This window comes from Streptomyces sp. NPDC029014 (assembly GCF_055564695.1).
In genome coordinates this window covers 1-55359 of sequence record NZ_JBVHVT010000038.1, presented here as the reverse complement: position 1 = coordinate 55359, position 55359 = coordinate 1, and the positions used below count along the sequence as shown (strand labels likewise).

The 55359-nt window shown below is 72.6% G+C and carries 57 protein-coding genes (1 of these 57 only partly in view); 25 read left to right on the top strand and 32 right to left on the bottom strand.

Translation table 11 applies throughout. The features are described from left to right. The 3 genes in view from ACZ4VL_RS21785 to ACZ4VL_RS21775 are tightly spaced (at most 26 nt apart) and all read right to left on the bottom strand, a layout consistent with a single transcriptional unit that may run on beyond the window. Positions 1-515 carry the 5' portion of a hypothetical protein gene (locus ACZ4VL_RS21785; protein WP_468202323.1) on the bottom strand. The gene continues 67 nt to the left of window position 1, outside the view, so only the first 515 of its 582 coding nucleotides appear in the window; the start codon lies at positions 513-515; its stop codon lies off the left edge, out of view. A 25-nt stretch (positions 516-540) separates the two neighbouring features. After that, positions 541-978 (bottom strand): helix-turn-helix domain-containing protein, encoded by a 438-nt coding sequence (locus tag ACZ4VL_RS21780; RefSeq protein WP_468202321.1) that lies wholly within the window; start codon positions 976-978, stop codon positions 541-543. Between the two features lie 26 nt (positions 979-1004). Continuing rightward, positions 1005-1715, bottom strand: a complete 711-nt coding sequence (locus ACZ4VL_RS21775; protein ID WP_468202319.1) for a DUF4386 domain-containing protein — start codon at positions 1713-1715, stop codon at positions 1005-1007. A 105-nt stretch (positions 1716-1820) separates the two neighbouring features. Here ACZ4VL_RS21775 and ACZ4VL_RS21770 point away from each other — a divergent pair, with 105 nt between their 5' ends. Continuing rightward, entirely contained in the window at positions 1821-2570 is a 750-nt protein-coding gene (locus ACZ4VL_RS21770; RefSeq protein WP_468202316.1) for a TetR/AcrR family transcriptional regulator, read from the top strand. On the opposite strand, the gene ACZ4VL_RS21765 is transcribed toward ACZ4VL_RS21770, so the two are convergent. From ACZ4VL_RS21765 to ACZ4VL_RS21750, 4 genes are all read right to left on the bottom strand, one after another. Then, positions 2560-3156 (bottom strand): hypothetical protein, encoded by a 597-nt coding sequence (locus tag ACZ4VL_RS21765; RefSeq protein ID WP_468202314.1) that lies wholly within the window; start codon positions 3154-3156, stop codon positions 2560-2562. The genes ACZ4VL_RS21770 and ACZ4VL_RS21765 overlap by 11 nt on opposite strands. 122 nt (positions 3157-3278) lie before the next feature. Then, on the bottom strand, positions 3279-4139 hold the full coding sequence (locus tag ACZ4VL_RS21760; RefSeq protein ID WP_468202311.1) for a putative protein N(5)-glutamine methyltransferase: 861 nt from the start codon (positions 4137-4139) through the stop codon (positions 3279-3281). 11 nt (positions 4140-4150) lie between these two features. After that, positions 4151-5401: a GNAT family N-acetyltransferase gene (locus tag ACZ4VL_RS21755; protein ID WP_468202308.1), complete on the bottom strand. Its 1251-nt coding sequence runs from the start codon at positions 5399-5401 to the stop codon at positions 4151-4153. A gap of 63 nt (positions 5402-5464) precedes the next feature. Beyond that, positions 5465-6106 (bottom strand): RsiG family protein, encoded by a 642-nt coding sequence (locus ACZ4VL_RS21750; protein WP_468202305.1) that lies wholly within the window; start codon positions 6104-6106, stop codon positions 5465-5467. A gap of 162 nt (positions 6107-6268) precedes the next feature. On the opposite strand from ACZ4VL_RS21750, the gene dtd reads away from it, so the two are divergent. Then, positions 6269-6694, top strand: a complete 426-nt coding sequence (dtd, locus tag ACZ4VL_RS21745; RefSeq protein WP_361094995.1) for a D-aminoacyl-tRNA deacylase — start codon at positions 6269-6271, stop codon at positions 6692-6694. A 51-nt stretch (positions 6695-6745) separates the two neighbouring features. On the opposite strand, the gene ygfZ is transcribed toward dtd, so the two are convergent. The 12 genes from ygfZ to ACZ4VL_RS21685 form a co-directional block, all read right to left on the bottom strand. Next, the gene (gene ygfZ / locus ACZ4VL_RS21740) at positions 6746-7711 is read right to left on the bottom strand and encodes a CAF17-like 4Fe-4S cluster assembly/insertion protein YgfZ (RefSeq protein WP_468202302.1); all 966 of its coding nucleotides are present in this window, start codon (positions 7709-7711) and stop codon (positions 6746-6748) included. Positions 7712-7732: 21 nt separating this feature from the next. Next, positions 7733-8197: a Fur family transcriptional regulator gene (locus tag ACZ4VL_RS21735; protein WP_468202299.1), complete on the bottom strand. Its 465-nt coding sequence runs from the start codon at positions 8195-8197 to the stop codon at positions 7733-7735. Positions 8198-8274: 77 nt separating this feature from the next. Further along, complete coding sequence (locus ACZ4VL_RS21730; protein WP_468202295.1) at positions 8275-8847, bottom strand: heme-binding beta-barrel domain-containing protein; 573 nt, start codon at positions 8845-8847, stop codon at positions 8275-8277. Between the two features lie 332 nt (positions 8848-9179). Next, the gene (locus ACZ4VL_RS21725; protein WP_468202293.1) at positions 9180-10040 is read right to left on the bottom strand and encodes a hypothetical protein; all 861 of its coding nucleotides are present in this window, start codon (positions 10038-10040) and stop codon (positions 9180-9182) included. Continuing rightward, entirely contained in the window at positions 10037-10849 is an 813-nt protein-coding gene (locus ACZ4VL_RS21720; RefSeq protein WP_468202290.1) for a hypothetical protein, read from the bottom strand. The genes ACZ4VL_RS21725 and ACZ4VL_RS21720 overlap by 4 nt, the downstream gene beginning before the upstream one ends. Next, positions 10846-11622, bottom strand: coding sequence for a hypothetical protein (locus tag ACZ4VL_RS21715; RefSeq protein WP_468202287.1), 777 nt, complete (start codon positions 11620-11622; stop codon positions 10846-10848). The genes ACZ4VL_RS21720 and ACZ4VL_RS21715 overlap by 4 nt, the downstream gene beginning before the upstream one ends. Positions 11623-11732: 110 nt before the next feature. Beyond that, positions 11733-12065 carry a DUF3099 domain-containing protein gene (locus tag ACZ4VL_RS21710; RefSeq protein ID WP_468202372.1) on the bottom strand — a complete coding sequence of 111 codons (333 nt, stop codon included), beginning with the start codon at positions 12063-12065 and terminating at the stop codon, positions 11733-11735. A gap of 92 nt (positions 12066-12157) precedes the next feature. After that, positions 12158-12448, bottom strand: a complete 291-nt coding sequence (locus ACZ4VL_RS21705) for a DUF1416 domain-containing protein (RefSeq protein ID WP_361095020.1) — start codon at positions 12446-12448, stop codon at positions 12158-12160. 54 nt (positions 12449-12502) lie between these two features. Continuing rightward, a complete protein-coding gene (locus tag ACZ4VL_RS21700; protein WP_468202284.1) occupies positions 12503-13348 on the bottom strand; it encodes a sulfurtransferase in 846 nt (281 codons plus the stop codon). A gap of 419 nt (positions 13349-13767) precedes the next feature. Further along, positions 13768-14496, bottom strand: coding sequence for an LmeA family phospholipid-binding protein (locus tag ACZ4VL_RS21695; protein WP_468202281.1), 729 nt, complete (start codon positions 14494-14496; stop codon positions 13768-13770). 120 nt (positions 14497-14616) lie between these two features. Then, entirely contained in the window at positions 14617-16356 is a 1740-nt protein-coding gene (locus ACZ4VL_RS21690) for a hypothetical protein (protein WP_468202278.1), read from the bottom strand. 10 nt (positions 16357-16366) lie between these two features. Continuing rightward, a complete protein-coding gene (locus ACZ4VL_RS21685; RefSeq protein WP_179173447.1) occupies positions 16367-16621 on the bottom strand; it encodes a MoaD/ThiS family protein in 255 nt (84 codons plus the stop codon). Positions 16622-17138: 517 nt separating this feature from the next. On the opposite strand from ACZ4VL_RS21685, the gene ACZ4VL_RS21680 reads away from it, so the two are divergent. The 5 genes from ACZ4VL_RS21680 (at position 17139) to ACZ4VL_RS21660 (ending at position 22592) form a co-directional block, all read left to right on the top strand. After that, positions 17139-17873, top strand: coding sequence for a response regulator transcription factor (locus ACZ4VL_RS21680; RefSeq protein WP_468202275.1), 735 nt, complete (start codon positions 17139-17141; stop codon positions 17871-17873). Between the two features lie 92 nt (positions 17874-17965). Next, positions 17966-18988, top strand: coding sequence for a LacI family DNA-binding transcriptional regulator (locus tag ACZ4VL_RS21675; protein ID WP_468202272.1), 1023 nt, complete (start codon positions 17966-17968; stop codon positions 18986-18988). A gap of 131 nt (positions 18989-19119) precedes the next feature. Beyond that, positions 19120-20277: a S1C family serine protease gene (locus ACZ4VL_RS21670; protein WP_468202269.1), complete on the top strand. Its 1158-nt coding sequence runs from the start codon at positions 19120-19122 to the stop codon at positions 20275-20277. An 84-nt stretch (positions 20278-20361) separates the two neighbouring features. Then, positions 20362-21111, top strand: a complete 750-nt coding sequence (locus ACZ4VL_RS21665; protein WP_468202268.1) for a response regulator transcription factor — start codon at positions 20362-20364, stop codon at positions 21109-21111. After that, positions 21108-22592, top strand: a complete 1485-nt coding sequence (locus tag ACZ4VL_RS21660; protein WP_468202265.1) for a sensor histidine kinase — start codon at positions 21108-21110, stop codon at positions 22590-22592. The genes ACZ4VL_RS21665 and ACZ4VL_RS21660 overlap by 4 nt, the downstream gene beginning before the upstream one ends. On the opposite strand, the gene ACZ4VL_RS21655 is transcribed toward ACZ4VL_RS21660, so the two are convergent. Both ACZ4VL_RS21655 and ACZ4VL_RS21650 read right to left on the bottom strand, forming a co-directional pair. Beyond that, entirely contained in the window at positions 22572-23471 is a 900-nt protein-coding gene (locus ACZ4VL_RS21655; protein ID WP_468202263.1) for a phosphatidylinositol-specific phospholipase C, read from the bottom strand. The two genes, ACZ4VL_RS21660 and ACZ4VL_RS21655, sit on opposite strands and share 21 nt — an antisense overlap. A gap of 61 nt (positions 23472-23532) precedes the next feature. Then, complete coding sequence (locus ACZ4VL_RS21650; RefSeq protein ID WP_468202260.1) at positions 23533-24120, bottom strand: TetR/AcrR family transcriptional regulator; 588 nt, start codon at positions 24118-24120, stop codon at positions 23533-23535. A gap of 176 nt (positions 24121-24296) precedes the next feature. Between ACZ4VL_RS21650 and ACZ4VL_RS21645 the strand changes: the two genes are divergently transcribed. Beyond that, positions 24297-25100, top strand: a complete 804-nt coding sequence (locus ACZ4VL_RS21645; protein ID WP_468202258.1) for an alpha/beta fold hydrolase — start codon at positions 24297-24299, stop codon at positions 25098-25100. Positions 25101-25261: 161 nt separating this feature from the next. On the opposite strand, the gene ACZ4VL_RS21640 is transcribed toward ACZ4VL_RS21645, so the two are convergent. After that, the gene (locus tag ACZ4VL_RS21640) at positions 25262-27076 is read right to left on the bottom strand and encodes a bifunctional metallophosphatase/5'-nucleotidase (RefSeq protein WP_468202255.1); all 1815 of its coding nucleotides are present in this window, start codon (positions 27074-27076) and stop codon (positions 25262-25264) included. Between the two features lie 147 nt (positions 27077-27223). On the opposite strand from ACZ4VL_RS21640, the gene mshD reads away from it, so the two are divergent. The 7 genes from mshD (at position 27224) to pstB (ending at position 36738) form a co-directional block, all read left to right on the top strand. Beyond that, positions 27224-28156 (top strand): mycothiol synthase, encoded by a 933-nt coding sequence (mshD, locus tag ACZ4VL_RS21635; RefSeq protein ID WP_468202252.1) that lies wholly within the window; start codon positions 27224-27226, stop codon positions 28154-28156. A gap of 222 nt (positions 28157-28378) precedes the next feature. Further along, entirely contained in the window at positions 28379-30655 is a 2277-nt protein-coding gene (locus ACZ4VL_RS21630; RefSeq protein ID WP_468202250.1) for an RNA degradosome polyphosphate kinase, read from the top strand. Next, positions 30636-31601, top strand: coding sequence for a CHAD domain-containing protein (locus tag ACZ4VL_RS21625; RefSeq protein WP_468202247.1), 966 nt, complete (start codon positions 30636-30638; stop codon positions 31599-31601). Before ACZ4VL_RS21630 ends, ACZ4VL_RS21625 begins: the two co-directional genes overlap by 20 nt. Before the next feature lie 998 nt (positions 31602-32599). After that, positions 32600-33736, top strand: coding sequence for a phosphate ABC transporter substrate-binding protein PstS (gene pstS, locus ACZ4VL_RS21620; RefSeq protein ID WP_468202245.1), 1137 nt, complete (start codon positions 32600-32602; stop codon positions 33734-33736). A gap of 124 nt (positions 33737-33860) precedes the next feature. Next, a complete protein-coding gene (pstC, locus tag ACZ4VL_RS21615; RefSeq protein WP_468202242.1) occupies positions 33861-34850 on the top strand; it encodes a phosphate ABC transporter permease subunit PstC in 990 nt (329 codons plus the stop codon). After that, entirely contained in the window at positions 34850-35932 is a 1083-nt protein-coding gene (gene pstA / locus ACZ4VL_RS21610) for a phosphate ABC transporter permease PstA (RefSeq protein ID WP_468202239.1), read from the top strand. Before pstC ends, pstA begins: the two co-directional genes overlap by 1 nt. A gap of 29 nt (positions 35933-35961) precedes the next feature. Next, the gene (pstB, locus tag ACZ4VL_RS21605; protein WP_361095077.1) at positions 35962-36738 is read left to right on the top strand and encodes a phosphate ABC transporter ATP-binding protein PstB; all 777 of its coding nucleotides are present in this window, start codon (positions 35962-35964) and stop codon (positions 36736-36738) included. Between the two features lie 153 nt (positions 36739-36891). Here pstB and ACZ4VL_RS21600 read toward each other — a convergent pair whose 3' ends face one another. Both ACZ4VL_RS21600 and ACZ4VL_RS21595 read right to left on the bottom strand, forming a co-directional pair. Beyond that, positions 36892-37890 carry an inorganic phosphate transporter gene (locus ACZ4VL_RS21600; RefSeq protein ID WP_404241413.1) on the bottom strand — a complete coding sequence of 333 codons (999 nt, stop codon included), beginning with the start codon at positions 37888-37890 and terminating at the stop codon, positions 36892-36894. Positions 37891-37895: 5 nt separating this feature from the next. Next, a complete protein-coding gene (locus tag ACZ4VL_RS21595; protein WP_179177074.1) occupies positions 37896-38516 on the bottom strand; it encodes a DUF47 domain-containing protein in 621 nt (206 codons plus the stop codon). Positions 38517-38711: 195 nt separating this feature from the next. On the opposite strand from ACZ4VL_RS21595, the gene ACZ4VL_RS21590 reads away from it, so the two are divergent. Further along, the gene (locus tag ACZ4VL_RS21590; protein ID WP_468202236.1) at positions 38712-39059 is read left to right on the top strand and encodes a metal-sensitive transcriptional regulator; all 348 of its coding nucleotides are present in this window, start codon (positions 38712-38714) and stop codon (positions 39057-39059) included. Between the two features lie 83 nt (positions 39060-39142). On the opposite strand, the gene ACZ4VL_RS21585 is transcribed toward ACZ4VL_RS21590, so the two are convergent. Together ACZ4VL_RS21585 and ACZ4VL_RS21580 are read right to left on the bottom strand one after the other, a co-directional pair. Beyond that, the gene (locus ACZ4VL_RS21585; RefSeq protein WP_179177070.1) at positions 39143-39295 is read right to left on the bottom strand and encodes a hypothetical protein; all 153 of its coding nucleotides are present in this window, start codon (positions 39293-39295) and stop codon (positions 39143-39145) included. A gap of 154 nt (positions 39296-39449) precedes the next feature. Continuing rightward, positions 39450-40286 (bottom strand): SCO4651 family lipoprotein, encoded by an 837-nt coding sequence (locus ACZ4VL_RS21580; RefSeq protein ID WP_468202233.1) that lies wholly within the window; start codon positions 40284-40286, stop codon positions 39450-39452. Between the two features lie 166 nt (positions 40287-40452). Here ACZ4VL_RS21580 and ACZ4VL_RS21575 point away from each other — a divergent pair, with 166 nt between their 5' ends. Both ACZ4VL_RS21575 and ACZ4VL_RS21570 read left to right on the top strand, forming a co-directional pair. Continuing rightward, positions 40453-40662, top strand: coding sequence for a hypothetical protein (locus ACZ4VL_RS21575; RefSeq protein WP_452939062.1), 210 nt, complete (start codon positions 40453-40455; stop codon positions 40660-40662). Positions 40663-40761: 99 nt separating this feature from the next. Continuing rightward, complete coding sequence (locus ACZ4VL_RS21570; RefSeq protein WP_468202230.1) at positions 40762-41034, top strand: hypothetical protein; 273 nt, start codon at positions 40762-40764, stop codon at positions 41032-41034. A 249-nt stretch (positions 41035-41283) separates the two neighbouring features. Here ACZ4VL_RS21570 and ACZ4VL_RS21565 read toward each other — a convergent pair whose 3' ends face one another. The 4 genes from ACZ4VL_RS21565 to ACZ4VL_RS21550 form a co-directional block, all read right to left on the bottom strand. Further along, positions 41284-41988, bottom strand: a complete 705-nt coding sequence (locus ACZ4VL_RS21565) for a phosphatase PAP2 family protein (RefSeq protein WP_468202227.1) — start codon at positions 41986-41988, stop codon at positions 41284-41286. A gap of 204 nt (positions 41989-42192) precedes the next feature. Beyond that, positions 42193-43209 carry a C40 family peptidase gene (locus ACZ4VL_RS21560; protein WP_404241418.1) on the bottom strand — a complete coding sequence of 339 codons (1017 nt, stop codon included), beginning with the start codon at positions 43207-43209 and terminating at the stop codon, positions 42193-42195. Positions 43210-43267: 58 nt separating this feature from the next. Continuing rightward, positions 43268-44911 (bottom strand): serine/threonine-protein kinase, encoded by a 1644-nt coding sequence (locus ACZ4VL_RS21555; protein ID WP_468202225.1) that lies wholly within the window; start codon positions 44909-44911, stop codon positions 43268-43270. 47 nt (positions 44912-44958) lie between these two features. Then, positions 44959-45744: a thioesterase family protein gene (locus ACZ4VL_RS21550; RefSeq protein WP_468202223.1), complete on the bottom strand. Its 786-nt coding sequence runs from the start codon at positions 45742-45744 to the stop codon at positions 44959-44961. 119 nt (positions 45745-45863) lie between these two features. Between ACZ4VL_RS21550 and ACZ4VL_RS21545 the strand changes: the two genes are divergently transcribed. Next, complete coding sequence (locus ACZ4VL_RS21545) at positions 45864-46700, top strand: pentapeptide repeat-containing protein (RefSeq protein WP_468202221.1); 837 nt, start codon at positions 45864-45866, stop codon at positions 46698-46700. Positions 46701-46789: 89 nt separating this feature from the next. Here the strand turns inward: ACZ4VL_RS21545 and ACZ4VL_RS21540 are convergent, their stop codons facing one another. Continuing rightward, positions 46790-47233 carry a YunG family protein gene (locus ACZ4VL_RS21540; protein ID WP_468202218.1) on the bottom strand — a complete coding sequence of 148 codons (444 nt, stop codon included), beginning with the start codon at positions 47231-47233 and terminating at the stop codon, positions 46790-46792. Positions 47234-47599: 366 nt separating this feature from the next. Between ACZ4VL_RS21540 and ACZ4VL_RS21535 the strand changes: the two genes are divergently transcribed. From ACZ4VL_RS21535 to ACZ4VL_RS21510, 6 genes are all read left to right on the top strand, one after another. Next, positions 47600-47908 (top strand): hypothetical protein, encoded by a 309-nt coding sequence (locus ACZ4VL_RS21535; protein WP_042818271.1) that lies wholly within the window; start codon positions 47600-47602, stop codon positions 47906-47908. 67 nt (positions 47909-47975) lie between these two features. Beyond that, a complete protein-coding gene (locus ACZ4VL_RS21530; RefSeq protein WP_468202216.1) occupies positions 47976-48806 on the top strand; it encodes a DUF8175 domain-containg protein in 831 nt (276 codons plus the stop codon). Next, positions 48796-50112, top strand: a complete 1317-nt coding sequence (locus tag ACZ4VL_RS21525) for a hypothetical protein (protein WP_468202214.1) — start codon at positions 48796-48798, stop codon at positions 50110-50112. Before ACZ4VL_RS21530 ends, ACZ4VL_RS21525 begins: the two co-directional genes overlap by 11 nt. Beyond that, the gene (locus ACZ4VL_RS21520; RefSeq protein ID WP_468202212.1) at positions 50109-51668 is read left to right on the top strand and encodes an SCO6880 family protein; all 1560 of its coding nucleotides are present in this window, start codon (positions 50109-50111) and stop codon (positions 51666-51668) included. Before ACZ4VL_RS21525 ends, ACZ4VL_RS21520 begins: the two co-directional genes overlap by 4 nt. Before the next feature lie 19 nt (positions 51669-51687). After that, positions 51688-53106 (top strand): ATP-binding protein, encoded by a 1419-nt coding sequence (locus ACZ4VL_RS21515; protein WP_468202210.1) that lies wholly within the window; start codon positions 51688-51690, stop codon positions 53104-53106. Between the two features lie 2 nt (positions 53107-53108). Beyond that, on the top strand, positions 53109-54644 hold the full coding sequence (locus ACZ4VL_RS21510) for a P-loop NTPase family protein (RefSeq protein WP_468202208.1): 1536 nt from the start codon (positions 53109-53111) through the stop codon (positions 54642-54644). On the opposite strand, the gene ACZ4VL_RS21505 is transcribed toward ACZ4VL_RS21510, so the two are convergent. Next, entirely contained in the window at positions 54641-55201 is a 561-nt protein-coding gene (locus tag ACZ4VL_RS21505) for a GNAT family N-acetyltransferase (protein ID WP_468202205.1), read from the bottom strand. The two genes, ACZ4VL_RS21510 and ACZ4VL_RS21505, sit on opposite strands and share 4 nt — an antisense overlap. Positions 55202-55359 lie beyond the last annotated feature (158 nt).

Below are 55359 nucleotides of genomic sequence, written 5' to 3'. Positions count from 1 at the left end.
TTGCGGGCGGCGGCCTTGTCCTCGCCCTGCGCGCCCTCGGCGCCCCCTGCGTCCACCACGTCCTCGCGGGCCGGCTCGACGGCCACGGCGATGTCGACGATCTCCTCGGAGACCTCGCCCCGCCACGCCCGCACCGCCTGCTCGCCGTGCTCGGCGACCCGGTCGTAGGTCTCCTTGGCGCGCACCGCGTACTCGGCGGCCACGCCGACCCCGCGCAGCGCCAGGTCCTGCGCCTGCTCGCCGATCTTCTTCGTGTCGATCTTCGCGTCGAGGGCGCCGAGCACCTCGGCGACCTTGGCCGTGACGACCTCCTGCGCCTCGCGCGCCTTCTGCTGCACGACCTTCGGGTCCGTGTTCTTCACGGCCTCGAACCGCGCCGGGGCCTCGGCGCGCAGCTGCTCGATGAGGCCGGGCACCTTCTTGGCCTGCTGCATCGCGAGGTCGGCGGTGCCGGCGGCGAAGTAGAGCGGGGTCGGGTCGGCGAGGGTCTTCTTCAGGTCATCGGCGATGGCCATGTGGCTGGTCCTCCCGGATCACAGTTCAGTTCGTGGAGTGCTTGTCGTCGTCCGCACCGGACGGCCCACCCGGTCGGGCGGTGTCCGCGGGCGCTTCCGCGGCCACCGTCTCGGCCTCGGCCGCGTTCTCCTTGCGGAACGACTCGTAGATCTGGAGCAGCACCTGCTTCTGCTGCTGGTTGATGGACGGATCGGCGAGTATGGCGGCCCGCGTCTCCACCTCGTCCCGGTCCCGCTCGTCGAGGATCCCGGCCTGCACGTACAGCGTCTCCGCGGAGATCTGCAGGGCCTTCGCGAGCTGTTGCAGGATGTCCGCGCTCGGCTTGCGCAGCCCTCGCTCGATCTGGCTCAGGTACGGATTCGACACCCCCGCCGCATCGGCCAGCTGCCGCAGCGAGAGCTGGGCCTGCCGCCGCTGCTCGCGGAGGAACTCGCCGAGGTTCCCGACGTTGAGCGATGCCATGCTCCGATCCTGCCGCACTGCGCTAACTATTGCAAGCAGTCGCTTGCAACAGCTCCCACCCCAACCGGTCGCGCCTCCGGCCGGAAGCCCTTGACGGTCAGCCAGGCCGCCAGGGCCAGCTCCCAGGCGAAGACCGGGAGGGCCGCCAGCGAACCCCAGACGGAGAGCTGCCCGTACACCCCGAACAACACGGCGGTCGCCGAGGCGAAGATCAGCGGGCCGCCGGCCAGCCCCAGGACGGCGATGGGGCGCGGCACCAGCCGCGAGCGGTACAGCAAGGAGGCCGCCAGGACCGTGTTGGCACCCAGGACGAAGTTCGGGCCGAGCAGGAACGTCCAGTCGTGGACCGCGACCAGCGCCCGTGCCGCGGCGAGCAGCGCGGACGGGTCCGCTCCCGGCGCCGGCTCCCGGCGCAGCGTGACCACCGCGAGCAGGCTGACGATGCCGACGCAGATGACGGCGGCCTCCAGGGTGCGCAGGCCCAGGTAGCCGGCGGCGGCGCCCGCACCGTACCGCTTGACCACCGGGTGGAGCGCGAGGGCGGTGCCGACGACCGAGAGCGCGAGCAGCACCTCGAAGAAGGCGCCCAGCAGCACGCGGGCGTCGGACCCCGGGCCGGTGACGTAACCGGGGTCGCCCAGGACCGGGCCGTACAGGACGAGCCCGCCGATCGAGGCGACGTGGGTGACGAAGAAGCAGACGCCCGCCGCGGCGGCGAGCTTTCTCGACGGTGACACCGGGAACCCCCTTGGATCCAGAGCCGAGGTGTACGGCGTACACCTACGGCCGCCACGGTAGGGTGTACGCCGTACACTCGTCAAACAGCGGGAGGCGGACGACAGATGACCCGGCCCACCGGCGGCACGACACGCCGGACCCCCCTCAGCACGGACCGCGTGCTGCGCGCCGCCGTCGCGTACGCCGACCGCAGCGGCATCGAGGCGCTGAGCATGCGCGGCCTCGCCCAGGAGCTGGGCGTCGTGCCGATGGCGCTCTACAAGCACGTCGCCAACAAGGACGAGCTCCTCGACGGCATGCTCGACGCCGTCGTCGCCGAGATCGACCCGCCGGCCGGTGCCGGGGGCGGTGCCTGGAAGGGCGAGGTGCGGCAGCGGGTCCTGTCGGCCCGGCAGGTGCTGCTGCGCCACCCGTGGGCCGCGCGCGTCATCGAGACGCGCACCGGTCCCACGCCCGGCGTCCTCGCCTACCTGGACTCGGTCATCGGGACGTTCCGCGCGGGCGGCCTCTCCGCCGACCTCACCCACCACGCGATGCACGCGCTGGGCGGCCGCGCCTGGGGGTTCACCCAGGAGCTGCTGCCGACCGGGCCGCAGGACCAGGAGCAGGCGGCCGAGGCAGCGGCGGCCCTGGCCGCCCGCTACCCGCACATCGCGGAGATCGCCGCCTCCCGACCCCACGACGGTTCGGCGGTCGTGGGCCACGGCTGCGACGACACCTACGAGTTCGAGTTCGCCCTCGACCTCCTCCTGGACGGCTTCGAGCGCCTCCACGCCCAGGGCTGGAGCTCCGCCGCCCGGCCCGGCGCCGCCGCAGCAGCCGCAGCTACCGGATCGGCCGGCCTCAGTCCCTGACCTGGCCAGCCCGCCCGCGGAGCCGGCGGTGGTACGCCAGGGTGAGCGCGCCGAGCAGCGGCCCCCAGGCGATCAGCGGCAGGTACAGGAACCCGACGACGGTGTGGCCCAGCGGCGTCATACCCGGGTGCGGGAACGTCCACCACAGCGCGAACGGCGTCCACACGAAGGTCAGCAGCACGGCGGCCGACGTCGCCACCACCGTGACCGCCCGCACCGGCACCCGCCGGCCGCCCCACCCCGGTATTCGGCGCGGGACCACCTCTCCCCAGGGCCGGACCAGCCCCAGCGCGAGCAGCGCCAGCAGCTCGCTCCCCACGCTGACACCGGCCGTGTACACCCGGCCCCACCCCGGGATGCCGGCCGCCACGTACCCCGCCTGCGTGTAGCCCGCGAGCAGGCCCGCCGCGAGCAGCAGCCGCCAGATGCCGGACGGCACGGTGAGCAGCGTGACGACACGGGCAGCACGGACCGCCCAGCGGGGCACCTCCGCGGCGGCAGCGGCAGCGGGAGCCGGAACCGAAGCAGAGACCGAGGCCGGGGTCGGGTCCTGGGAAGGGGCGGGGACCTGCTGTCGATGCGTCATGCACACCATCGTGTCGACGGGTTCGGGGCCCGGCATCGGCCCACGGAACCCTTGCCCGCGCCGCCCCCGGACGGAGTCCGCATCAGCCTCCTCCCCCGCCCGGGGGAGAAGGCGTACACCCGCTAGGCAGGACGCGTGCCGACCACCACGGTCGCCCAGAACTCCTCCGACACCGCCGTCCGCACCGTGAGTCCGCCCTCCTCCAGCGCCCGCGCCGTCCGCGGGGCCTGACGCTCGCTCGTCTCGATCAGCAGCCGCCCGCCCGGCGCCAACCAGGGCAGCGCACCCGCCGCGACCCGGCGGTGGACGTCCAGCCCGTCCGGGCCGCCGTCCAGGGAGACCGCCGGCTCGTGCTCCCGCGCCTCGGCCGGCAGCAGCGGTATCTCCCCCGTGGGCACGTAGGGGGCGTTGACCACCAGCACGTCCACCCGGCCGCGCAGCCCGTCCGGGAGCGCGCCGTACAGGTCGCCCTCGTACACCCGGCCGCCGTACGGGGCCACGTTCAGCCGCGCGTACGCCAGCGCGGCCGGGTCGATGTCCGCCGCGTGCAGCTCCACCCCGCCACCCAGCCGGGCCGCGACCGCCGCGCCGAGCGCACCCACCCCGCAGCACAGGTCGAGCACCACCCGGTCCGGCCGGCCCGGCGCCCCCGCCACCGCCTCGGACACCAGGAACTCGCTGCGCCGGCGCGGCACGAAGGCCCCCGCGCCCACCCGCATGCGCAGCCCGCAGAACTCCGCCCGCCCGACCACGTGTTCCAGCGGTTCGCCGCCGGCCCGGCGGGCCACGAGGGCGGCCAGGTGCACGGCGTCGTCGGCGGCAGCCGTGAGCAGCTCCGCCTCCTCCTCCGCGAAGACACAGCCCGCCGCGCGCAGGGCCTCCACCACGTTCACGTCCACATTCACGTCCACCTTCACGTCCTGGTGCAAATCCGCGCTCTCATCCACATCCGCGCCCTCGTCCATGTCCGCGCTCTCATCCACGTCCGCCCCGCTCAGAACACGTCCGGGCACCACGGGCGCCGCGCCGTCCGGAACACGGCGTCGGCCAGCGCCAGCGCGCCCGGCCGCTCCTCCGCCACCTGCCCCAGCGCACCGAGCCGCACCGCGGATGCGTCACCGAGGTACAGCGACCCCAGCGCGGCCACGCCCAGGCGCAGGTCCGCGGGCTCGTCGGTGGGCGTGCACTCCCCCGCACCCGCGTCGAGCCGGTAGCGCCCCGCGGCCGGACCGTCCGGGTCGGCGACCTCCAGGACGAGGACCCCGGGCACCGCGTACGTCCGCGCGCGCAGGGCCCGTACGACGTCCAGCAGCCGCACCCACATGAAGTCCGAGGAGGTCACGAGCCGGGCCGCACGCGGGTCGGGCAGCAGGTGCGGGACCAGGTCGTCGGGGGCGCGGTAGCCGGTGCGCACGGTCAGCACCCAGTCGACGGAGCACAGGAAGTGCCACAGGGCCCGCTCGGCGTCCGGGGTGGCGGCCAGCAGTTCCTTGACCTGGAGGGTGTTCTGCGGGGTCTTCGCGTCCGTCCAGCGGTCGTCGGCGGTGTACGACACCAGGCCGGCCACCTCGCCCTCCGCCGTCCGGTACACCGCGTGGAACCGGTCCCGGTACGGCCGGAAGGACATCTCCTCCTCGCCGGTCGCAAGGCTCCACCAGCGGGCGTCGCGGCTCACCACGCCGTGCCGGGAGAGCCGTATCCGGTCGTGCAGGGCCGGGCCCACCCGGCGCGCCTCGGCCACGTCCACGATGTCGATCCGGCCGCCGTCCCCGGGCTTCGACCAGCGCGGGTCCAGCCCGGTGCGCTTGACGTCGATCTCCCATTCCGCGACGGTCACCGCGGGCCCGTACCCGTACCGCCCGTAGATCGGGTACTCGGCGGCGATCAGCGTCGACAGCACGTCGCCGCGGTCGACGGCGGCGGCCAGCTCCCCGGCCATCATGCGGCTCAGCAGGCCCTGGCGGCGGTGCGTGGGCATGACCGCGACGTTGGTGATCGCGGCGGACGTGACCACCGCCCCGCCGGGCACGGTGAGCTCCTGCCGGAAGGAGCGCAGGGTTCCCACGCACGCGCCGGTGGCGGAGTCGAAGGAACCCCACACCCGGGCGGGGTCGCTGTGCTGTGCGCGCTGGGCGACGTCGGAGTCCGTCACCCGGGTCGCGGTCAGGAAGCCGGTGTTCACGGCCCGCATCCAGGCGGGGAATTCGGATGCGGCGATCAGCCGCACGTCAGGGTCAACACTCATGACCCGCCACGCTAATCCGCCCGTCCGCACCGCGTCGCGGCAATTTCCGCCGCCGCGCCCCGCTCATACCAGGAGGTCGTCCACCTGTGCCTCGCCCTCCCGGTAGCGCCGCGTGATCTCCGCGCTGCAGTCGTCCACCGTGCGCTGCAACTGCTGCCGGCGGCGCGAGACCTGCTGCTCGTACCGCACCAACCGGCCCATCGCGTCGTGCAGTTCGCGGTCCGTGCGGGCCTGGAGGTCCGACAGCTCCACGTCGGCCAGCATCTCCGCCGCCAGCAGCCGGTACTCCTCTCCGTGCGGGGTCCCGAGCGTGACGTGCCGGGCGGATGCGCTGCGGCTGGAGGGCGCGTCGGCGAGGATCTCCGAGAGCCGGTCCACCACCGGCGGCTCGGGCGCCACGGGCGCCTCCGGGTCGCTGCGCCGGGCCAGTTCGGCCCGCAGGATGTCGATCCGGCCCTGCAGGAGTCTGCGGATGTAGCTGAGGTCGGCCTCGTCGCGCTGGGCCTCGCGCCGCAGGGTGCGCAGTTCCGGCAGTCCGAGCGCGGTGGCGGGCGTGGTCGGCGCCTGCTCCTCCGCGGTGCGCTGCGCGGGTGGTCGGACCGCGCCGGCCACCGGAGCGGCCGCGACTGACGGGACTGAAGTGGCCGGAGCGGGCGCAGCGGCTGATGTGGCCGACGCAGATACGGAGGTACCAGAAGTATTCATGTGAACGTGTCCGTCCCCTCGACCGGTGCATGGGGTCTCGCCCGGCCCGTGGGGCCGGGGGGAAGCACCGCCTGCGTGCATGGTGCCACTGTCCGTGGTGCCGGCGCAGTCCCGGTCCACCCGATCGGCCCCGGACGGGTGCACGCCTGGTACACAGGTGGTATGCGAGCAGTGGTGCAGAGGGTGGACGGCGCGAGCGTCGTCGTGGCCGGTGAGACCGTGGGCGAGATCGTCGGCGAGGGACTGTGCGTGCTGGTGGGGGTGACCCACGACGACACGCCGGAGAAGGCGGCGCAGCTGGCGCGCAAGCTGTGGTCCGTACGGATCCTGGAAGGGGAGAAGTCCTGCAGCGACGTGGCCGCGCCGCTGCTGGTGATCTCGCAGTTCACGCTGTACGGGGACGCCCGCAAGGGCCGCCGCCCCACCTGGAACGCGGCGGCGCCGGGCGAGGTCGCCGAGCCGCTGGTGGACGAGGTCGTGGCCCAGCTGCGCTCGCTGGGGGCGACGGTGGAGACGGGCCGGTTCGGGGCGGACATGCGGGTCTCGCTCACCAACCACGGCCCGTTCACCATCGTCATCGACGTCTGACGGCACCGGCGGGGCCGGGGGTCAGGGAACGTCGGGGAAGGCCCGGGCCGGTCAGGGCGCTACGACGACCTCCTGCGAGGCTGCCGTCTTCCCGACCAGCAGCGGCGCGTCCACCGGCACGTTCCGCTTGACCAGCGCGAGGGCGATCGGGCCCAGCTCGTGGTGGCGGACCGCGGTGGTCACGAAGCCGAGCTGGCGGCCCTCCTCCCCGTCCGCGGCGAGCCGGACGGGCGCGCCGTGCGGCGGGAGGTGCACCTCGGAGCCGTCCAGGTGCAGGAAGACCAGGCGGCGCGGCGGCTTGCCCAGGTTGTGGACGCGGGCCACCGTCTCCTGGCCGCGGTAGCAGCCCTTCTGGAGGTGCACGGCGCTGCCGATCAGGCCGATCTCGTGCGGGATCGTGCGGTGGTCGGTCTCCAGGCCGAGCCGCGGCCGGTGCGCCTCGACGCGCAGGGCCTCGTACGCGAGGAGGCCGGCGGCCGGGCCGTGCGCGGCGGCGAAGGCCTCCAGCTCCGCGCGGGGCAGGAAGACGTCCCGGCCGTGCGGGGTCTCCCGGACCACGTACCCCTCCGGGACCTCGGCGATGGAGCCGGCCGGCAGGTGGACGACGGCGAACTCGGCGGTGCGGTCGGCGACTTCGACCCGGTAGAAGAACTTCATCGACTCCAGGTAGGCGATCAGCGCCTCCTGGGTGCCGGGCTCCACGTGCGCCCACACGGTCTCGCCGTCGTCGACGAGGTGGAGCTGGTGCTCGATGTGGCCGTTGGCGGAGAGGATCAGGGCCTCGGTGGCCTGCCCGGGCGGGAGTTCGGTCACGTGCTGGGTGACCAGCAGGTGCAGCCAGCTCAGCCGCTCCGGTCCGGTGACGGTCACGACCCCGCGGTGCGAGAGGTCGACGAAACCGCGGCCTTCGGCGAGGGCGCGCTGTTCGCCGTAGAGCTCTCCGTAGTGGGCGGCGACGCCCTCGTCACGGCCTTCGGCCTGAACGGCGCCGGGGAGGTTCAGCAAAGGGCTGGTCATGGGACCAAGCCTACGACCCTGCTATGCGGGTTCGGCACGGTGTTCGGCGGCGCACCCGCGGCACAGACCGAAGATCGCGAAGTGCTTCATGTCGGTCTCGAACCCGAAGGTGGAGCGGAGCTTCTCGGTGAACTCGGAGGCGACGCCGAGGTCCGCCTCGATCACGTCCCCGCAGTCGCGGCACACCAGGTGGATGTGGTGGTGCCGGTCGGCGAGGTGGTAGGTGGGGGCCCCGTGCCCGAGGTGGGCGTGGGAGACCAGCTTCAGCTCCTCCAGGAGCTCCAGCGTGCGGTAGACGGTGGAGATGTTCACCCCGGAGGCCGTCTTGCGCACGTGGGCGAGGATCTCGTCCGGCGTCGCGTGCTCCAGGGTGTCGACCGCTTCGAGCACGAGCTGGCGCTGCGGGGTCAGCCGGTATCCGCGCTGCCGCAGGTCGCTCTTCCAGTCGGTGCCCGAGGCACGGTCGGGGCTTTCGGCGCTCACCACCCGGCCAGTGTAAGCGCGGGAAGGGGACCGCGGGCGGGCCTGCGGTCCCCTTGTCCGATGTGCGCGGTCCGGACGGCTCAGCGGAAGAACGCGATGCCGTCGTCCGGCATGTCCGGGAGGTTGCGCGCCATCTCGGCGACCTCCTCGGGCGTGACGACCTTCTTGAGCTGGGCCGACATGTACGGGCGCAGCTCGACGTCCGGGGTGGCCTTCTCGCCGACCCACATCAGGTCGCTCTTGACGTAGCCGTAGAGCCGCTTGCCGCCGCTGTACGGGCTGGCGCCGGCGGTGCGGGCGACCGCGTCCGTGGCCAGGTCGATCTGGGGCTTCTTGTCGGCGAGCTCGCCGTACCAGACCTCGATGACGCCCTGGTCGCGGACCATGACGACCTCGACCTTGCGGTCCTGGTCGATGCGCCAGTAGCCGGACTCCGACTCCAGCGGCCGCACCTTCTTGCCCTCGGCGTCGAGGGCCCAGGTGTGGGAGGTGTACTCCAGGAAGTCCCGGCCGTCGTGGGTGAAGACGACTTCCTGGCCGAAGTTGCACTTCTCCTCGCCGGGGAAGTCGAAGACGCCCGCGCCCTCCCAGGTGCCGAGGAGGAAGGCGAGGGGGACGAGGCCGGGGTTCAGGTCGGACGGGATCTGGATCATGGGTGGCTGCTCAGGCGATCTCTGGGAGGGGGATTCCGGTGGTCCGGGGGGCGGCCGATCGAAGGATCAGCGCTGGCCCTGGTACAGCTTCTTCACGGCCAGGCCGGTGAAGGCCATGACGCCGACGCAGACCAGGACCAGCAGAGAGGTGAAGAATGCCTCAAGCACGGGGTGCTCCTCGGAGGTTTCGGGTGGCGGGTACGGGGCCGGTCCCCAAGCCTACTGGCCGGGGGACCGGCGCACTCCGTGAGGTAGGCCGCAGCCGTCACCTCCGCGCGGCGCGGCGTCCGGCGGCGGCCCGGGCGGGGCCGCGGGGCGGGGCCGCGGGCGCCTCACCCCAGCAGCTGGCTCTGCAGGATCACCGTCTGGTGGAACGGGACGGCCGCCACCGCCCCCTTGCGGCTCTGGAACACCGCGGCCTGCACGTCACCCGCCTGGACGCACCCGATCCGCACCTCCTCGTCGCCGACCGGCGCCGCCTCGGCGAACAGTTCCAGCGAGCCGCGCTCCGGCCGCGGCTGCACGAGCGCGACCTTGGTCCAGTCCTCGTCCTCGTCGATCCGGTTGACGCCCTTCACGTTCATGTTGATGCCGCACCGCTCGCGGCTCTCCGCGAACCCGGAGGAGGCGAAACGCAGCAGGTAGACGCGGGTCCGGGTGCCGTCGGGCATGGTCCAGCCGCGGCCGACGATCTGGCGCAGGCCCTCGTCGGTGAACTCCTGCTTCATCTTCGGTCGGACGGTGGGCTCGAACTCCTCCAGGAAGGTCTCCTCGGACACCTTCTGGTCCTGCTCCACCTTGAGCTCCCGGTCCGGGGCGGACCCGGCCGGCGTCGGCAGGAGCAGTTGGAACAGGGCGGCGTAGTGGATGCCGTCCTCGTCGTCGGAGGCGAAGGGCTGCGGTGCGCCGGGAGCCAGGGTGGGCTTGGCGAGGGTCGGGTAGTCCCAGCGGCCGTCTCCGGCGGTGGCGAGACCGGGCAGGTCGGTGCGCTCGGCCCGGCTGATCCCGTACGCGGTCCCGGTCCCGAAGGCGGCGAAGGCGACGACCGCGGCGAGCCACCGCAGTGCCGTGCCCGCCCTGCGCCGGCCCGGGGTCGCGGACGGCTCGGCGGCGGGTGGCTCGGCGGCGGGTGGCTCGGCGGCGGGCTGCGGGCCCTGCGGGGCCGTGTCGGTGGTGTGGTGCTGCTCGGTCACACGGACTCCCCGGGGGACTTCAGGTGGCTCAGCTGGTTCTTGAAGAAGGAGACGGCGTCCGTGGGCGAGAAGGGCTTGGGCCCGAACGCGCGGAAGTTGACCAGGACGTCCCCCTGGACGGCCACGCAGTCCATCGAGTCGATCTTCTCCTGCTTCTCCTCGCCGATGGCCAGCAGCGCGCACCTGGCCTCCGGGTGGCCCTCCACCGCAGGGGCGCCCCGACCGTCGCCCGCCAGCTCCAGCAGCTTCTTCGTGCCCTCGGAGAACTTGCCGACGGCTCGCGGGTCGGCCTGCATGATGCGGACCGAGTAGACGGCCGTGCCGCCGCTCCTGGTGTAGCTGCGGCCCGCGAGGCCCTTGAGCTCCAGGCCCTCCAGCACCTCGTCGCGCTGCTTGCGGGCGCCACTGGACAGCCCGCGGCGGGCGTCCTTGAAGCCCTGCACGGCCTTGTCGCCGGCGACGGAGAAGTCGTTGCCGTCCTGCCCCAGGTCGGGGCCGAGGGAGAAGCCGGACGGGACCGGCAGCAGCTTCCCGGACAGCTCGCCGGCCGGGACGGGTGCGGGCACCTCCGGGGCCGCGGGGTGCTCGCCCTCGGCGACCCAGTAGCGGGTCGGCACGGTCCGGTCGGCCTTCTCCAGCGCGGCGGACGCCGCGATCCCGCCGCCCGCGAGGACGGCGATGCCGACGGCTCCCGCGACCAGGGCCGCGGCGCTGCGCCCGCTCCGGCGCCCGGCGCCGGCCGCGGCGCCGCCGACGGGCGCGGCCGCTTCGGCAGCCTTCGGGAGGTCCGTGTTCAGCGGCTCGGTCACAGTCGCTCCAACTGTCGCTTGGCCAGGTCGACGACATCGCTCTCCGCGACCTTGCCGCGGTTGTCGACGTAGTCGATCTCCATGACGATGTCGCCCCGGCGGGCGATGGCGCGGGCTCCGCGCACGGGGTGGTACCCCGGCCTCTGGTCGGCCTCGGAGTCCACCCACACGTGCCCGAGGTCGGCGGGGGTGCCCGGGATGGCCACGCCGGGGTTGCCCGCGTACTCCCTGCGCGGCATGAGCCCGGCCTGCGCATGCTGGTAGGCGTCCGCGCCCGTCCGGTCGCGGAACTGGATCAGCCGCACGTCGACGAAGACGCGGTCGTCCTGGGACCAGGCCGTGGCGGCGATCCGCCGGACCCCCTCCTCCGCGAAGCTGCTCAGGGCCTTGTCCGGCTGCTCGAAGCCGACCGCGAAGACGTCCAGGCTCTCGTAGCCCGCGCCGAGGGCCTTCGCGCCGCCCGGCGTCTCGACCAGCAGCTTGCTGAGGTCGCCGTCCGTCTTGTGGCGGCGGTTGGCGTTGACGGTCTCGCGCGTGGTGCCGGTGTCGGGCGCGAGCGCCTTCGGGGCCTTCAGCTTCTGCTGGGCCAGCGGCGGCAGCGGCGTCGGCGGGCGGCCGTACTGGACGGCGTACCCGGTGACCGTGCCGGCGAGGATTCCGAGCGCGGCCCCGCCGGCGATCAGCAGGGCGGTACGGCGCCCTCGGCGGCGGGTGCCCGCCCCGTGCGCGGTGGTCTGTTCGCGCAGCTCGGAAGCGGTCTGTTCATGTTCCAAGGAAGTGTCCCCCACGGACTGTCCACGCGGGTGATCACCCGCGCAGCCTTGACATGTACCGGAGGGGAACGGTTGTACAGAAGTGCATTACGTTCCGCGCTGACGGAAAGTCATTCGTCCCGGCGCCGCTTTCCGTCGAGTTCGTCCCACCACTCGTCGGACTTCGGATCGCCCGACGGGTCGTCCCACCAGCGGTCGTCCGGGCCGCGCCGGTTAGCGATCATCGCGGCGACCGGCGGGATGACCATGGCGACCACGCACAGGGCCACGGCCGCCTCGACCGAGAACAGGCGCACGAAGGACCAGGCGGAGACGAAGAGGAAGAGGCATCCGCCCATGAGGAGGAAGTAGATGCGGCGCCGCCGGGCGTACATACCTCCAGCGTAGGACCGGGGACGGCCCGCACGACAGCGGACGGCACGAAGGGCCGCACCCCGCTCCAGTGGCGTCCAACCCCCTGGGGTGCGGCCCTTCGGCCGGTTCGCAGGCCACCGGCGGCTGCCCGTGGCAGCGCCGGTGGCAGCAGCGGTGGCGGTCAGACCGCGATCGCCACGTCCGTCACGCCGCCGGCCTCGGAAACGACCACGGCGCGGTCCGCCTGGGCACCCGGGACGAGCGCCCGCAGCGTCCAGGTGCCGGTCGCCGCGTAGAAGCGGAACTGGCCGGTCGCCGAGGTCGGGACCTCCGCGGTGAACTCGCCGGTCGAGTCGAGCAGCCGCACGTAGCCGCTGACGGGCTCGCCGTCCTTGGTCACCTGTCCCTGGATGGCCGTCTCACCGGGCTTGAGCGTGGAAAGGTCCGGTCCGCCGATCTGTGCTCCGCACATGTTCCTCTGTCCTGTCCTCGAGAAGTGGTTCTGCTGGGCGTCGCGTGCCCGGGATTACTTGTTGGCGCCCAGCTCGATCGGCACGCCGACCAGGGAGCCGTACTCGGTCCACGAACCGTCGTAGTTCTTGACGTTCTCCTGGCCCAGGAGCTCGTGGAGCACGAACCACGTCAGCGCGGAGCGCTCGCCGATGCGGCAGTAGGCGATGGTGTCCTTCGCCAGGTCGACCTGCTCGGTCTCGTAGAGGGCCTTGAGCTCCTCGTCGGACTTGAAGGTGCCGTCGTCGTTGGCGTTCTTCGACCACGGGATGTTGCGGGCCGACGGCACGTGGCCGGGGCGCTGCGACTGCTCCTGCGGAAGGTGCGCCGGGGCGAGGAGCTTGCCGGAGAACTCGTCGGGCGAGCGGACGTCGACCAGGTTCAGGGCGCCGATCGCAGCCACGACGTCGTCGCGGAAGGCGCGGATCGAGGTGTCCTGGGCCTTCGCCTTGTACTCGGTGGCCGGGCGGTTCGGGACCTCGGAGCCGTCGACCAGGTCGCGGGAGTCCAGCTCCCACTTCTTGCGGCCGCCGTCGAGGAGGCGGACGTCCTGGTGGCCGTACAGCTTGAAGTACCAGTAGGCGTAGGACGCGAACCAGTTGTTGTTGCCGCCGTAGAGGACGACGGTGTCGTCGTTGGAGATGCCCTTGGCGGACAGCAGCTTCTCGAAGCCCTCCTGGTCCACGAAGTCACGGCGGACCGGGTCCTGGAGGTCCTTCTTCCAGTCGATCCGGACGGCGCCGGTGATGTGGTTCTTGTCGTAGGCGGACGTGTCCTCGTCCACCTCGACGATGACGACGTCGGCGTCGTTCAGGTGGGCCTCGACCCAGTCGGCGTCAACGAGGACGTCGCTGCGGCTCATGGTGTTCTCCTCCGGGGCAGTGTGCGGCGGGGCGGTGCGGATGCTGCTGCGGGCGGCGCGGAGCGCTCCCGAGGACACTGCGCGGGGAGGCGTCAGTGGACAGGGAGGAAACGGCTGCGCGCGGTCACGCGGGAAGGGACGGTCGTCCGAACTGGTGGAGCGGATGCGCTCTCAGGTCACATGGATCGACAGAGCATGGCGGCGACGCGACACAGGTCTACTGCCCGTCGCTTCGTGAGGTCCGCCTGCTGATGCTTCATGCCTGGATCGTAGGGACGAACGGGCCGCCCTGTCACCGGCGTGTCATATATCGAGACAGGAACGTCCGGATCGCGGGATCGCGATCGCCCCGGACGGCCTCCCCGCACCCCGCCGGGGCCTGCGCGCGGCCCGCCTTCTGCGGATCGGACCGTCCTGTCTCACGATCCGGCCAGCGACACGTCCGAGCCGCTCAGCTCCAGGTGTACGCCGGCCTCGTCCGCGGTCAGCCCGGTCAGCTGCAGCCCGGCCGGCAGCCCGTCGTCGAGGCGCCGCTCGAAGTCGGTCTTCTTGCGGATCGCGGCCTCGATCCCGGGGATGCCCTCCCCGGGCACCTCGTCGGCCCGTACCCGGACCATCTTGGCGCCGCCCTTGCCGTTCCCGCCGCCCTTCGCGTCGACGAGCGTGACGGTCGACACCACGCTGCGCGTGAAGGTCTTGCCCAGGACCTCCGCGGACGCGGTCACCTTCACCTTGCCCGGCGCCCCTCCGTAGGTGAGCTTCGCCCCGGTCTGCGAGGCCGCAGTCAGGTCCGGGTACGTGATCAGCGCCGAGCCCGTTGCGTTCCGGGCGGTGCCCCCGCTGTAGTCCCCGTTCAGCTGCACACCGCGAAAGCTCGCCCGGAGCTGCGAGAGCCGCGTCTTGCGGCCGTCCGCCACGGCGTCGACGCCGTCCAGCCGGACGTCGACCCGGTCGAGCTCGTGGCTCAGCGCCTGGGTCAGGAACGGGAAGCCGTGGATCTCCACCTCGGCGGACCCGGCGAGCCCCGACTGCGCCCGTATTCGCTCGGCGAGCCTGTTCTCGGCGTAGCCGACCGCCCAGCGGTCCGCCCCGGCGGCCAGCGCGCCCAGCACCACGACGACGATCACGACGAAACGCAGGAATCGCACGTGCCTCTCCCCCCTGTAGACCGGTACGTCCGCCCCTAGTTGACCATGTACAGACGTACGGAGGCCGTCAGCGATGCCGACGGCCTCCGTGACGCGTGTCCCACGGTTCCTGCCCGGGCCTCAGCCCACCACCCGTCCCATCAGGTAGACGGCGGGAGCCGCGGCCGCCAGCGGCAGCGCCACACCGGCCGTCATGTGCACGAACTTCGACGGGTAGTCGTACGCGGCCACGCGCAGCCCGATCAGCGCGCCCACCCCGGCGGCCAGGCCGAGCAGCGCCCCGCCCGCCCCGACGGAGGTCAGCCCGCCGACCGCGACGCCCGCACCTGCGGCCGCGGCCACCGACACGCCGGCGGACGGCAGGGGCGGCAGGGGCAGCGCCCGGACGAACACGGCGACCGCGACGGCCACCGCGCCGACCGTCACGGCGGCGGAGTCGGCGGCCAGGTAGCCCGTGCAGACGATGGCGAGGGCGGCGGAGGCCACCGAGGCCATCAGGCCGTACATCCGCTCGTCGGGGTCGGCCTGGCTGCGCAGCTGGAGGACCAGCGTGAGCAGCACCCACACGCCGAGGGTGCCGATGATCGCGCCGGCGCCGTACGTGTCGTCCACCGCGAGCACGGCGGCGTCCGCGACGAGGGCTCCGGCGAAGGCGAGGGCGATGCCCTGGCGGGCGGGCCACATGCCGTTGAGCCGGAACCAGCCGGCCGCGGTGAGGCCCTGGAGGGCGATCAGCGGCAGGAGCAGGGCGTAGTCGCCGGCTATGGCGGCGCCGGCGAGCAGCAGCCCGAGCACGGCGGTCAGCACCGCCGACTGCGGACCGGGGTCGATGATCGGCGAACGGCCCTCGGCGCGGGCCTGGGCCGGGTCGACCGCGCGCATGGTGTTCCCGCCGAGGGTGGGCGGGGACCACTCGGGCTCCCCGGCCGGGTCGACGGGCCCGCCGGGGGCGGGCGCGGCGTGCCGACCGGGCGCGGCGGCGTGCGCCGCATCGGGGCCGGCCGCGGGCACGGCCTGCGGAGGCAGGTAGGCGGTGGTCTCCGCCCAGGCCTCGGCGGGAGCGGCCGGAGCGGCGGAGGTGTGGGGCACGGGAGCGGGTGCCGCGTCCCGGAACCAGCCCTCCGGGACGCCGCTCTCCGTCACCGGCGGGAGGTACGCCGTCTCGGCGGCGGCGGCGTTCTGCGGCACCGGGGGGAGATAGGCGGTCTCGGCGGCGGCCGCCGCGCTCTGCTGCGGCTGCACCGGCTGCTGCGCGGCCGGCACGGGCGGCAGGTACGCCGTCTCGGCAGCAGCGGCGGCGTCCTGCGGCACCGGGGGGAGATAGGCGGTCTCGGCGGCCCAGTCGTGCCCGGGCGCGGCGGCCGGGGCGGGCGCGGCCGGAGCCGGCGCGGCGGGGGCCTCGTCGCGGAACCATCCCTCGGGCGCCGCGGGAGCCTGGTGCGCCTGCGGCTGCGGCTGCGCCTGGGGCGGCATCGGCTGCTGGGGCTGTTGGTACTGCTGGGGCTGGAACTGGTGCTGCGGCTGGTACAGCGGGTCGGCCTGGCCGGGGTACGGCGGCGGGCAGCCGGCCTCCGCCCAGTCACCGCCTGGCGCCGGGGTCGGGGCCTGACCGGCCACGGCCGCCGGAGCGGGCGCCGCCGGAGCTGCGGGGGCCTGGTCCCGGAACCACCCCTCGGGCGCCGCGGGCTGCTGCGGCTGCACCGGCTCGGCGGACCGGTGCACCGGCTGGTAGCTGGTGTCCCAGGTGTCCGACTGCCAGGTCTGCGTCGCGTACGGGTCCTGCGGCTGCTGCCCGGCCTGCCCGGCCTGCCCGGCCTGCGCGGCCCGCCGCTGCTGCTGCTGTTCCTCGGGAGTGCTCATCGGTTTCCGCTCACCCGCCCGCGAACGGCGGGAGCACCTCGACGGTGCCCCCCTCGGTCAGCAGGACGGCATCGTGCGGGCGCTTGCCCACGGGTTCGTCGTTCACGAGGAAGGAGCAGCGCAGCAGGACCCGGGTCAGCTCCCCGGGGTGGCGTTCCCGCACCGCGTCGAGTGCCTCGGCCAGTGTCCGCGCCGAGTACGGCTCCTCCGCCGTGTGGGCCGCGGCTTTGGCCGCCGCCCAGTAGCGGATGGTTCCGGTTGCCACTGCAGCTCCTATCGTCGGCTACCTACCGTCGGCCTCCATGATGGCCCCTCCCGGCCCCTGGTCCCGCGTCCCTCCGCGCGCTCCGGATGCGCCCGGAGTGCGCCCGGAGTGCACCCGGACGGCCCACGACCGACTTCCGGAAGCCCGCCGATCCTCCGAAACCGGGGCATACGCTGGTTCCGGGGGTGGCGCGAACCACAGAAGGCGCGATCCCGAAGCCTCGGCCGGGCGTCGGCAGGTGGGCTATTCTGCTGGCGAAGGATCCGGGCAACGTTGCCCCCGGGTCCTTTTGTGCTTTCAGTACGTTGAACGGAACGAGAACAAAGGCGCCGGACCGGCTCCCGGGGCGCGGGGACCGGTCGACGCCCGCAGCGACCGGGCACGGTGCACAGCGCCGCGCCCGGCACGCACCCCGTACGAAGCAGTACCGCGAAAGTCCTCGACGGGACCGAGGAGGAACCGACGTGACGGACCAGCGAACCGTGCACCACCGACCGACCCGGGCAGGGGGTCGGGCATGAGCTCCCTCCTGCTGCTGACCAACGCCCTCCAGCCGTCCACCGAGGTGCTGCCGGCCCTCGGCCTGCTGCTGCACAACGTACGGGTGGCCCCCGCCGAGGGCCCGGCCCTCGTCGACACCCCCGGGGCGGACGTCATCCTCGTCGACGGCCGCCGGGACCTGCCGCAGGTGCGGTCGCTGTGCCAGCTGCTGCGCTCGACGGGGCCGGGCTGCCCGCTGATCCTCGTCGTCACCGAGGGCGGCCTGGCGGCCGTCACCGCCGACTGGGGCATCGACGACGTCCTCCTCGACACCGCCGGCCCCGCCGAGGTCGAGGCGCGGCTGCGGCTGGCCACCGGCCGCCAGCAGCTGGGCGCCGACGACTCCCCCATGGAGATCCGCAACGGCGACCTCTCGGTGGACGAGGCGACGTACTCGGCGAAGCTGAAGGGCCGGATCCTCGACCTCACCTTCAAGGAGTTCGAGCTCCTCAAGTACCTCGCCCAGCACCCGGGCCGGGTCTTCACCCGGGCCCAGCTGCTCCAGGAGGTCTGGGGCTACGACTACTTCGGCGGCACCCGGACGGTGGACGTCCACGTCCGGCGGCTGCGCGCGAAGCTGGGTCCGGAGCACGAATCGCTCATCGGCACCGTACGGAACGTGGGCTACCGTTTCGTCACACCGGAGAAGGCCGAACGGGGCGCGGCGGAGGCCGCGGACCGGGCGGCCGCGAAGGTCGCGGCCGACGCCTAGGGGGTCGTCCCCCGGACGGCGGAAGCCGGTGTGACCGTGCACTCCGCAGGATGCCCTGCCCAGAGCACGGTCACCCCGCGTAGACTCCCTGCGTGGCCAAGGTGACGCGGGATGATGTGGCGCGACTTGCGGGTACTTCAACCGCCGTCGTGAGCTACGTCATCAACAACGGACCCCGGCCGGTCGCCCCGGCCACGCGCGAGCGTGTCCTCGCCGCGATCAAGGAGCTGGGCTACCGCCCGGACCGGGTCGCCCAGGCGATGGCGTCCCGGCGCACCGACCTCATAGGCATGATCGTTCCGGACGCCCGCCAGCCCTTCTTCGCGGAGATGGCGCACGCGGTCGAACAGGCGGCCGCCGAGCGCGGGAAGATGGTGCTGGTCGGGAACTCCGACTACCGGGACGAGCGCGAGGTCCACTACCTGCGCGCCTTCCTCGGCATGCGGGTGTCCGGGCTGATCCTGGTCAGCCAGGGCATGAGCGAGCGGGCCGCCTCGGAGATCGAGGCCTGGGACGCCCGGGTCGTGCTGCTGCACGAGCGTCCCGAGGCCATCGACGACGTCGCGGTGGTCACCGACGACATCGGCGGCGCCCAGCTCGCCACCCGCCACCTCCTCGAACACGGGCACGAGTACGTCGCCTGTATCGGCGGCATCGAGAACACTCCGTCGGTCGGCGACCCCGTCGCCGACCACGTCGAGGGCTGGCGCCGGGCCATGCTGGAGTCGGGCCGGTCGGTCGAGGGCCGCCTGATCGAGGCCCCGTACAACCGTTACGACGCCTACCGGGTGGCGCTGGAGGTCCTGTCGGGCCCCGACCGCCCGCCGGCCATCTTCTGCGCCACCGACGACCAGGCCATCGGCGTGCTGCGGGCCGCCCGGGAGCTGCGGATCGACGTGCCGGGGGAGCTGGCGGTCGCCGGGTTCGACGACGTGAAGGAGGCGGCGCTGACGGACCCGCCGCTGACCACCGTCGCCTCGGACCGCCCGGCGATGGCGCGCGCCGCCGTGGACCTCGTCCTCGACGACGGGCTGCGGGTCTCGGGCTCGCGCCGGGAGCGGCTGAAGCAGTTCCCGTCGGCGCTGGTGGTCCGCCGCTCCTGCGGCTGCCTCTGACGGCTTCGTCCGGCCCCGCCCCGCCGCCTGCGGCAGGGCGGGGCCGTCCTTATATAGGGCATACAAGGTTCTGTCGGGCTTCTCAGCGGGCACTCAGAAAGCTCTCATGATCCGCGGACAGAGTCATAGACATGACCGAGAGCTTCCGCCGCGAGGGCGGGTACCCGCAGGAGTACAGCACGTCCCCGAGCGCGCCCTTCGACGGGTCCGACGGGTCCGGCGGGTCCTACCCGCCCCCGCCGGCGTACCCGCCCGGCGCCGACGGCCCGGCGCCCGGGTGGTTCGAGGCTCACCGACCCGCGGTGATCGGCGGCGAGACCGCTCCCCCGGCCGACCCTGCGGCCCCCGCGCCCGAGGGCGGCCCGGCGCACGCCGCCCGGGCCAAGCGCCCGGTGGCGCTGCTCGCCGCCGTCGCGATCGCGGCGGCGGTCATCGGCGGCGGCACCGCCACGCTGGTCCAGCAGCTGCTCGGCGACCGGGCGGGGGCCCCGGGCGGCTTCAACGGCACGGTCGTCTCGCAGTCCAACAGCGGTACGGTCGCCGGGGTCGCCGAGCAGGTCAGCCCTTCCGTCGCGCGGATCGACACCCGTACCGGGTCGGGCCAGGGCACCGGCTCCGGCTTCGTCCTCACCGCCGACGGCGAGATCGCCACCAACAACCACGTGGTCAGCGGTGCGTCCGAGGTCCAGGTCACGCTGCACGACGGCCGGAAGTTCCCCGCGAAGATCGTCGGCACCGACCCGGACAAGGACCTCGCGCTGATCAAGCTCCAGGGCGCGTCCGACCTCAAGCCCGTCCGGCTCGGCAACTCCGACGGCGTCCGGGTCGGCGAGCAGGTCGTCGCGATCGGCTCGCCGGACCGCCTCACCGGCACGGTCACCAGCGGCATCGTGTCGGCGCTGAACCGCGAGGTCAACGTGCCCAAGTCGGAGCAGCAGGCGCCGCAGCGGCAGCGCAGCGGCGAGGGCGGCTGGCCGTTCTCGTTCGACGGCCGCCAGTTCAACGGGAACACCGGCTCGAACACCACTTCGTACAAGGCCATCCAGACGGACGCCTCCCTCAACCCCGGCAACTCCGGCGGCGCCCTCGTCAACATGAACGGCGAGATCATCGGGATGCCGTCCGCGATCTACTCGCCCGCCACCGACACCTCTGCCGCCGGCAGCGTGGGCCTCGGCTTCGCCATCCCGGTGAACACGATCAAGGCCGATCTGGACGCCCTCCGCAAGGGCGGCAGCGGCGGAAGCGGCGGAAGTGATTCCGCCGACGGCTTCGGCACGGCCTTCTGACCGGCGGGTCGTGCGACGCTGGAAGGCACCGCCGGCCGCCCGCCGCCGGCCGCCGACCGCCGCACACCACCCCTGGGGGACCGTATGAAGCCCGCCGAAGGCGACCAGCAGCGCATCCTCGTCGTCGACGACGAGCCCGCCGTACGGGAGGCCCTGCGCCGCAGCCTCGCCTTCGAGGGGTACGCGGCGCAGACCGCCGTCGACGGGCTCGACGCCCTCGACAAGGCGGGCGCGTACGCCCCCGACCTGATCGTCCTCGACGTCCAGATGCCCCGCATGGACGGCCTGACCGCGGCCCGCCGACTGCGCGCCGGCGGGAGCACCACCCCGATCCTGATGCTCACCGCCCGCGACACCGTCGGCGACCGGGTCACCGGCCTCGACGCGGGCGCCGACGACTACCTGGTCAAGCCCTTCGAGCTGGACGAGCTCTTCGCCCGCGTCCGGGCCCTGCTGCGGCGCAGCGCGTACGCCGCCCCCGTGCCCGGACCGGCCCAGGAGCCCGGGAACCACCTCGCCTTCGGGGACCTGCGGATGGACCTCGCGACCCGCGAGGTGACCCGGGCCGCGCGCCCGGTGGAGCTGACCCGGACCGAGTTCACGCTGCTGGAGATGTTCCTGGCGCACCCGCGGCAGGTGCTCACGCGCGAGCAGATCCTCAAGACCGTGTGGGGCTTCGACTTCGAGCCCAGTTCCAACTCCCTGGACGTGTACGTGATGTACCTGCGCCGCAAGACCGAGGCCGCCGGCGAGCCCCGCCTCGTCCACACCGTACGCGGCGTCGGCTACGTCCTGCGCACGTCCGGAGCCGGTGATTCCGGAGGTTCGGAATGAGCCCGGCGGCCCGCTTCCGCGGACTGCCGCTGCGCTCCCGGCTCGCCCTGCTGGTGACGGTGGCGGTGGCGGTGGCCGTCGCGGCCGTGGCCGCGGTGTCGTGGGTGATGGTGCGCACGCAGCTGAGCGAGCAGCTGGACCGCGCGCTGGTCGCGACGAACCCGTCCGCGGAGGTCGTGCAGACCCTGCGCAACGGGATCTGCGTCAGCGCACCCGCCCGGCCGGCCCCCGAGATCGCCGGGAACCTCAACGCGACCGTGCAGATCGTCCTGCCGAACGGCGCGCACTGCTGGGTGGGCGGCCGGACCGACCTGCCGGTGGTGCCGGCCGACCGGGACGTCGCCACCGGGCAGCGGCCGAACGCGCTGCACGACGTGCGGACCGCCTCCGGGGCCCGGATGCGGGTCTACACCTTCCAGGCGCAGGCCCAGCCGGACTCGCAGGTCTTCGGGATCTCCGTGGCCAAGCCGCTGGCCGACATAGACAAACCGCTGTCCACGCTGACCTGGGTGCTGCTGCTGGTCTGCGGGGTCGGTGCGGTCGGTGCGGGCGCGGCCGGCCTGTGGGTGGCCCGGACCGGGCTGCGGCCGGTGGACGAACTGACCGGGGCGGTCGAGCACATCGCCCGTACCGAGGACCTGACCGTGCGGATCCCCGACGAGGGCGACGACGAGATCGCCCGCCTGTCGCGGTCGTTCAACTCCATGACGGCGGCCCTCGCCTCCTCCCGGGAGCGGCAGGCCCGGCTCATCGCCGACGCCGGCCACGAGCTGCGCACACCGCTGACCTCGCTGCGGACCAACATCGAGCTGCTGGCGCGCAGCGAGCAGACCGGCCGGGCCATCCCGGCCGAGGACCGGCGGGAACTGCTGGCCTCGGTCAAGGCGCAGATGACGGAGCTGGCCTCGCTGATCGGCGACCTCCAGGAGCTGTCGCGGCCGGACGCGGGACCGCCCGCCCGGCTGGAGGTCGTGGCCCTGCACGAGGTCGCCGACAGCGCCCTGTCGCGGGCCCGGCTGCGCGGCCCGGAGCTGGTCTTCGAGGCCGCGCTGGAGCCCTGGTACGTGCGGGGCGAGGCGTCGGCGCTGGAGCGGGCCGTGGTCAACGTGTTGGACAACGCGGTGAAGTTCAGCCCGCCGGGCGGGGTCGTCTCCGTCGCACTGCGGGCGGGCGGACTGACCGTACGGGACCGCGGGCCCGGTGTCCCGGCCGAGGACCTGCCGCACGTGTTCGAGCGGTTCTGGCGGTCCTCGTCGGCCCGGGCGCTGCCCGGCAGCGGGCTCGGCCTGTCCATCGTGGCCCGTACGGTGCAGCGCGCGGGCGGCACGGCCGAGCTGCGGGCCCCGCGCGACGGCGGCCCGGGCACGGAGGCGGTGCTGCGGATCCCCGGCGCGCCGACGCCACCCCCCGCGGCGGCGGCCGAGGCGGCCGAGGCAGCCGGGACGGCCGCGATGGCTGCGTCAGTTGTGTCGGATCAGTGAGGCGACCAGGCCGGAGCGGGTGTTCGGGAAGTCCATGGGGACGACGCCGAGCCCGGTCCGGCCGGCCAGCTCGGCGCCGTCGACGAAGGCGTGCACCTGCGGGTTGAGGCGGTCGGAGTTCCAGCGCGGCGGCAGGTAGGCCGAGGTGCTGGTGTGGTTCACGAAGAGCCTGCCGGGCTGCTGGACGGCCTTGCGGAAGTGGTTCTCAATCAGGCCGCGCTTGGCGAAGGGCTCCGCGTTCCAGTCGTCCTGGACGTCGAAGACGCTGCCCTCGCCGTACCGCAGGCCGGGCAGGCCGCCGTTGTCGGCGAGGAGCACGACCGCGCCGCGGGCCCGGCCGAGGGTGGGCAGGGTGTCGGCGATCCGGAACAACGGCCGCCAGCCGCGCCGGTCGAGGTAGTCGTCGAAGACGGCGCGGAAGACGGCGTCGCTCTCGGTGGAGTACTCCTGTCTCACCCGCATCAGGACCATCTCTCGGGGGTGGGCGGCGAGGAAGTCCCGGCAGGTGACGAGCACGTCACCGAACATCAGGCCCTGGTAGAAGGAGCCGTGGTGGATGGCGAACGAGCCGCCCGTCACCCGGCAGCGCACGTCGAGGTAGCGGATGCCGGAGTCGAGCTGTTCGGCGATCGAGGTGTTCTGGCAGGCGACGTAGAGCCCGCCCTGGCGGGCGCCGGAGTCGTGGGTGCCCGGGACGGTCATCCGCTGCAGGGCGGTGGAGTCGGCGAGTCCGGCCATCCAGTCCTGGGTGCCGAGCGCGCGTGCGGAGGCGGGTACGCCGCCCGCGCGTGCGGAGGCGGGTGCCCCACCCAGCGCGAGGGCCGCGCCCGCGCCCACCGCCACCGCCCCGACCAGAAACGTCCGACGATCCGCAGCCATCCCAGCCCCCTTGCCGGTCCCGTTGGTGGGACCGGATTATGGCGTGCGGGACCGGGGGTTACTACCCATCGGTAGCCGCCGGTTCGCCGAGCAGCTCCACCATGGCGCGCAGCCCCCGGGCGAGCCCCTGCCCGGTCGGCGCCCCCTCCGGGTCGGTGAGGGCCTGCACCATCACCCCGCTGAGCAGCGCGATGTGCAGCGCGCCCAGGCTGGCCACGTCCTCCTCGGAGACCTCCTCCACCGCCACCCCGCGCAGCACCGCGGCCACCATCCGCCGGTTCTTGCGCTGGCCCTCGGCGAGTACGGCGAGCAGCTCGGGCGAGGACTGCGCGTGGACGAAGGCCTCCACCGAGGCGAGCCACAGCCAGCGCATCTCGCCGAAGTCCCGGATCTTGCGGTCCCAGGTGTCGGCGTACCGCTCCTCGGCGGTGTCGCCCTGCCCGGTGAGCCGGCCGGAGCCGGCGGACCATTCGTCCATGGCGGCGAACAGCGCCTGGTTGAGCAGCGCCTCGCGGGAGCCGAAGTGGTAGCCGATCGCGGCCATGCTCACGTTCGACACCGCGGCGATGTCCCGCACCGTGGTGCGCAGATAGCCCTTCTCCTCCAGGCAGCGGCGCGCTCCGGCCAGCAGGTCCTCGCGATTTCCCATGGCGGGATCGTATCCGCGCCCCGTTTTGCGCAAGCGCGCAAAACACCCGTATTGCGCAAGCGCCCAAACGATGGCAGGCTCATGCCCGTCACCGCAGTACGAGCAGCACACGCACACGCCGCACCCGAACGTGCGGCACCCAGTACCTGCACGACGACACGGGGAGAACCGAAAGCATGCGCAACACGCTGACCATCGACGGCCGCGCTCTGTCGTACCTGGACTCCGCAGGCGCCGGGCGCCCTCTGCTCGCGCTCCACGGCGGCCTCTCCGAAGGCGCCGCCTTCAACGGCCTGGCCGCCGCACTCGCCGGCCGGTGGCGGGTCATCGCCCCCGACCAGCGGGGCCACGGCGACTCCGACCGCGCCCCGCACTACCGCACGGAAGGGTTCGTCGCCGACGCCGTCGCCCTCCTCGACCACCTCGGCCTCGACGCCCCGCTGCCCGTCCTCGGCTACTCGCTGGGCGGGATCAACGCCGCCCACCTCGCCGCAGCCCACCCCGGCCGGATCTCCGCGCTGATCAACGCCGAGTCCACCATCGAGGTCCCGCTCGCAGGAGCCCCCGAAGCCGGGCGGGCCCCCGCCGGGTTCGAGTTCCTGCACACCATGCGCTACACCGCCGCCACCCGCGAGGAACTCCTCGAAGCCGCCGGCCCGATCGGCTCGCAGTTCGTCGCCCCGGCCCTACGCCCGCTGCCCGACGGGACCGGCTGGCGGCTGCCCTTCCACCCGCAGGACGTGCTCGACGCCATCGCCGGGGTCCGCGGAGACCACTGGGACGCCTGGCTCGGCAGCCACTGCCCCGCCCTGCTGATCCACGCCACCCACAGCGCGAGCCTCCCCCAGGCCACGGCCGACGCCATGGTCGCGCGCCGCCCGGACACCGCGTACGAGGCCGTCGAAGGGGACCACTTCATCCCCTTCACCCGGCCGGACGCCTTCCACGCCGCCGTGGAGAAGTTCCTCTCCGGCCTGTGAGCCCGCCACCCGCGCCATGAGGGTGCGCGGGTACGACGGAGGGGGCGGCGGGCGCTCTCGCCCACCGCCCCCTCCGGGGAGTCATGTCCGGCCCGGCGGCCCGCCACGGGGGCCGCCGCCCACTGCCCTACTGCCGGATGTCCGCTGCCTGTTGCCCGCTGCTACTTGACGACCGTGATGCGGTCCGCCGCCGGCGGGGCGATCGGGGCCGCCGCGCTCGACTTCGCCAGCAGGACGTTGAAGGCCTCCAGGTCGGGCACGCCGACCAGCTTGTTCTTGTGCTCCTTCAGGACGGTGAAGCCGTCACCGCCGCCCGCGAGGAACTCGTTCATCACGACCCGGTAGGTCTTGGCGGGGTCGATCGCCGCGCCGTTCAGCTTCACCGAGTCCACGACGATGCGGTCCGCGCCCGACCTGGTCATGTCCAGGGTGTAGGTGAAGCCCTTCGAAACCTGCAGGATCTTCGGGTTCGCACCGTTGACCGGGCCGCTGACCTGCTGCTGCAGGGCCGTGATCAGCTGCGCGCCGGTCAGGTCCACGACGTTCAGCAGGTTGTTGAACGGCTGGACCGTGTACGACTCGCCGTACGTCACGACGCCGTCGCCCTCGTCACCGGCCGCCTTGTACGCCAGGTCGGCGCGGATGCCGCCCGGGTTCATGATGGCCAGCTGCGCGCCGCCCTTGGCCGCCGGGGCCGTGGCCTCCAGCTGCGCGTCCGCGATCAGGTCGCCGAGCGGCTTCTCCGGGGCCTCCGAGCCGCGGCCCGCGATGTCCCCCGAGATGTAGCCCATCGGACGGTTCGCGACCGGCGCGGCCAGCGCCTTCCAGCGGTCGATCAGCGCGGTCATGTCCGGGGCCTTGGGCACCTCACGGCTGACGACCTTGTTGACCGGCTTCGGCGCGAGGGCGGCCGTGCGGACGATGTCCTTGGTCTGCCGGTCGTACGTCAGCGTGGTGTCCGTGAACAGCCGGCCGTACGAGGCGGCCGAGGTGACCATGCGCGGGTTGCCCGCCGGGTCCGGGATGTTGCAGGCGTAGGCCTGGTGGGTGTGACCGGTGACCAGCGCGTCGACCTTCGGGTCCACGTTCTTCGCGATGTCCACGATCGCACCGGAGATGCCGGCACCGGCACCCGGGACGTTGCAGTCGTAGTTGTACGCGCCGTTCGCCGGCAGGCCGCCCTCGTGGATCAGGGCCACGATCGAGTTCACGCCCTGCTTGCTCAGCTCGGCGGCGTACTTGTTGATCGTCTCGACCTCGTCGCCGAACTTCAGGCCCTTGACGCCGTCGGCCGTCACGACGTCCGGGGTGCCCTCCAGGGTGACGCCGATGAAGCCGATCTTGACGTCCCCCTTCTTCCAGATCCAGGTGGGCGACATCAGCGGACGCTTGGTCTTCTCGTCCACGACGTTCGCGGCGAGGTACTTGAACTCGGAGCCGGTGAACTCCTTGCCCATCTCGAAGCAGCCCTCGACCGGGTGGCAGCCGCCGTACGCCATGCGGCGCAGCTCGGTCTTGCCCTCGTCGAACTCGTGGTTGCCGACGCTGGAGACGTCCAGCTTCAGGTTGTTCAGCGCCTCGACGGTCGGCTCGTCGTGGAAGAGACCGGACAGCATCGGGCTGCCGCCGATCATGTCGCCCGCCGCAGCGGTGATGGAGTACTCGTGACCCTTGCGGGCCTCGCGCAGGCCGGTGGCCAGGTACTCGACACCACCGGCCGGTATGGCCTTGGTGGAGCCGTCCGCCTGACGCTCGGTCACGGTGCCGGAGGAGCCCTGCGGGGGCTCCAGCGTGCCGTGGAAGTCGTTGAACGACAGCAGCTGCACGTCGACGGTGCGGCTCTTGCCCGCACCGCCGCCACTCGTGGCACCGGCCGGCAGTGCGGCGGCGACCATCGCACCGGAAGCAACCGTCGCGGCTGCTGCGACGAGGGCCAACCGGCGGGTTCTGCGGTGCCGTTGCGGCGTCGCTGACATTTTGTCCCCTTATGAAACAGCGGTAAAGCATGGAGGTCTGGCGCAGCCTACGGTCAACGCGCGTAGCACCAACAGGGGGGTGGGGTATCGAGCTGGTTAACACCCCGACACCACCGCCCGCGCCCCGGGCCGCCGTACGCTCGGAGCATGACTGACGACGCAGCAGCGGCCCTGGAGCCGGGACGCCAGATCCAGACCCTCGAAGAACTGACGGAGGAACAGGCCGATGCCGTCCTCGCCCTGATCGAGGACGCGGCCCGCACCGACGGCACCACCGCCGTCTCCGAGCAGGGCCGGCTCCAGCTGCGCGGCGGCCGCCGCGAGGGCATCCGGCACTTCCTGCTCACCGAGAAGGGACGGCTCGCCGGCTACGGCCAACTGGAGGACACCGACCCGGTGGAGGCACCCGCCGCCGAACTCGTCGTGCACCCCGCACTGCGCGGCCGCGGCCACGGCCGCGCCCTCGGCTCGGCCCTCCTCGCCGCCTCCGGCAAGCGGATCCGGGTCTGGGCGCACGGCGGCAAGTCCGCCGCCCGCCACCTCGCCCAGGTCCTCGGACTCACCCTGTTCCGCGAGCTGCGCCAGCTGCGCCGCCCGCTCGGCCCCGACTCGCCCGCACTGCCCGAGCCGGTACTGCCCGCCGGGATCACCGTGCGCACCTTCGTGCCCGGACAGGACGACGCGGCCTGGCTCGCCACCAACGCGGCCGCCTTCGCCCACCACCCCGAGCAGGGCTCGCTCACCCAGCGCGACCTCGACGACCGGATGGCGCAGCCCTGGTTCGACCCGAAGGGCTTCTTCCTCGCCGAACGGGAAGGGGAGCTCGTCGGCTTCCACTGGACGAAGGTCCACGCCGCCGAGCAGCTCGGCGAGGTCTACGTGCTCGGCGTCCTGCCCGGCGCCCAGGGCGGCGGCCTCGGCAAGGCCCTCACCGCGGTCGGCCTCCAACACCTGGCCGCCGCCGGCCTGCCCACCGCGATGCTCTACGTCGACGCCGACAACACGGCGGCCCTCGCCGTCTACGAGGGCCTCGGCTTCAGCACGCACGAGGTCGACCTGATGTATCGAACGGAGAGCTGAGCGTCACCACCCGTACGGGCCCACCGGGCGCACCGGGGCCCGTACGGGTGCATTCCGGAGCGAAGCTGACGTACTCGTGCGCGATCCGGAGCCTGGAAGCCATACGCCATTCACCAGCCCTTAAGACGCGCTTGCGACTCTCCGGACATGCGACCCCGACTCCGGCTGACCGCGGCCCCGTCCGACGCGCCCGTCCTGCCGCGTGCGCGGAACAATGGAGTCATGAGCCACCAGCCCAGCGCAGGGCCCACCGAGGTCCCCGCCCAGCACCCGTCGTCCACGTCCGCCGCGGCCCTTGCCGGCTCGTCCGCCGCGCCGGCCCGGCTCGGCTCCATCGACGCGCACCGGCCGCACGCCAACGGCCTCGAAGCCGACCTCGCGCCCGAGATCGACACCGACATGGACTCCTACGACGACACGGACGGCGCGGAGCTCCCGCCCGAGCGTTTCCTGGACCGCGAGCGCAGCTGGCTGGCCTTCAACGAGCGGGTCCTGGAGCTCGCCGAGGACCCCACCACCCCGCTCCTCGAACGCGCCAACTTCCTGGCGATCTTCGCGAGCAACCTCGACGAGTTCTTCATGGTCCGCGTCGCCGGCCTCAAGCGCCGCATCGCGACCGGGGTCGCCACCCGTTCGGCCTCCGGCCTCCAGCCCCGCGAGGTCCTCGACCTCATCTGGACCCGCTCGCGCGAGCTCATGGCCCGGCACGCCGCCTGCTACCAGCACGACATCGCCCCCGCGCTCGCCGAGGAGGGCATCCACCTCATCCGCTGGCCCGACCTCACCGAGAAGGAGCAGGCCCGCCTCTTCACCCTGTTCCGCAACCAGATCTTCCCGGTGCTGACGCCGCTGGCCGTGGACCCCGCGCACCCGTTCCCGTACATCTCCGGCCTGTCCCTGAACCTGGCCGTCGTCGTGCGCAACCCCGTCAGCGGGCACCGCCACTTCGCCCGCGTCAAGGTGCCGCCGCTGCTGTCGCGCTTCCTGGAGGCCTCCCCGCAGCGCTACGTCCCCCTGGAGGACGTGATCGCCGCGCACCTGGAGGAGCTCTTCCCCGGCATGGAGGTCCTCGCGCACCACATGTTCCGGGTGACGCGCAACGAGGACCTGGAGGTCGAGGAGGACGACGCCGAGAACCTCCTGCAGGCCCTGGAGAAGGAGCTCATGCGGCGCCGCTTCGGCCCGCCGGTCCGCCTGGAGGTGGAGGAGTCCATCGACCCCGGCGTCCTCGACCTGCTGGTCCAGGAACTGAAGATCTCCGCCGCCGAGGTCTACCCGCTGCCCGGCCCGCTCGACCTGACCGGCCTCTTCGGCATCGCCTCCCTGGACCGGCCCGAGCTGAAGTACCCCAAGTTCGTCGCCGGCACCCACCGCGACCTCGCCGAGGTCGAATCGGCCTCCGCGCCCGACATCTTCGCCGCGCTGCGCGAACGCGACGTCCTGCTGCACCACCCGTACGACTCCTTCTCCACCTCCGTACAGGCCTTCCTGGAGCAGGCGGCCGCCGACCCGCACGTCCTCGCGATCAAGCAGACGCTGTACCGCACCTCCGGTGACTCCCCCATCGTCGACGCCCTCATCGACGCCGCCGAATCCGGCAAGCAGGTCCTCGTCCTCGTCGAGATCAAGGCCCGCTTCGACGAGCAGGCCAACATCAAGTGGGCCCACAAGCTGGAGGAGGCCGGCTGCCACGTCGTCTACGGCCTCGTGGGCCTCAAGACGCACTGCAAGCTCTCCCTCGTCGTCCGCCAGGAGGGCGACACGCTGCGCCGCTACTCCCACGTCGGCACCGGCAACTACCACCCCAAGACCGCCCGCCTGTACGAGGACCTCGGCCTGCTCACCGCCGACCCGCAGGTCGGCGCGGACCTCTCCGACCTCTTCAACCGGCTGTCCGGCTACTCGCGCCGCGAGACCTACCGCCGCCTCCTCGTCGCGCCCCGCTCGCTGCGCGACGGCCTCGTCGCCCGCATCGACAAGGAGACCGCCCACCACCGGGCCGGCCGCCCCGCGTACGTGCGGCTGAAGATGAACTCCCTCGTCGACGAGGCCCTCATCGACGCCCTCTACCGGGCCTCCCGGGCCGGGGTCCCCGTCGACATCTGGGTCCGCGGCATCTGCGCCGTGCGCCCCGGGGTCCCCGGGCTCTCGGAGAACATCCGGGTCCGTTCCGTCCTCGGCCGCTTCCTGGAGCACTCCCGGGTCTTCGCCTTCGGCAACGGCGGCGAACCCGAGGTGTGGATCGGCAGCGCCGACATGATGCACCGCAACCTCGACCGCCGCATCGAGGCTCTGGTCCGGGTCACCGACCCGGCACACCGCGCGGCGCTGGACCGACTGCTGGAGACCGGCATGTCCGACTCCACCTCCTCCTGGCACCTGGGCCCGGACGGCGAATGGACCCGGCACAGCACCGACCACGAAGGCCAGCCGCTGCGGCACGTTCAGGAGATGCTCATAGACGCCCGGAGGCGCCGGCGTGGCTCTGCCAAACCATGACCTGACAGCGACCGCGAGCGGCGGGGGATCCGCGGGGGACGTGCTCGGCGCGTACCTGCGGGCCCAGGCCACCGCATTCCTGCGCGGCCTGAGGCTGCACGAGGAATGCGGGGCCGACGCCGCGGACGGCGCCGACGCGGCGCGCAGCCTGCGGGGGGCTGCGCGCCGGATCAGCGGATCCCTGGCGACCTTCCGCACGGTCACCGACTCGTCCTGGGCCGACGGGCTGCGCGGCGAACTGGCCTGGCTGGCCACGACGCTGGCCGACGAGCACGCGTACGCCGCCCGGCTGACCCGGCTGCTGGACGCGCTGCACCGGCTGTCCGGCTCGCCGGAGGTCCCCGCCCCGCCCGGCACCCCGGGCGCGCTGACCGTGGGCTCGGCGCGGGCTGCCGCCCTGCTGGAGCGGCAGCTCACCCTGGCCCGGACCCGGGCCCACTCCGCGACGCTGCACGCGCTCGGCTCGTCCCGGTTCCACGCGGTGGCCGACGCGGTGGCCGTCCTGGCCTCCGAGGTGCCGCTGGACGTGATCGCCGCCCGGGGGCGGGTCGAGGACGTCCTGGTCCCGCTGGCGGAGGTGGCGCGGACCCGGCTCGCCGCGGCCGTCGACGTACTGCCGTCCACCGCGGAGGTCCACCCGTACCTGCCCGACCACGACGGCGTCTGGCACGAGGTGGGCCGCCTCCTGCGGATCCACCGCTACGCCCGGGAGGTCCTCGGCGAGGACGTGGCCCGGCTGGCCCTGGCCGGCGAGGCCCTGGACCGGCACCTCGACGCCGCCGAGGCGGCCGCCGCGTCGGCCGCCGCCGCCCGCACCCCGCGCATCGCCCCGGCCACCGCGTACGCCCTCGGGGTGCTCCACGCCGCCCAGCGGCACGAGGTCGGGTCGGCCCGCCTCGCCTTCCACACCGTCTGGCACCCGGTCGCCACGGCCGCGGCCTCCTGACGCCGGGCCTCCTGGTCCCCTGCGACCGGGCGACCTGGCCCGCCCGCAGTCCGACGGCGCCCACTCCTGCCGGGCCCGGGCGCCGTCGGCACGACCGTCGGGTGCTCCGCCGGCATACGCGGGCGGCGGGCGCCTTCCCGGCCGCGCCGACATGCCGTTCACGGCGGTCCCGGCCGCGCCCGCCGCCGCGTACGGCTGCACGTCGTACGCCGGCCGCATCACGTCGTACGCCGGCCGCATCCGACCGGAGAGGGCTCGGCGCCGTGCACCGGCACCGTCGAGTTCCGGCCATCCGTGCCCGCCCGTTCGGGTCCCCGGCCCCGGACGGCTTGCACAGACGCCCCCGCGGCACCGCTCGCGCCCCGGAAACCGGCCCGCCCCTGGGCAGCCCGCGTGTGCAGCCCGCGCTGCCCGGAGTCCGGTGGACGTTCGGCCGCCCGGGCGAATATCGTCGAATCCGGTGTCACACCCGAATTCGAACGACCGTCGGCCCGCCCCGCGCATCAGGCTGCGCAGCCCCTGAGCCCGCTGCCGGCACGGCCGGCAGCACAGACTTCCGTCGTCGGCCGCGCCCGCGGCCGGCCCCGGCGAGACCGCATTCCGGTTCACCGGTTTCCCGCGGTTCCCGCAGTCCGGCGCCCCTCGACCCATGCCCCTCGCGATGGACGACTCCGCAGCGCACACCGCCGCCGAAGCCCCTCCCCCGCAGTCCGGCGGACGGGCCGAACCCCCCTCGCCCCGGCCGGGCACCCGCGTCCGGATGCCACCCGGGCCAGGCCGGGCCGCCCGTCGCAGGCCGCACCCGGCCGTCTGTCGAGGTTCACCCGTCGTTCACCTTCCCCCGTCGATCGCTTCACCTGTTCTGCCTAATTTCAATGGCGTACAGAGCGCGCCGCTGGCCGGATCTTGCGGTCGCGTCCCACCTGACGATGTCCTCTTCGCACGCCGCCCCGATCACCGAAAGCGGCCGGCGGCTTCTGGAAGGAACACCCCAAAAAGTGAAGCTTCAGCGCAAGAACATGCTTCGTGCCTCCGCCCTCGGCGCGCTTGTCGTGTCCGGCGCCCTGGTCCTCACGGCGTGCGGCTCGGACGACAACACCAACACCGGCGGCAACGCGAGCGGCAAGCCGTCCGTCGCGGCCGGCGACATCAAGTGCGGCGACGCGAAGGGCAAGCTGCTCGCGTCGGGCTCCTCCGCGCAGAAGAACGCCGTGGACCTCTGGGTCAAGAGCTACATGGCCGCCTGCCAGGGCGTCGAGGTGAACTACAAGTCCTCCTCCTCCGGTGAGGGCATCGTCGCCTTCAACCAGGGCACCGTCGGCTTCGCCGGCTCGGACTCCGCGCTGAAGCCCGAGCAGGCCGAGGAGTCGAAGAAGGTCTGCACCGGCGGCCAGGGCATCAACCTGCCGATGGTCGGCGGCCCGATCGCCATCGGCTTCAACGTCGCCGGCGTCGACAAGCTCACGCTCGACGCCCCCACCCTCGCGAACATCTTCAACGACAAGATCAAGAAGTGGGACGACGAGGCGATCAAGAAGCTGAACCCGGGCGTCAACCTGCCGTCCACGGCGATTCAGGCCTTCCACCGCTCCGAGGACTCCGGCACCACCGAGAACCTCGGTAAGTACCTGAAGGCCGCCGCCCCCGACGCCTGGACCTACGAGGCCTCCAAGAAGTGGCCGGCCCCCGGCGGTCAGGGTGCGTCCAACTCCTCCGGTGTCGCCTCCCAGGTGAAGACCGTCGACGGCGCGATCGGATACTTCGAGCTGTCCTACGCCAGCTCCCAGAACATCAAGACCGTCGACATCAACACCGGCGCCTCCGCCCCGGTCAAGGCCTCCGCCGACAGCGCCTCCAAGGCCATCGCCGCCGCCAAGGTCGCCGGCACCGGCTCCGACCTGGCCCTGAAGCTCGACTACGCGACCAAGGCCGAGGGCGCCTACCCGATCGTCCTGGTCACCTACGAAGTCGTCTGCGACAAGGGCAACAAGGCCGAGACCCTGCCGACCGTGAAGTCCTTCCTCGGCTACGCCGCCTCGGACGCCGGCCAGAAGCTCCTCTCCGAGAACGGCTACGCCCCGATCCCGGCCGAGATCAACACCAAGGTCCGCGAGGTCGTCAACTCGCTGTCCTGAACCCCTGAGCCCCTGGTCGGCCGGCTTCCGTCCGGACCGGCCGCCCAGGGGCCCCTCCCCCGTCACGCGGGGGATCCGGTGCACCGCCGCCAGGGGGCCTGCCCCCGTCCAGACCGGAAAGACCATGGCTTCCACCACACCCACCCAGATAGACACGCCTCCGCCTGTCTCCGCGAGCGGAAAGCCCACCGGCCGCGCCGGTGACTCGATCTTCGCCGCCCTCTCCAAGGGCTCCGGGATCCTGCTCCTGGTGATCATGGCGTCGATCGCCGCCTTCCTCACCTACCGCGCCTCGATCGCGCTGTCGAAGAACGAGGGCAACTTCCTCACCACCTTCGACTGGAACGCGTCGGCGAACCCTCCTGTCTTCGGCATCGCCGTCCTGCTCTTCGGCACCGTCGTCAGCTCGATCATCGCGATGGCCATCGCGGTTCCGATCGCCGTCGGCATCGCCCTCTTCATCTCGCACTACGCGCCGCGAAAGCTGGCCGGCCCCCTCGCCTACGTGATCGACCTGCTCGCCGCCGTGCCGTCGATCATCTACGGCATCTGGGGCGCCCTGTTCCTCGTCCCCTACCTGGGCGGCCTGAACCTCTGGCTGGACGAGTACATGGGCTGGACCTACGTCTTCGACAAGACCCAGGTCGGCGTCGCCCGCTCCCTCTTCACCGTCGGCATCCTGCTCGCGATCATGATCCTGCCGATCGTGACCAGCGTCAGCCGCGAGGTCTTCCGCCAGGTCCCGCGCATGAACGAGGAGGCCGCCCTGGCCCTCGGCGCGACCCGCTGGGAGGTCATCCGCATGTCGGTCCTGCCCTTCGGCCGCTCCGGCGTCATCTCCGCCTCCATGCTCGGCCTCGGCCGCGCGCTCGGCGAGACGATGGCCGTCGCCACCGTCCTCTCCCCGAGCTTCCTGATCTCCGGACACATCCTGAACCCGGGTGGCGGCACGTTCGCCCAGAACATCGCCGCGAAGTTCGACGAGGCCAACGAGTTCGGCCGCGACGCGCTGATCGCCTCCGGTCTCGTCCTCTTCCTGCTCACCCTGCTGGTCAACGGCGCCGCACGCATGATCATCGCGCGCCGCAAGGAGTACTCGGGGGCGAACGCCTGATGAGCCACGCAATCCAGGACCAGCGGCCCGTCCGGGCCGGCAAGCCCTCCGGCACCAGCAGCCTCACCCGGGGTGGCCTCCCCCGCTGGGCCCCCGTCGCCATCGGCGCCGCCGCGATCGCCCTCGGCTGCGGCATCGGCGTCGTCTTCGGGCTCAGCAGCAAGATCCAGTGGGGCCTGCTCGCCGCCCTCTCGTACGTCGTGATCACCTACGCCACCAGCGCGATCGTCGAGAACCGTCGCCAGGCCACGGACCGCGTGGCGACGTCCGCCGTCTGGGTCTGCTTCCTGCTCGCGGTCATCCCGCTGCTGTCGCTGATCTGGACCACGATCAGCCGCGGCATCAAAGCCCTCGACGGCGACTTCCTCAGCCACTCGATGAACGGCGTGACCAGCTTCGAGGCCGGCGGCGGCGTCTACCACGCCCTGCTCGGCACGATCGAGCAGATCGCCCTGGCCACCCTGATCGCCGCGCCGATCGGCCTGCTGACCGCCGTCTACCTGGTCGAGTACGGCAAGGGCCGGCTCGCCAAGGCCGTCACGTTCTTCGTCGACGTCATGACCGGCATCCCGTCCATCGTCGCGGGCCTGTTCATCCTGACGACCTGGAACCTGATGCTCGGCTTCGGCCCCTCCGGCTTCGCCGGCGCCATGGCCCTGTCGATCCTGATGATGCCCGTCGTGGTCCGCTCCACCGAGGAGATGCTCAAGCTCGTCCCGAACGAGCTGCGCGAGGCCGCCCTCGCCCTCGGTGTGCCGAAGTGGCGCGTGATCCTCAAGGTGGTCCTCCCCACCGCCATCGGCGGCATCGCCACCGGCCTGATGCTGGCCGTCGCCCGCATCGCCGGCGAGACCGCCCCGATCATGCTGCTGGTCTTCGGCTCCCAGCTGATCAACGGCAACCCCTTCGAAGGCGCCCAGTCCTCGCTCCCCCTCTACATCTGGGAGCAGTACAAGGTCGGCAGTGACGCCTCCTACGACCGGGCATGGGCCGCAGCGCTCGTCCTGATCGCCTTCGTCATGATCCTCAATCTGGTGGCCCGCGGCATCGCCCGCTGGAAGGCCCCGAAGACCGGTCGCTGACGCGACTGCATGAAAGCGAAGTGACCCTCATGGCCAAGCGAATCGACGTCAGCGGTCTGTCCGCCTTCTACGGCGCCCACAAGGCCATCGACGACATCTCGATGACCGTCGAGCCCCGCTCCGTGACCGCCTTCATCGGCCCGTCCGGCTGCGGCAAGTCCACCTTCCTGCGCACCCTCAACCGCATGCACGAGGTCACCCCCGGCGGCCGCGTCGAGGGCAAGGTGCTCCTGGACGACGAGAACCTGTACGGCCCCGGCGTGGACCCGGTCGCGGTCCGCCGCACGGTCGGCATGGTCTTCCAGCGCCCGAACCCCTTCCCCACCATGTCGATCTTCGACAACGTGGCGGCGGGCCTGCGCCTGAACGGCAAGCACAAGAAGTCGGACCTCGGGAACATCGTCGAGCGCTCCCTCAAGGGCGCCAACCTGTGGAACGAGGTCAAGGACCGCCTGAACAAGCCGGGCTCCGGCCTCTCCGGCGGCCAGCAGCAGCGCCTGTGCATCGCCCGCGCCATCGCGGTCGAGCCCGAGGTCCTGCTGATGGACGAGCCCTGCTCGGCCCTCGACCCGATCTCCACCCTCGCGATCGAGGACCTGATCGGCGAGCTGAAGGAGCGCTTCACGATCGTCATCGTGACGCACAACATGCAGCAGGCCGCCCGTGTCTCGGACCGCACCGCGTTCTTCAACCTCGCGGCGGTCGGCCAGCCCGGCAAGCTCATCGAGATCGACGACACGGACCGCATCTTCTCCAACCCGTCCGTCCAGGCGACCGAGGACTACATCTCGGGCCGCTTCGGCTGATCCACAGACCGCGGCTCTGCCGCACAGACGTCCTGCGGTGCTGCATGGCGGTGCCACCGCAAGGCGAAGGGCCGGCTCCCCCTGGGTGGGGGGAGCCGGCCCGATCTCTTTCCCGCCGCGGCCGCGGGCCGGGGCCCGAAGGCCCCCGCACGGCTAACTGACGGCCAGGTTCACGACCCAGAAGCACGCCGCGGCAACGCCCGCCGCGGCCGGCATGGTGATGAACCAACCCATGATGATGTTCTTGGCGACGCCCCAGCGGACCGCGTTGACCCGCTTGGTCGCACCCACACCCATGATCGCCGAGGTGATCACGTGGGTGGTGGAGATCGGCGCGTGGTACAGGTACGACGCCGTGTACATGATCGAAGCGCCCGTGGTCTCCGCGGCGAAGCCCTGCGGCGGGTCCAGCTCGATGATCTTGCGGCCGAGGGTGCGCATGATGCGCCAGCCGCCCGCGTACGTACCGAGCGACAGCATCACCGCGCAGGCCACCTTCACCCACACCGGGATCGGGTCGCCGGGCTTCTCGATGTCGGCGATGACCAGCGCCATCACCACGACACCCATGGTCTTCTGGGCGTCCTGCAGACCGTGGCCGAGGGCCATGCCGGCCGCCGAGACGGTCTGCGCGACGCGGAAGCCGCGCTTGGCCTTGTGCGGGTTGGACCGGCGGAACAGCCACATGATCACGACCATGACCAGGTAGCCGACGATCAGGCCGACGATCGGGGACAGGAACATCGGGATGACGACCTTGTCCACGACGCCCGACCAGATGACCCCGATCCCGCCGGCCAGCGCCGCGCCCACCATGCCGCCGAACAGGGCGTGCGAGGAGGAGGACGGCAGGCCGAAGTACCAGGTGATCAGGTTCCAGACGATGGCCCCGACCAGCGCGGAGAACAGGATCCACATCCCGGTCTTGCCCGTGGGGGTCTCGATGAGCCCCTCGCTGACGGTCTTCGCCACGCCGCTGCCGAGGAAGGCACCGGCGAGGTTCATCACCGCGGCCATCGCGAGGGCGGCGCGCGGGGTCAGGGCCCGGGTCGAGACGGAGGTCGCGATCGCGTTCGCCGAGTCGTGGAAACCGTTGGTGTACGTGAAACCGAGCGCGACACCGATGGTCACGATCAGAGCGAAGGTGTCCACGGGGTTCAGGACTCCTTGACGGCGATGGTCTCCACCGTGTTCGCCACGTGCTCGAACGCGTCGGCGGCCTCTTCGAGGACGTCGACGATCTGCTTGAGCTTCAGCACCTCGATGGCGTCGTAGTTGCCGTTGAAGAGCTGGGCGAGCAGCTTGCGGTGGATCTGGTCGGCCTGGTTCTCGAGGCGGTTGACCTCGATCCAGTACTCGGTCAGGTTGTCCATCGTGCGCAGGTGCGGCATGGCCTCGGCCGTCAGGTCGGCCGCCCGCGCCAGGACCTCGATCTGCTGCTCGACGCCCTTGGGGAGCTCTTCGATGTTGTAGAGGACCACCAGGTCGACGGCCTCCTCCATGAAGTCCATGATGTCGTCGAGCGACGAGGCGAGGGCGTAGATGTCCTCGCGGTCGAACGGCGTGATGAAGGAGGAGTTCAGCTGGTGGAAGATCGCGTGGGTGGCGTCGTCCCCCGCGTGCTCGGCCGCACGCATCCGCTCCGCGATCTCGGCCCGGGCGGAGGGATCCGCTCCGAGCAGTTCCATCAGGAGCTTCGAGCCCGTGACGATGTTGTCCGCGGATGCGGCGAACATGTCGTAGAAGCTCGTCTCCCTGGGGGTCAGACGAAATCGCACGTGGGGTCCTCGGGGTGCATCGGATTCGGTCAGGCTGATGCTAGGCGTATACCCCGGCCACGGCTAACCGGCCATTCCACGGTGTCCTCCATCAGGCAGAGTGGGCACCGCGGACCGCTGCCCGGGCGGGCGCGGCCCGCTACCCTATACCCATTGGGGGTATATCCCCCTCGTTCCGGACCACGGGAGGACCCCATGACGGCCATCGAGGCGGAAGGCTCCGGAGCCGGCGTCGCCACCGGTACGGCCCCTGGCGCTGCGGTGCACGGGTATCACCACCGGAAGGACGAGCACCTCAAGCGGCTGCGCCGGATCGAGGGGCAGATCCGGGGCCTGCAGCGGCTCGTCGACGAGGACGTGTACTGCATCGACATACTCACCCAGGTCTCGGCGAGCACGAAGGCCCTGCAGTCCTTCGCGCTCCAGCTGCTGGAGGAGCACCTGCGGCACTGCGTGGCCGACGCGGCCCTCAAGGGCGGGGCGGAGATCGACGCCAAGGTCGAGGAGGCGACGAAGGCGATCGCGCGGCTCCTGCGGACCTGACCGGGCGGGGCGCACCCGCGGGCGTACCCCGGCGCAGGCGTACGGGCACCCGCAGGCGTACGGCGTGGGAGGAGGGGCGGCGGCTACCGGGCGAAACCCATCAGGACCTCGTCGATCCGGTCCTGGCTGAGCCGCTCCTCGTCCGCCGCGGAGGCCGCGATGATCAGCTCGCCGCACAGTTCGATCTCGGCGAGCGCCACGTGGTCCTGCACCGTCGTACCGCCAGCCGGAGTCACGCGTGTCACCTCAATCTGCCGCCATCGGACGGGGGACGTGGATCTGCGGTCTCCCAGCGTAGGGAGGGCGGGGCGGTGTGCGCATGACACGGATGGACCATTTCCGGATACCCCGCCATGACCCGATCGCGCCGGCCCGGGACCGTCCGACCGGCTAGTCGGCGATCTTCCCGGCGTAAATGTCCCTGCTTGCGGGCAATACGACGGTCACCGGCGTCCCGAACGCGTAGAGCAGTGTGGTCGAGGAGACATCGATCACGCCATCGTTGACGTAGGTGAACCGGTGCCGGACCTTCCGCAGCCGCCCCTCCTCGTCGAGGTAGGCGTCGAACGGCACGGTGTCCTTGCTGAACCCTTTCGCCGCGGCCTCCAGGGCTCCCTTGACCGCCGGCGAGGCGCTTTGCGCGGCCCGCCCGATGTCGGTGGTCCCCTGGTAGTGCCGCACCTTCTCCCCGGCCAGCTCGGTCTCGCCCACGTACCGGACGTCCTGCGCGCCGCGCAGCAGCTCGGCCGCGGCCTGCGGGTCCGTCGCACCGCCGGTGACCAGGTTCCCGTCGGCGAGGGCGGTCGTGTCCACCCGGACCCACTTGTCGGCGGGCACGCCCGCACCCCGGTTCTTCATGTACAGGGCGCCGGGCACGAGCAGCTCGGTAATGGGCCGGTGCTCCTCCTTGCCGGCGGCATCGGCCGGGAGCATGACCAGGAGCTGACCCATCCGGTTCCTGAAGTCGACGCCGCCCTCGCCGCGGATGGTGACCCGGGTGCCGCCGGTGGCCATCTCCATCGCCGTACGGGCCCGCGCACTGCCCGCCCTGGCCAGCGCGTCCGCCGCCGCGCGGACCGTGGCCGCCGGGTCGCCGGAGGGCCGGTCGTCGCCCGCGGAGGCCGGGCCGCCGCAGCCGCTCACCGCGGCGAGGGTCGCGGCCATGCCGGCGGCGAGCACCGCCCCGCCCGCCCGCCCGCGCCGCCAACCGTGCTGATGCACCACCATCGCCTGCCAACCCCCAACGCATGACCGCTGTTCGACCGAGGCCCCCACCCGTTCCGGATAACGAGGTCCGCGGTTTCCCGTCACGGCCGCCCCAGGTCTGCGCCGGGTCTGCGCCCGGGCCTCCGCCGGGCTCGGGAAGGGCTCCGGTCCCCGGTACCGTTGTGGTGTGGACCTGCATTCCGAGGCGTCACCCCTCGCCCTGCCCGACGGCGTTGAGCTGCCCCGCCCTGCGGAGGTGCTCCCCGCCGGCCACTCCACCGACACCGTCGAGCGCGGCTCGTTCTGCCTGGCCGTGTGCAGCTGCGGCTGGAAGGGACCCGCCCGCCGCTCCCGGGACCTGGCCCGCAAGGACGCCGCCCGGCACTCCGCGGGGTAGTCCGGCGGGAGCGGGGCCGTCGGCCGGCGCCGAGCCGCGGGTCGCCCGTTCGGACGCTCCCGGCTGGCCGGCCCGCCCGCGTGCGGATCCGCTGGAGGCATGCCAGGACCCGCACCCCGCCTCGCAGCCCTCCTCTGGGCCCTGCTCCTCGCGCTCACCCCCGCCGCCGCGGCCTACGCCCGGCCGGCGGCCTCGGCCCGGCCGCTGGGCAACGACCGGCCGACGGGCACCGCGGACGGTCCCGCCGACGTGGCGCTGGCCGTCGGGCTGACCGGCGCCGCGGCCTTCGCCACCGGCCTCTGGTTGCGCTCCCGCCACCGCCGTGACGGGGCGTCCGACGCCGGCGGGCGGTCCGACGGGGTCGACCCGTGACGCCGCGACCCCGGCCGACGGCGGTGCTGTTGTGCTTCGGGGTGGCGGCCCTGTGCCTGTTGGCGGCGGTCCTGATCGCCGTACGGGACGCGTACGGGCAGTCCTAGGCCTCCGGGGAGCGGCGGTCCCGCGCGGGGCCCGCCCCTCCGCCCGCCCCTCCGCCCGCCCCTCCGCCTGCCCCTCCGCCTGCCCCTCCGCCGGTCCCTTCGCACGCTTCCGCCCGTACCGCCGCCCGTGCCGCCCGTGTCGTCAGGCGGCGAGGTCCTTGTCCCGCGTGCCGGCGTCCGCCGCCTCCGCGAGGTCCACCGGGCAGGGCCGGGCGCGGTGCCCGGCCCGCACCAGGCGGCCCAGCCGCGGGGAGCGGGCCACCGCGCGTACCACCGGGGTCAGCAGTGCCATCGCGAGCGGGGCGAGGAGGAGGACGACGGCGGTGCCGAGGGCGTAGCCGCCGATGACGTCGGTCGGGTAGTGGACGCCCATGTACACGCGGCAGAGCCCGTCGGCGAGGGCCAGGCCGATCCCGATGAGGCCGAACTTGCGGCGGGCGAGGAACAGGCCGATGCCCAGCGCCATGGTGAGGGTGGCGTGGTCGCTGACGAAGGAGTAGCCGTGCAGGCCCAGCCCGGGGTCGATCACCTGTAGGCCGCTGTGCTCGTCGAAGGGGCGGGGTCGGGCGACCAGCCGGCGCAGCGGGACGTTCGCCATCAGGGCGAGGGCGGCCGCGAGGGGAGCCCACACCAGCGCGGCGAACGATTCCGCGGCCGAGGTCTCGTCCTGCCGGCGCGCGCCGCGCCAGCACCACAGCACGAGGAGCACCAGGGCCAGGGGGATGCCGTAGTCGCCGACGAGGGCGACCGCCCGGTCGACGCCCGCCGGGGCATGCCGGGCCAGTGCATTGACGTCGTACAGCAGGCCGACGTCCACGTTCGACCCATCGGTTGCGAGTGCAGCCATGACGATGCGGCACCTTGCCCTTGCTCGGTTCCCTTCGGGCGCACCCGTGTGTGCGCCCCGCGAACCCCCCCTTGTGATCCTTCCCCGTGTCCATGGAACGCCCGTTCTGTCAGCGCGGTTCCACTCTCCACCGGATGATCACGTCAACGTTATCCAAGAGTGATTCGTCGCCGCAGCCCAGGGCCACGACCTGACCGGATGTCATCAGGGCGCCTTGGCCTCGACGGTGCGGTCCGGCAGGGCCTCGGCGCCGTCCTTGGTGACGCGGGTCGCACCGAAGTAGTCGGGCGTGTCGATCTTGTCGAAGCGGATCACCGCTCCGGTGTACGGGGCGTTGATCATGTAGCCGCCGCCCACGTACAGCCCGACGTGCCGGATCTCCCGCGAGTTCGTCAGATCGTCGGAGAAGAACACCAGATCGCCCGGGAGCAACTCGTTGCGCGCGGGATGCGATCCGGCGTTGTACTGGTCGTTCGCGACGCGCGGCAGCGTGATCCCCACCGACTCGTACGCCGCCTTGGTCAGCCCCGAGCAGTCGAACCGCCCGTCCTGGTCGGGAGTTCCGTTACCGCCCCACAGGTACGGCGTGCCCAACTGCTTCTGCGCGAAGTAGATGGCCCCGGCCGCCTGCTGGGAGGGCGCGACCCTGCCGACCGGCTTCTCGAAGCTCTTCGCGAGGGTGGTGATGGCCTTCACGTACCCCTGCGTCTCGCGGTACGGGGGCACGCCCTGGTGCTGGAGCACCGCGCCCGGACCCGCGTTGTAGGCCGCGAGCATGTTGGCTACGGGGTCGCCGGGGACGCCCTTCACGTCCTTGGCGAGCGTGCAGTCGTACGAAGCCGCCGACGGGATCGCGTCGTTGGGGTCCCAGATGTCCCGGTCGCCGTCACCGTCCCCGTCGATGCCGTGCGTCGCCCACGTGCCCGGGATGAACTGGGCGATGCCGCGGGCGTCGGCCGGGCTCACGATCGTGGGGTTCCAGCCGCTCTCCGAGTACAACTGCGCCGCCAGGACGGCCGGGGAAAGGGTGGGGCACAACACCCCCCACTTCTGCACCAGCGCCTGGTACTTCGCCGGCACCGCCCCCTTGGTCAGGCCCAGCGCACGGCCGCCGCCGCCCGCGATGCCCGCGGCCGCCGAGTACGTGCCGACCACGAGGAGGGCGAGGAAGCACAGGCACACCCCGAAGCCGATCCCGCCGATCACCCAGAATCTGCGCACCCGTCAACCCTCCCCCATCGAGCAGACATTCACAGGGATTCACCAGTACGTGTCGGAATCATCCCTTTTGCGGACTGGTTTCGAAGCCGTCGCACACCACGCTCTTGTGTTGGGTATCCGAGATCGCGTGCCGGAACACCACCGTCCACCCACCCGGATCCTGCGCCAGCGGCGGCGCCGGCACCCGCTTGCCGTCCCCCTCCATCGAGAAGTCGTCCGGGTAGAGGGCGTACTTCCACTGCGTCTCGTCCCCCTCGTACAGGTCGCGCGCCCTGGTCACAAAGCCGAGCTGACGATTGGGAGTCACCGCCGTGGACCGCCCGGCCGCATCGACCTCGAGCTGCGGCTTCACCACGAGGGACACGTAGTACGGCGGGGCGTCAGCGAGGGGGAACTTCAACCGGAAGCCGATCCGGACCTGCCCCGGCTTCAGTTCCTTCAGGTAGTCGCTCTCGGCGGTCGTCACCGAGGTCTGGAAGTTCCCCAGCCCGGGCTCCTCCCCGACCGGGTTGTGGCACTGCTTCAGGATCGGGTTGTAGTCGTCCAGGTTCGGGGCCGTCTGCTTGATGAACGTGGGCGGCCCGGCCGGCGACTGCGCCGCCGCCGACGGGCCTGCGGCCCCGCCGTCCCGGCCACCGCCCCCACCGCCACCGCCACCGAGCGGCGTCAGCTGCCACAGCGCCGCACCGCCCACCACGGCCAGCACGGCCCCCGCGGCCACCCAGCCGGCCACCCGCCGCCCGCCGCGGCCCGGGGACGGCGCGGGTGGGGCCGTCCCCGCGGGCGCGGTCGGCACGTACCCGTACGGCACCGCCCCGGGACCCTGCGTCCGCATCTCGTGCAGCGGCACCGCCTCGCCCAGCGCCCCCAGCCCCACGTACACCGGATCGTCGACCAGCGGGTCCCGCACCGCGCACCGCGCCACGACCTGCGACAGCTCCGGCCGGGCCGCCGGGTCCTTCGCCACGCAGGCCTCGATCAGGGCCGCCAGCCCCGGCTCCACCCCGGCCACGTCCACCGGCTCGTGGACCGCCCGGTAGCTCACGGTCGTCGCCACGCCCGTACCGAACGGCGGCCGCCCCGTCGCCGCGTACGCCAGCGACGCCCCCAGCGCGAACACGTCGGCCGCCGGCCCCGCCTCCGCGCCCAACAGCACCTCCGGCGCCGTGTACCCCGGCGTGCCCGGAGCCTGGCCGTCCTGGGTCAGCGCCGTCTCCCCGACGCCCCGCGCGATCCCGAAGTCGATCAGCTGCGGCCCCTGCGCGCCCAGGATCACGTTCTGAGGCTTGAAGTCCCGGTGCGTCACCCCGTACGCGTGGACGCTCGCCAGCCCCTCCGCCAGCGCCGCGAACAGCCGGCGGCAGGTGTCCGCGGGCAGCGCGCCCCGCTGGGCCACCGCACGGGCCAGCGTCGGCCCGGCCACGTACTCCGTCGCCAGCCAGAAGGGGGCCGCCGCCAGCGAGGCGTCGATCAGGTTCGCCGTGTACGCCGACCGCACCGCCCGCACCGTCTCGGCCTCGCGCCGGAACCGCGCCAGCGCCTCCGGATGCCCGACGATCTCGTCCCGGATCACCTTCACGGCCACCAGACGCCCACCGGGCGAACGCGCCAGGTACACCTGTCCCATGCCGCCCGCGCCGAGCCGGGCCAGCAGCACGTGTGCCCCGATACAGGCGGGGTCGACGTCTCTCAGGGGCTCCATTGGCACGAGACTGCCACACCGACTTCCCCGCCCCGCAGGGGGGTTGACTAGGGGCGCGGCGCGACGAACAGGCTCTGCGCGCCCCTCCCCACGGGCCCCTTCTCGTCGTGCAGCACGGCGTCCGCGAGCCCGATCCCGGCCGGGTCCACACTCGTACGGGCCTGGACCGCCACCCACTCGCCGACCGCGTGGCGGTGCAGGTGCACCGTCAGATCACTGTTGACGAACAGGTACCGCTCGAAGTCCACCGCGGCGCTGATCCCGTTGCCGGAGTCCGCGGCGACGAGGATCCGGTCCAGCGGCCGCGTCCCCTCCCCGGCGATCAGCGGCACCCGCATCCGCATCCAGCAGGTGCCCGGCCCGAGCTCGGTGAACGCGCCGTCGGTGAACCGCATCTCCATCGCCGTGTGGTAGCCCCGCTCCCACGGCACCGCGAAGAACGGCGTCCGCGCCACCTCCCCCGGCGGCGGCAGCTGCGGCCCCGGCAGCACCGCCGGCACCACCCCGTCGGCCACCCGCACCCGCAGCGCCCGCGCCAGCACCACCGGCGTCGTCGACCCCGCCGGGTACAGCGCGGCCTCGACCACCTCGGTGCTGCGGCCGCTCCGCAGCTCCTTCAGGACGACCTGCACGGGCCCGATCGGCACCGGCCGCAGGATCTCGTACGTGATCCTCGCGATCCGCATGTCCGCCCGGGCGCCGGCCCGCTCCTCGATCACGCGGGCCATCAGCGCGGCCGGCGGACCGGCGTGCTGGGCGCCCGGGTCCCAGGGGCCGCGGGTGTCCTCGGTGGCCAGGAAGCGCTGCTCGTCGATCCGCTCGTAGAACGCCATACCCCGGACGCTACCCGCGGGTAACAGCGACCGCCAGGCCCCGCGCCCGAACCCGGCCGGCGTCGCGGGCCCCGGACCGCGCTGCGACCGCCCGCCCCGGGACGGGGGACAATGGGACCGTGTCCGACCGCGCCCCCACCCCCGCCGACCCCGCCGCCACCCCCGACCTGCACGCCGACTGCGCCAACTGCTTCGCGCTGTGCTGCGTCGCCCTGCCCTTCGCCAAGTCCAACGACTTCGCCGTGAACAAGGCCGCCGGGACGCCCTGCAAGAACCTCCAGCAGGACTTCCGCTGCGGCATCCACACGCAGCTGCGCAGCAAGGGCTTCCAGGGCTGCACCACCTTCGACTGCTTCGGCGCGGGACAGCAGGTCTCCCAGGTCACCTTCGGCGGCCGCGACTGGCGTACGCACCCCGGCACCGCGGACCGCATGTTCGACGTCTTCCCCGTCATGCGGCACCTGCACGAGCTGCTCTTCTACGTCACCGAGGCACTCGCCCGCCCCGCCGCCCGCCCCGTCCACCGCGCGCTCCGCCAGGTCCTCGACGAAACCTCCGGGTGGGCCGCCGCCGACGCCGAGGCCCTGACCGGGCTGGACGTCGGCGCCCTGCGCCAGCGGATCAACACCCTGCTGCTGGAGACCAGCGAACTCGTCCGCGCCAAGGCCCCCGCCCGCAAGAAGAACCACCGCGGCGCCGACCTGATGGGAGCCCGCCTGGCCGGAGCCGACCTGCGCGGCGCCAACCTGCGCGGGGCCTACCTGATCGCCGCCGACCTCAGCCGGGCCGACCTCCGGCTCGCCGACCTGATCGGCGCCGACTTCCGCGACACCGACCTGCGCGGCGCCGACCTGCGCGACGCCCTCTTCCTCACCCAGGCCCAGCTGAACGCCGCCCGCGGCGACGCCCACACCAAGATCCCGGCCGGCCTCACCCGCCCCACCCACTGGGCCTGACCGGGCAGCCCCGCAGGCCCCCAGCCCCGCAGGCCCCCAGCCCCGCAGGCCCCCAGCCCCAGCCCTGCAGGCCCCGGCCGCCGGCCCGCTCACCCCGCGGCCGGCGGCTCCAGCGGCCCGAGCCGGTCCTCGACCCGCTTCCGCAGCAGCAGGTACTCCTCCCAGCGCCTCGGCAGCCGCCCCTTCGGCCGCGGCCCCATCAGCCGCCCCTCGGTCACCACCTGCCCCCGCCGGAACTGCTCCCTCGTCAGGTCCACGGGTATCCCCCCGGGCAGCAGGTTCCAGGTGTGGTAGCCGTGCTGCTCGCCGTCAAGCCACACCTCCCCGACCAACAGCCCGCCGCCCAGTAGGTCCTGGATCACCAGCGAAGTGATGTCGCAGTGGCCCCACGCCGGGTTGTCGGCGCTCCAGGGCTCCCGCTCGACGTCGTCGGGGGAACAGGTCTCCGCGGACCAGCCGGCCCGGACCGCCGCCTCGATGTCCGCCAGCGTCCAGGGGGCGCCGTGGTTCGCGCTGCTCTGAGTAGTCGTCACCGCTCCAGCCTGCCCGGTACCACTGACAACCGTACGGCCGAAGCCGTCCCGACCCGATGGAACGACTGACGGAACGTCGGACAAACATCGGCAGTTCGGACCAACCGCCGTACGTCGCCGCGCACATGGCGACGGCGTTCATTGCCCGGCGTCACCCTCCGTGATACACAGAGTGACCCCACGACCTTCCGGGAACCCGCCGCCCCCGCCCAGGTCAGAGCGCCCGAGCGGTCCGACTCCCGGGACATCGGGCAAAGAGAGGCGTCAAGTCGACATACGACGGCGGTTTCATCAGGGAAGATAGTGCGTGACCCCTGCCGTCGGGCATGGGCTACCGGAACTACCCGTACAGGGGCGGTGAGTTACATGATCCTGGCAGCTGAAAAGGGCGACATCACCACCATCATCGGCGGAATCGCCCCGAACTGGGGACCGTTCGGCAGCCTCGGCAATGAAGCGAAGGTCATGATCGAAGTGATCATGGCCGTCGCGATCCTGCTCTGCCTCGGCATCGCCATCTGGGGCGCGGCCAAGCAGCGGATCGGCGCCACCGCCCTCCGCGACACGTTCAGCGCCGAACAGGGCAAGGGCCTGATCGTCGCCGGACTCACCGGAGTCTTCATCATCGGCTCCCTCGGCACGCTGTTCACGATCGTCTACGGAATGGCCGTATAACCGGGTCCGCCCGCCGGAACCCGTACCCGAGGACGATCCACCACACCGCGGAGGGGGCGGACAGGCAATGAGCAACGAGGACCAGTACGGCGGCGGCGGATACGGAGACGTCGGCGGCACGGGCCAGACCCGTACCCGCCTCCCGGAAACCCCCGCCGACCCGTACGGAACCCCCCGCCGCACCCCGCGGGCCTCGCGCAGCCTGGTCACGGTGGTCGGCGTGGTGGTCCTGCTGATCGCCGCCATCGCCTTCGCGAACCAGTCGGGCAGCAGCCCCGAAAGCCCGTCCGCTGAAGCCCGGCCGTCCACCGCGGCCACCCCGCCCACGGGCACCCGCCCGGTGGACGGCAAGAACGCCGGCATCCCCACCGGCTTCGCCCACGACGAACAGGGCGCCCAGTCGGCCGCATCGAACTACGCGGTCGCACTGGGTTCTGACGGCATGTTCGGCCCGGCGCGCAGACACGCGATCGTGGACGCCGTCGCGGACGAGGGCGCGCGCACCAAGCTCCAGGCCGGCTTCGACGCCGACTACTCGGCCGCCCTGCTCTCCCAGATCGGCCTGACCAAGGACGGTCTGGCCCCGGCCGGCGCCACCTTCGTCAGCCGGACCGTTCCCGTCGGCACCAAGGTCAAGAGCTTCGCGAGCGGCACCGCCTCGGTCGACGTGTGGTGCATCGGCATGTTCGGCCTGACCGGCGAGAAGTCCACCCGTCCCGTGACCAGCGGCTGGTTCACCATCTCCATGACCCTGAAATGGAACGGCTCCGACTGGAAGGTCGTCGAAACGACCCAGAAGGACGGTCCCACCCCGGTGACCGGAGACAACCCCGTGTCCACCTCCGACGACATCGGCAAGGCCGTCACCGAATTCGGAGGGTTCACCTATGCCCGCTAGCCGCACGCTCTCGCTCCGCAGCATCGGCGCCACCGCGGCGGCCGTCCAGGCCGCAGCCGTCCTCCTGGCCACCCGCGCAATGGCAGCACCGACCCCCCTGCCCTCGACGACAACGTCGCCCAGCCCTTCGCCGAGCGCCAGCAACGACCCCTGCGCCCTGATCGCAGGACCGGCACGGGACTACTGCGAGCGCGGCCAAGGCGCAGCCACCGGCGGAGCCCCCCGCACCGGCCTCGCCCCCTCCGACCCCGCCGACGCCCTCAACCCCCTCGCCTCCCTGGCCCGCGGCTGCGCCGACGCGGCCGCGTGGATCGTCACCGAGCTCAGCAAGGCCGTCAAGGGCTCCGCCAACGTCGACTTCACGAACGGCGCCTTCCTCAAGCAGTACGCCATCGTCTTCGCCGCGTCGACCGTCCTCACGCTCGTCCTGTGGCTCCTGGCCGTCGCCAAGCGCGCCGTCCGCGGCGTCCCCCTGGCCACCGCCCTCGGCGAAGCCATCGGCTTCCTCTGGCTCACCGTCCTCGCCTCCGCCTTCACCCCGCTGATCCTCTACACCGTCGTCTCCGCCACCGACGGCGTCACCGAGGTCATCGCCTCCGCGAGCGGCGGCCAGACCGACGTGTTCTTCGGCTCCTTCATCGAGGCCCTCAAGAAGGGCGACTCCATCGGCGGCGGCCCGATCATGCTGATCGTCGTCTCCCTCGTGACGGTCCTCGCCGCAGGCATCCTCTTCCTGGAGCTGTTCATCCGGGCCGCCCTCCTCTACGTGGGCGCCCTCCTCGGCGTCGTCGTCTACGCCGGCCTCGTCGACCGCAACCTGTGGGGCCACGTCCGCCGCTGGGCCGGCATCATGATCGCCGTCATCCTCGTCAAGCCGGTCATCGTCATCGTCCTCGGCCTCGCCGGGGCCCTCGCCGGCGACAAGGGCCCCAACGCCTTCTCCGCCGTCGTCTCCGGCCTCGCCATCATCCTCCTCGCGATCTTCGCCTCCGCGATGATCTACCGCTTCGTCCCCGGCTTCGGCGACGACATCGCCGCCGCCCGCGCAGGCCGCAGCAAGGCCACCGACGGCGCGCAGGCCGCCGCCGTCATCAGCTCCCCGGCCACCCTCGTGTCCCAGGGCATCAAGGCCCACAGCAGCCGCGGCGCCCACAGCCCCGGCGGCGGCGACAGCGCCCCCCGCCCGGCCAACCCCCTCTCCGGAGGCGTGGCCGCCCACAGCAGCCGCCCCACCGGCGGCGGACCCGCCACACCCGCGCCCCGTACGGGCTCCAGCACGAGGAACACAGGAGGTGACGGGCGTTGACGGCCCAGTCCCACCAGCTGCACCCGGTCGCGCCCCGCCGCACGTACCTCATCGGCCGCGCCCGGCCGAACGCGATCGTCGGCAAGAACCGCGAGAACGGCGAGATCGCCCTGATCATCGCCGGCGCGTTCCTCGGCATGATGAGCGGACTCCTCGTCCCGGACCTCACGCTGCGCATCGTCACCCTGGCCGGCTTCCCCGTGATCGCGCTCGCCGCCGTGTACGTCCCGTACCGCGGCCGCACCTTCTACCGCTGGTTCGAGATCAACCGCAGCTACAAGCGGATCCTGCGCCGCGGCACCGCCTACCGTTCCGGCGCCATGGAGGCCGGCACCCGCGCCGCCGACGGCCGCGAGGTCGAGGTCGGCCCGCCCCCGGGAATCGGCCGCATCAGCTGGCTCTCCGCCCCCTTCGGCCCCGACGAGATCGCCGTGCTCCTGCACGCCGACCGCAGGACGGTCACCGCCGCCATCGAGATCGAGGGCCCCGGCGTCGGCCTGCGCGACAGCGAGGACCAGGAAGCCCTCGTCGACCGCTTCGGCACCCTCCTCAAGCACGTCGCCAACGGCGACGGCTTCGTCACCCGCCTGCAGATGCTGGCCCGCACCCTCCCCGCCGACCCCGACGCCCACGCCAAGGACGTCGCCCAGCGCGGGGACCCGACCTCGCCCGTCTGGCTGCGCGACTCCTACGACCAGCTCCAGTCGATGGTCTCCACCTCCTCGGAGCAGCACCGCGCCTACCTCGTCGCCTGCATGCACTACACGCGCGAACTCGCCGCCGAGGCCAACACCATCGCCCGCGCCGGCTCCCGCAAGGGCCGCAAGCTGGACCGCGACACCGGCCTCGCCATCGTCATGGCCCGCGAGCTCACCGACATCTGCGCCCGCCTCGCCGAGGCCGACATCCGCGTGCGCCAGCCCCTGGGCCAGGGCCGCCTGGCCTCCCTCGTGCACTCCATGTACGACCCCGACCACCCCATCGACCACATCCAGGCCATGACCAAGCGCAACGCCTGGCCGGCCGAGCTGGACGCCGTCGAGCCCACCTACCTCCAGGCCAAGACCCGCGAGTCCTCCACCCGCGCCCCCTGGTGCCACGCCACCGCCTGGATCAAGGAATGGCCGATGACCCCGGTCGGCGTGAACTTCCTCGCGCCCCTCCTCGTCCACACCCCCGACGTCATCCGCACCGTCGCCGTCACCATGGACCTGGAGCCCACCGAGATCGCCATCGAGCGCATGCTCACCGAGAAGACCAACGACGAGGCCGACGCCTCCCGCGCCGCCAAGATGAACCGCACCGTCGACCCCCGCGACATCGCCGCCTACGGCCGCCTCGACCAAAGAGGTGAAGATCTCGCCAGCGGTGCGGCGGGAGTCAACCTGGTCGGGTACATCACCGTGTCCTCCCGTTCACCGGAAGCCCTCGCCCGCGACAAGAGGACGATCCGCGCCTCGGCCGGCAAGTCCTACCTGAAGCTGGAGTGGTGCGACCGCGAGCACCACCGCGCCTTCGTCAACACCCTGCCGTTCGCCACCGGCATCCGAAGCTAGCTGGAGGGAAAGGCCGCCCATGCGAGATCCGCTGTCCGCTCTGACGGACGCCTTCACCAGCTTCCTGTTCGGCAGGGTCGAAACCACCCGCCTGCCCGTCCGCACCTCCACCGGGCAGGCCCAGGCCGTCTACCTGCCCACCGCCGCCCCCGGACTCGGCGACTCCGGTGTGATCATCGGCCGCGAGGTCTACAGCGGCAAGGGCTACATCTACGACCCCTTCCAGCTCTACGGCCAGCAGCTCCCCGCGCCCCACTGGCTGGTCCTCGGCGAGTCCGGCAACGGCAAGTCCGCCCTGGAGAAGACCTACGTCCTGCGCCAGCTCCGGTTCCGCGACCGCCAGGTCGTCGTCCTCGACGCCCAGGGCGAGGACGGCGTCGGCGAATGGAACCTCATCGCGCAGGAGCTGGGGATAACTCCCATCCGCCTCGACCCCATCGCCGCCAACGACGACGGGATCCGCCTCAACCCCCTCGACCCGGCGATCACCACCACCGGGCAGCTCGCCCTGCTGCGCACCATCATCGAGGTGGCGTTGGGCCACGGCCTCGACGAGCGCGCCGGTTTCGCCCTCAAGGTCGCCCACGCGTACGTCGTCGACACCATCCGCGACCGCCAGCCCGTCCTCACCGACATCGTCGAGCAGCTCCGCCACCCCGAGGCCGAATCCGCCGAGGCCATGAACGTCGACATAGACGACGTACGGGCCTGGGGCCTCGACGTGGCACTCGTCCTCGACCGCCTCGTCGACGGCGACCTGCGCGGCATGTTCGACGGCCCCACCACCGTCGGCATCGACCTCGACGCCCCGCTCATCGTCTTCGACCTGTCCCACATCGACCGCAACTCGATCGCCATGCCGATCCTGATGGCGATCGTCGGCGTGTGGCTGGAGCACACCTGGATCCGCCCCGACCGCAAGAAGCGCATCTTCCTCGTCGAAGAGGCCTGGCACATCATCAACAGCCCGTTCGTGGCCCAGCTGTTCCAGCGCCTGCTGAAGTTCGGCCGCCGCCTCGGCCTGTCCTTCGTCGCCGTCGTCCACCACCTCTCCGACGTCGTCGACGGCGCCGCCGCCCGTGAGGCGGCGGCCATCCTCAAGATGGCCTCGACCCGCACCATCTACGCCCAGAAGGCCGACGAGGCCCGCGCCACCGGCCGCGTCCTCGGCCTGCCCCGCTGGGCCGTGGAGATCATCCCGACGCTCACGCCCGGCATCGCCGTCTGGGACGTCAACGGCAACGTCCAGGTCGTCAAACACCTCGTCACCGAAGCCGAACGCCCTCTGGTCTACACGGACCGCGCCATGACGGAGTCCTCCGCCCCGCCCCCGCTCCCCGACGACCTGCTCGCGGCCGAATGGGAGGCGGAACAGCGGGCCCTCCTCGCCGAACGCCACCAGGGCGGCGGACCGGGATCCGCGACCACGGTGGCCTGACCATGCACGACAGCGGCACGAGACGTCCGGCGCCCGCCGCCCCCTCCCGGGGCGGCGTCCCGGACGGCGTCCTGGTCGGCTTCCTCGCCTTCCTCCTCGGCCTGGCCGCACTCGTGTGGACCTCCACCGGCCTGGCGGCCCTGCTCGCCCACGGGTCCTGGCCGGGCACCGTCACGTTCATGCGCACCCCGAAGGCCGTCCGCGCCCTGATAACGCAGCCGCACGACGTGGCCGCCGCCTGGCCCGACACCGACCCCGCGGCCCTCTCCGGCTGGGGGCTGTACTGGGGCCTGTTCGTGGGGCAGCTGCTCGTCCTGTTCGTCCTGACCGTCTTCGTCATCGGTGTCGTCGCCCGTACGAAGTCCCGCCGCGCCCTGGCCGCCCACCCGGCCGCGGACGCCGCGGCAGCCCCGGTGCCCCGGCCTGCCCCCGAACCGCAGCCGAAGACCCCGGAGCCGGTCCCGGCGTCGTCGCCGGCAGCACCGGCACCAGCCGCGTCGGCATCGGCATCGGCATCGGCGGTCGAGCAGCCGGCCGCCGCCCCGCCCCCACCGGTGGACGACGCCCACCGCTACGACTTCGGCCACGCCCCGCCCCGCACCCCGCCCGCCTCCGGACCGGTGCCCGCACCGTCCGCGGACCGTCTGGCCTTCGGAAGCCCCGCCGAGCGCCGCCGCCTGGCCGCGGGGCGCCTGGCCACCGCGGAGGGCGCGGCCCTCGTCGTCACGTCCTCCCCGGCTCTCTGGGCGGAGACCAAGGACGCCCGCGCCAAGCTCGGCCCGGTCCTCCTCTACGACCCCACGCACCTGTGCGACACCCCGGCCCGCATGCACTGGAACCCGGCCGACGCCTGCGCCGACCGCGACTCCGCGGCGGCCCGCGCCGCCGCCCTCCTGGCCCCCGTACGTCCGCGGGCCCGCCAGGACGCGACCGTGGCCGACACCGCCGAAACCCTGCTGCGGAGTTGGCTCCAGGCGGCCGCCCTGGACGAGCGCCCCTTCAAGCAGCTCCACCGCTGGGTGCTCGGGACGGCCGTCCAGGACCCGGTCCGCATCCTGCGCACCCACCCCCAGGCGGCTCCCGGCGCGGCCGGCGAACTGGAGTCCGCCCTCACCGCGCACCCCGAACGCCGCGAAGAGGCCCTCCGGCTGACGGCCCGGGCCCTGTCCTGCCTCACGTCGGTCCACATCCGCGAGGCGTGCACCCCGAACCGAACGGATGCGCTCGCACTCGCATCGTTCGTGCAGGAGGGGGGCACCCTTTATGTGGTGGGTGAATCCTTGGAAGACCCCCGCACCCATCCGAGTGCGATGCCCCTGCTCACCGCACTCGCGTCGAGCGTGGTCGAGCACGGCCGCCGCATGGCCGCACGGTCATCCCACGGCCGGCTCGACCCACCACTCACGCTGGTCCTGGAGGACGCCGCGGCCGTCGCCCCGGTCCCCCAACTGCCCGCGCTCCTGCGGGAGGACCGGCTCCCCCTGCTCGCCCTGTGCCGCAGTCGGGAACAGGCCCGCGCCCGCTGGCCCGAGCTCTAGCCGACCGGCCGTGCGAAGACGTACTCCAGCTCCTTGGAGGTCGGATCCCCCGGCTTCGGGATGACGACGCCACTCGGCTCGAACCCGAACCGCCGGTAGAAGGCGCCGGCCCGCGCATTGCCCTCGTGCACGAAGAGCCGTACGCGCTCCAGCTCCGGCTCGTCCCGCGACCACGCCCATTCCAGTGCGGCCGTGAACAGGGCGTCGATGATCCCGGTCCCCCGCTGCTCGGCCCGCACGAACACGCCCACGACGTGCCCCTGGTCCTGCTCGACCTCCTGCTCCAGGAAATCGGTGGATCCGGCCCCCTCGACGAACAAGGTCACCGAGCCGTCCCACCGCCCGTCGGGGGCCTCGGCCACGAACTGCCGCACGCCCTGCCCTTCCGCGGCCCCGCGGGCCCGGTCCTGCCAGAACGCGTCCGGCTTCTCCGTGGCCTCGGCCGCGGTCTCCAGGAAGGCCACGGGTGCCAGGGGATCGCTCAACGCGACCAGCCGAAGCTCTTTGACCTTCTCCCATTCATCGGCACGCACGGGCCGGATCACATGCTCAGTCATGGCCCGGATCCAACCACGCACGGCCTCCTCACCGCACCCGGATAAAGGAACCCACGCACGTCGCGTAAACGCAGAAAAGCCCCGCACCGAGCCCCTAAGGGCTGGTGCGGGGCTTCCCGCAATGATTGTTCGGCGGCGTCCTACTCTCCCACAGGGTC

Coding starts and splice junctions, on each gene's coding strand:
- ACZ4VL_RS21780 (WP_468202321.1), bottom strand. CDS start 978: ATGGCATCGCTCAACGTCGGGAACCTCGGCGAGTTCCTCCGCGAGCAG.
- ACZ4VL_RS21770 (WP_468202316.1), top strand. CDS start 1,821: ATGACCCGGCCCACCGGCGGCACGACACGCCGGACCCCCCTCAGCACG.
- ACZ4VL_RS21765 (WP_468202314.1), bottom strand. CDS start 3,156: ATGACGCATCGACAGCAGGTCCCCGCCCCTTCCCAGGACCCGACCCCG.
- ACZ4VL_RS21755 (WP_468202308.1), bottom strand. CDS start 5,401: ATGAGTGTTGACCCTGACGTGCGGCTGATCGCCGCATCCGAATTCCCC.
- ACZ4VL_RS21750 (WP_468202305.1), bottom strand. CDS start 6,106: ATGAATACTTCTGGTACCTCCGTATCTGCGTCGGCCACATCAGCCGCT.
- dtd (WP_361094995.1), top strand. CDS start 6,269: ATGCGAGCAGTGGTGCAGAGGGTGGACGGCGCGAGCGTCGTCGTGGCC.
- ygfZ (WP_468202302.1), bottom strand. CDS start 7,711: ATGACCAGCCCTTTGCTGAACCTCCCCGGCGCCGTTCAGGCCGAAGGC.
- ACZ4VL_RS21730 (WP_468202295.1), bottom strand. CDS start 8,847: ATGATCCAGATCCCGTCCGACCTGAACCCCGGCCTCGTCCCCCTCGCC.
- ACZ4VL_RS21705 (WP_361095020.1), bottom strand. CDS start 12,448: ATGTGCGGAGCACAGATCGGCGGACCGGACCTTTCCACGCTCAAGCCC.
- ACZ4VL_RS21700 (WP_468202284.1), bottom strand. CDS start 13,348: ATGAGCCGCAGCGACGTCCTCGTTGACGCCGACTGGGTCGAGGCCCAC.
- ACZ4VL_RS21690 (WP_468202278.1), bottom strand. CDS start 16,356: ATGAGCACTCCCGAGGAACAGCAGCAGCAGCGGCGGGCCGCGCAGGCC.
- ACZ4VL_RS21680 (WP_468202275.1), top strand. CDS start 17,139: ATGAGCTCCCTCCTGCTGCTGACCAACGCCCTCCAGCCGTCCACCGAG.
- ACZ4VL_RS21670 (WP_468202269.1), top strand. CDS start 19,120: ATGACCGAGAGCTTCCGCCGCGAGGGCGGGTACCCGCAGGAGTACAGC.
- ACZ4VL_RS21665 (WP_468202268.1), top strand. CDS start 20,362: ATGAAGCCCGCCGAAGGCGACCAGCAGCGCATCCTCGTCGTCGACGAC.
- ACZ4VL_RS21660 (WP_468202265.1), top strand. CDS start 21,108: ATGAGCCCGGCGGCCCGCTTCCGCGGACTGCCGCTGCGCTCCCGGCTC.
- ACZ4VL_RS21655 (WP_468202263.1), bottom strand. CDS start 23,471: ATGGCTGCGGATCGTCGGACGTTTCTGGTCGGGGCGGTGGCGGTGGGC.
- ACZ4VL_RS21650 (WP_468202260.1), bottom strand. CDS start 24,120: ATGGGAAATCGCGAGGACCTGCTGGCCGGAGCGCGCCGCTGCCTGGAG.
- ACZ4VL_RS21645 (WP_468202258.1), top strand. CDS start 24,297: ATGCGCAACACGCTGACCATCGACGGCCGCGCTCTGTCGTACCTGGAC.
- ACZ4VL_RS21640 (WP_468202255.1), bottom strand. CDS start 27,076: ATGTCAGCGACGCCGCAACGGCACCGCAGAACCCGCCGGTTGGCCCTC.
- mshD (WP_468202252.1), top strand. CDS start 27,224: ATGACTGACGACGCAGCAGCGGCCCTGGAGCCGGGACGCCAGATCCAG.
- ACZ4VL_RS21630 (WP_468202250.1), top strand. CDS start 28,379: ATGAGCCACCAGCCCAGCGCAGGGCCCACCGAGGTCCCCGCCCAGCAC.
- pstC (WP_468202242.1), top strand. CDS start 33,861: ATGGCTTCCACCACACCCACCCAGATAGACACGCCTCCGCCTGTCTCC.
- pstA (WP_468202239.1), top strand. CDS start 34,850: ATGAGCCACGCAATCCAGGACCAGCGGCCCGTCCGGGCCGGCAAGCCC.
- pstB (WP_361095077.1), top strand. CDS start 35,962: ATGGCCAAGCGAATCGACGTCAGCGGTCTGTCCGCCTTCTACGGCGCC.
- ACZ4VL_RS21590 (WP_468202236.1), top strand. CDS start 38,712: ATGACGGCCATCGAGGCGGAAGGCTCCGGAGCCGGCGTCGCCACCGGT.
- ACZ4VL_RS21580 (WP_468202233.1), bottom strand. CDS start 40,286: ATGGTGGTGCATCAGCACGGTTGGCGGCGCGGGCGGGCGGGCGGGGCG.
- ACZ4VL_RS21570 (WP_468202230.1), top strand. CDS start 40,762: ATGCCAGGACCCGCACCCCGCCTCGCAGCCCTCCTCTGGGCCCTGCTC.
- ACZ4VL_RS21565 (WP_468202227.1), bottom strand. CDS start 41,988: ATGGCTGCACTCGCAACCGATGGGTCGAACGTGGACGTCGGCCTGCTG.
- ACZ4VL_RS21555 (WP_468202225.1), bottom strand. CDS start 44,911: ATGGAGCCCCTGAGAGACGTCGACCCCGCCTGTATCGGGGCACACGTG.
- ACZ4VL_RS21550 (WP_468202223.1), bottom strand. CDS start 45,744: ATGGCGTTCTACGAGCGGATCGACGAGCAGCGCTTCCTGGCCACCGAG.
- ACZ4VL_RS21535 (WP_042818271.1), top strand. CDS start 47,600: ATGATCCTGGCAGCTGAAAAGGGCGACATCACCACCATCATCGGCGGA.
- ACZ4VL_RS21530 (WP_468202216.1), top strand. CDS start 47,976: ATGAGCAACGAGGACCAGTACGGCGGCGGCGGATACGGAGACGTCGGC.
- ACZ4VL_RS21525 (WP_468202214.1), top strand. CDS start 48,796: ATGCCCGCTAGCCGCACGCTCTCGCTCCGCAGCATCGGCGCCACCGCG.
- ACZ4VL_RS21515 (WP_468202210.1), top strand. CDS start 51,688: ATGCGAGATCCGCTGTCCGCTCTGACGGACGCCTTCACCAGCTTCCTG.
- ACZ4VL_RS21510 (WP_468202208.1), top strand. CDS start 53,109: ATGCACGACAGCGGCACGAGACGTCCGGCGCCCGCCGCCCCCTCCCGG.
- ACZ4VL_RS21505 (WP_468202205.1), bottom strand. CDS start 55,201: ATGACTGAGCATGTGATCCGGCCCGTGCGTGCCGATGAATGGGAGAAG.